The sequence below is a fragment of the Leclercia adecarboxylata genome, assembly GCF_023639785.1.
GTDB classification, from domain to species: domain Bacteria; phylum Pseudomonadota; class Gammaproteobacteria; order Enterobacterales; family Enterobacteriaceae; genus Enterobacter; species Enterobacter adecarboxylatus_D.
On sequence record NZ_CP098325.1, the window covers coordinates 1 to 56,517 of the forward strand.

Genomic DNA, 56,517 nt, shown 5'->3' on the forward strand with positions numbered 1-56,517 from the left:
GTGTCACTTTCGCTTTGGCAGCAGTGTCTTGCCCGATTGCAGGATGAGTTACCAGCCACAGAATTCAGTATGTGGATCCGCCCGTTGCAGGCGGAACTGAGCGATAACACGCTGGCTTTGTATGCGCCAAACCGTTTTGTGCTCGATTGGGTCAGGGACAAATACCTCAATAACATCAATGGACTGCTAAACGAATTTTGCGGTACCGATGCCCCACAGCTGCGTTTCGAAGTGGGCACTAAACCGGTCACCCAAACCCTCAAAGAGACCGTTAACGTCGCCGCTGCACCCGCGCAAACCACGCAGGTTCACATGCCGCGCGTCGCGCCTGCGCCGCGTGCTGGCTGGGATAACGTCCCGGCACCGGCAGAGCCGACCTACCGCTCCAACGTTAACATCAAACATACCTTTGATAACTTCGTCGAAGGTAAATCGAACCAGCTTGCCCGCGCAGCCGCCCGTCAGGTAGCGGATAACCCGGGCGGTGCCTATAACCCGCTGTTCCTTTATGGCGGTACCGGTCTGGGTAAAACGCACCTGCTGCACGCGGTGGGTAACGGCATTATGGCGCGCAAGCCCAATGCCAAAGTGGTGTATATGCACTCCGAGCGCTTCGTTCAGGACATGGTAAAGGCCCTGCAAAACAACGCGATCGAAGAGTTTAAACGCTACTACCGTTCCGTTGATGCCCTGCTGATCGATGACATTCAGTTCTTTGCTAATAAAGAACGATCTCAGGAAGAGTTTTTCCACACCTTTAATGCCCTGCTGGAAGGCAATCAGCAGATCATTTTGACCTCGGATCGCTATCCAAAAGAGATCAACGGGGTGGAAGATCGTCTCAAATCCCGCTTCGGCTGGGGCCTCACCGTGGCGATCGAGCCGCCGGAGCTGGAAACCCGCGTGGCGATCCTGATGAAAAAAGCGGACGAGAACGACATTCGTCTGCCGGGCGAAGTCGCGTTCTTTATCGCCAAGCGCCTGCGCTCCAACGTGCGTGAGCTTGAAGGCGCACTGAACCGCGTTATCGCTAACGCTAACTTCACCGGACGGGCGATCACTATCGATTTCGTGCGTGAAGCGCTGCGCGATCTGCTGGCGCTGCAGGAAAAATTGGTCACCATCGACAATATTCAGAAGACGGTGGCGGAGTACTACAAAATTAAAGTGGCAGATTTGCTGTCTAAACGTCGTTCCCGCTCAGTGGCGAGACCGCGTCAGATGGCGATGGCGCTGGCAAAGGAATTAACCAACCACAGTCTGCCGGAGATCGGCGATGCGTTTGGTGGCCGTGACCATACCACCGTGCTGCACGCCTGCCGCAAGATCGAGCAGTTGCGTGAAGAAAGCCACGACATAAAAGAAGACTTCTCCAATTTAATCAGAACATTATCATCGTGATGCTATGAAATTTACCGTTGAACGTGAACACTTATTAAAACCGCTGCAACAGGTGAGTGGCCCCTTAGGCGGCCGCCCGACGCTGCCCATCCTTGGTAACCTGCTGCTGCAGGTCGCAGACGGCACGCTGTCGTTGACCGGCACCGACCTCGAGATGGAAATGGTCGCACGCGTGACGCTTTCTCAGCCTCACGAAGCGGGCGCAACCACCGTTCCTGCGCGTAAGTTTTTTGATATCTGCCGTGGCCTGCCTGAAGGGGCAGAAATTGCTGTGCAGCTGGAAGGCGACCGTATGCTGGTGCGTTCTGGCCGCAGCCGTTTCTCCCTCTCCACGCTGCCTGCTGCTGATTTCCCGAACCTGGACGACTGGCAGAGTGAAGTTGAATTCACTCTCCCGCAGGCCACCATGAAACGCCTGATTGAAGCCACCCAGTTCTCTATGGCGCACCAGGACGTTCGTTACTACTTAAACGGCATGCTGTTCGAAACCGAAGGGGAAGAATTGCGTACCGTTGCCACCGACGGCCACCGCCTGGCGGTCTGCTCCATGCCGGTTGGCGTGACGCTGCCGAACCATTCGGTGATCGTACCGCGTAAAGGCGTGATTGAGCTGATGCGTATGCTCGACGGCGGCGAAACCCCGCTGCGCGTGCAGATTGGCAGCAACAACATCCGCGCCCACGTCGGTGACTTCATCTTTACCTCTAAGCTGGTGGATGGCCGTTTCCCGGACTATCGTCGCGTATTGCCGAAGAACCCGGACAAAACCCTGGAAGCGGGCTGCGATATCCTCAAGCAGGCCTTTGCCCGTGCGGCGATCCTCTCCAACGAGAAGTTCCGCGGCGTGCGCCTGTACGTGAGCGAAAACCAGCTGAAAATCACGGCCAACAACCCGGAGCAGGAAGAGGCCGAAGAGATCCTGGATGTCACCTATGCGGCGGGCACCGAGATGGAAATCGGCTTTAACGTCAGTTACGTGCTGGATGTGCTTAACGCGCTGAAGTGCGAGAACGTGCGTATTCTGCTGACCGACTCCGTGTCGAGCGTACAAATTGAAGATGCCGCATCACAGTCGGCTGCTTATGTTGTCATGCCAATGAGACTGTAATGTCGCTCACCCGCCTGTTGATCCGCGACTTTCGCAATATCGAAAGCGCGGATCTTGCTTTATCCCCTGGCTTTAATTTCCTGGTTGGCGCCAACGGCAGCGGCAAAACCAGCGTGCTGGAAGCCATCTATACGCTCGGCCACGGTCGGGCGTTTCGCAGTTTGCAGATTGGTCGCGTCATTCGCCACGAGCAGGAAGCGTTCGTGCTTCATGGTCGCTTACGCGGCGAAGAGCACGAGACGGCCATCGGGCTGACCAAAGACAAGCATGGCGACAGCAAGGTGCGCATCGACGGCACCGACGGACACAAAGTGGCCGAGCTGGCGCTGCTGATGCCGATGCAGCTCATCACCCCCGAGGGGTTTACTTTACTCAACGGCGGCCCCAAATACAGAAGAGCCTTCCTCGACTGGGGATGCTTCCATAACGAAGCGGGCTTCTTTACCGCCTGGAGCAACCTTAAACGGCTGCTGAAGCAGCGCAATGCCGCGCTGCGCCAGGTAACACGCTATGCCCAGCTGCGGGCGTGGGACAAAGAACTTATCCCGCTGGCGGAGCAGATCAGTCGCTGGCGGGCGGAGTACAGCGCGGGGATCGCGGAAGACATGGCGGATACCTGCCAGCAGTTTTTACCCGAGTTCTCCCTGAGCTTCTCCTTCCAGCGCGGCTGGGAGAAAGAGACGGATTATGCCGAGGTGCTGGAGCGAAGCTTCGAGCGCGATCGCATGCTGACCTACACCGCGCACGGCCCGCACAAGGCGGATTTCCGCATTCGTGCCGACGGCGCGCCGGTGGAAGACACCTTATCACGCGGACAGCTTAAGCTCCTGATGTGCGCGCTGCGCCTGGCGCAGGGCGAATACTTAACCCGTGAAAGCGGGCGACGCTGTCTGTATCTGATTGATGATTTTGCCTCGGAACTTGACGACGCGCGGCGCGGGCTGCTTGCCAGCCGCTTAAAAGCCACACAGTCGCAGGTTTTCGTCAGCGCGATTAGCGCTGAACACGTAATGGACATGTCGGACGAAAATTCGAAGATGTTTAACGTGGAAAAGGGTAAAATAACGGATTAACCCAAGAATAAATGAGCGAGAAACGTTGATGTCGAATTCTTATGACTCCTCCAGTATCAAAGTCCTGAAAGGGCTGGATGCGGTGCGTAAGCGCCCGGGTATGTATATCGGCGACACGGATGACGGCACCGGTCTGCACCACATGGTATTTGAGGTGGTAGATAACGCTATCGACGAAGCGCTCGCGGGTCACTGTAAAGACATTATCGTCACCATTCACGCCGATAACTCTGTTTCTGTACAGGATGACGGTCGTGGTATCCCGACCGGTATCCACCCGGAAGAGGGCGTCTCTGCGGCGGAAGTGATCATGACCGTCCTGCACGCAGGCGGTAAGTTCGATGATAACTCCTATAAAGTGTCCGGCGGCCTGCACGGCGTAGGCGTCTCTGTGGTTAACGCCCTGTCGCAGAAGCTGGAGCTTCTGATCCGCCGCGAAGGCAAAGTGCATCAGCAAACCTACGTCCACGGTGTGCCTCAGGCTCCGCTGGCCGTGACCGGTGAAACTGACGTGACCGGGACTCAGGTTCGTTTCTGGCCAAGCCATGAAACCTTTACCAACGTTACCGAGTTTGAATATGACATTCTGGCCAAGCGTCTGCGCGAGCTGTCATTCCTGAACTCCGGCGTCTCTATCCGCCTGCGCGACAAGCGCGACGGCAAAGAGGATCACTTCCATTACGAAGGCGGTATCAAGGCGTTCGTTGAGTATCTGAACAAGAACAAAACGCCAATTCACCCGAACATCTTCTATTTCTCTACCGAGAAAGACGGTATCGGCGTGGAAGTGGCGCTGCAGTGGAACGACGGTTTCCAGGAAAACATCTACTGCTTCACCAACAACATTCCGCAGCGCGATGGCGGTACGCACCTGGTCGGCTTCCGTACGGCGATGACCCGTACCCTTAACGCCTACATGGATAAAGAAGGCTACAGCAAAAAAGCAAAAGTCAGCGCCACCGGTGACGATGCCCGTGAAGGCCTGATCGCTGTTGTCTCCGTAAAAGTGCCGGATCCGAAGTTCTCCTCTCAGACCAAAGACAAGCTGGTCTCCTCTGAGGTGAAATCGGCGGTTGAGCAGCAGATGAACGAACTGCTGAGCGACTACCTGCAGGAGAACCCGTCCGACGCCAAAATTGTGGTGGGCAAAATTATCGATGCGGCGCGTGCCCGTGAAGCGGCGCGTAAAGCCCGTGAAATGACCCGTCGTAAAGGCGCGCTGGACCTGGCAGGCCTGCCGGGCAAACTGGCAGACTGCCAGGAACGCGACCCGGCGCTGTCTGAACTGTACCTCGTGGAAGGGGACTCCGCGGGCGGTTCTGCCAAGCAGGGCCGTAACCGTAAGAACCAGGCGATCCTGCCGCTGAAGGGTAAAATCCTTAACGTAGAGAAAGCGCGCTTCGACAAGATGCTCTCTTCTCAGGAAGTGGCGACGCTGATCACCGCCCTGGGCTGCGGCATTGGCCGTGACGAGTACAACCCGGACAAGTTGCGCTATCACAGCATCATCATCATGACCGATGCGGACGTCGACGGCTCGCACATCCGTACGCTGCTGTTGACCTTCTTCTACCGCCAGATGCCGGAAATCGTTGAGCGTGGCCACGTCTACATCGCCCAGCCGCCGCTGTACAAAGTGAAGAAAGGCAAGCAGGAGCAGTACATCAAAGACGATGAAGCGATGGATCAGTACCAGATCGCTATCGCCCTGGATGGCGCGACCCTGCACGCTAACTCAAGCGCCCCGGCGCTGGCGGGTGAACCGCTGGAACGTCTGGTGTCAGAGTACAACGCGACCCAGAAGATGATCGGCCGCATGGAGCGTCGCTTCCCGCGTACGCTGCTGAAAGCGCTGGTCTATCAGCCGACGCTGTCCGAAGCCGACCTCAGCAACGAGCAGGCCGTGACCCGTTGGGTGAACACCCTGGTGAGCGATCTGAACGAGAACGAGCAGCACGGCAGCCAGTGGAAGTTCGACATCAACGAGAACAGCGAGCTGCAGCAGTTCGAGCCGGTGATCCGCGTGCGTACCCACGGCGTCGATACCGACTACCCGCTGGATCACGAGTTTGTGACCGGCGCAGAGTACCGTCGTATCTGTACGCTCGGCGAGAAGCTGCGCGGCCTGATTGAAGACGATGCCTTCATCGAGCGTGGCGAACGCCGTCAGCCGGTTGCCAGCTTCGAGCAGGCGCTGGAGTGGCTGGTGAAAGAGTCCCGTCGTGGCCTCTCCATTCAGCGTTATAAAGGTCTGGGCGAAATGAACCCGGATCAGCTGTGGGAAACCACCATGGATCCAGAAAGCCGCCGCATGCTGCGCGTTACCGTTAAGGACGCGATTGCTGCCGACCAGCTGTTCACGACCCTGATGGGCGATGCGGTTGAACCTCGTCGCGCCTTTATCGAAGAGAACGCCCTGAAAGCGGCAAATATTGATATCTAAGTATGCCACCGCGCCTTCCTTTCAGGGGAAGGCGCGGGACGGATTGCTTTACTCTATCGAACGGGTTGAATTCACGGCTTTTTTATAGGCGTAAGCATGGAACAAGCGATCACCAAAAGACGCTATTATGATGTTGGGCTTCAGATAGAAGAGTTGCTCTATTCCGGTGTGTTTAAAGCGGGAGAACGTCTTCCTTCAGAAAGAGAGCTTGGCGAGCGTTTTAACACCAGTCGAACCACAATCCGTGAAGCGATTATCATGCTTGAGCTGAAAGGCGTTGTGGAAGTCCGGCAGGGTGCGGGCATCTATTTCATTGATAGTCCTGAAAAATTTAACCAAAAATCCCTTTTGCCCTACTCCGATATTGGTCCTTTCGAACTGCTTCAGGCCAGACAGGTCATTGAAAGCAACATTACCGGCTTTGCCGCCACGCAAATCAGGCTGAACGAATTACGCGAGCTTAAGCGGATCATTGCTCAGCAGGAAAAGCTGATCGACGGGGATAGCGATAAGTTCGAAGAGCTGGACAGGCAGTTTCACAATATTATTGCCGAAGCCACGCAGAATCGCGTGCTGATGAAGCAATCTGCCGAACTGTGGCGGGCAGTCAGAACGGAAAATCCGCGTTGGAAACGGCTTAACTATAAGTATTTACATAAAAAAGAGCTGCGGATGATGTGGGTAGAAGATCATCGTAATATCTTCCTCGCGTTACAGAAGCGTAATGCAGAGCAGGCGCGGCTGGCTTCCTGGAACCATCTTGAAAACAGCAAGAACGAGCTGGTGAAAATTTTCCATCAGGACGATTCGCTGGAAGATTTTGACGACTTTTTCTTTGCCACCTGAGTGCACAACGGGCCTGTCGACAGACAGACCCGCAGTAAGGTCACACCTCATATGGGGTGAGTTTATCCCAGTCAAATTCCACACCCGTCCCACTTATATCGGGTGCGACGGCCCGGTAATCCTTAACCACCAGTGGACGTCTGGTATACCGATCGATAGGAAAGCTGTGTACTTCCAGCCAGCCGGTATCGAACGCCGATACGAGGCTGACATGCAGCTCCTGCATACCATGTGAACAGATTGGCAGGCCGTAACGTGTCGCCAGATTTGCCGCCTTCAACCACCCTGTGATGCCACCGCAGTTGGAGGCGTCAGGCTGAATAAACCCCAGCTTTGCGCGGTCAAGCGCGTATCCGAATTCATGAATGGTATGCAGATTTTCACCCATCGCCAGTGGAATCGTTGTATTTTCGGCGATGCGTGCGTAGCCATCATAGTCATCAGGAATGGTTGGCTCTTCAAACCAGGTGATATCACATGATTCAACCGCTTTCGAGAGAGCGATGGCCTGGTCAACCGAAAGGGAATAGTTAGCGTCGAACATGAAGGTCACGTCAGGACCGATAAGCTGACGAACGGCTTTGATGCGGTCGATATCATCCTGTGGATTTTTCTGCCCTACCTTAATCTTCACGCCGTTAAACCCACTGTCCAGATAGCCCTGGATGCTGCGCAAAAGTTTATCCAGCGGAAACGCCAGATCGATACCGCCACAGTAGGCTTTACAGCTATTGTTCGCACCACCTGCCATTTTCCAAAGCGGAAGTTGCTCACGCTTACCCTTCAAGTCCCATAGCGCAATGTCCACTGCAGAGACAGCAAACGAAGCGATACCGCCACGACCGACGTAATGAATATGCCATTCCATAAAGTCATATATTTCATCAATTGCCGTGGCGTCTTTACCCTTCAGAACAGGCGCCAAATCATGGTCGATCATCGCCTTAATGGCGTAACCGCCCTTGCCGCCGGTATAGGTATAACCTGTACCCGTAGCTCCATTCTCAAGCGTGATGGTCGTTGTGATCAACTCAAAATGGCTGTGGTCGCCATGCTTTGCGTCCACCAGAATTTCCTCCAGCGGAACCTTAAACAGTCGGGTTTCTATCTGCCTGATTGTCGACTCCATTTTTCCGTCCTCTTCATCCTGTTAATTGATTCACTAAACACATACCCTGGTATACCTGTTTCACTAGTTCTGTATACCAAATTGTGGGGTTGCTTTAGCGTAGATCCTTACTCTTTCCTTAATATTTATTAAAAACAGTGAGTTAATAATGCGGTTTTGCTTCGATTTCGCAGATGGTACACCAGTTTGCAGCGTCGATCCTCTGACAGGTGTCACAGTTTTTTAGCGCGCCTGGATTTTGCTACTAAAAAATCCAAGTAACTTAATGATAAAAATTGATATTTTATTTTTTCTTGGATTTGCATCATTTTCCGCACCACCATTCTGTTCACCATTTGAGATCATTATCACTGTTTTGGTAAACCAGTTTGGCATTATTGGTCCAGTGTTTCACAAGGACAATTCGTATGGAAAAGACGACGTACAATCGACAGGTGTTGAAAGCAGACATCGTTCATCTCGGCCTTGGGGCTTTTCATCGCGGGCATCAGGCGGTGTATACCGATCTCTCAAATGAAAGCATGGAATCTCCCTGGGGGATCTTTGGTATCAATCTGCTTGGTAGCGCAGACCTGGTAGATGCACTCAACAGCCAACAGTGCCTTTTTACCGTGGTTGAAAAGTCAGCGACCGCGACAACATGCCGTCAGGTCAGAGCGTTGGCCGGCGCGCTGCACACTCCCGCGAGCGGTATTCAGGCCGCTATCAATAAGTTGACGGAGGCGCAGGTCAAAATCGTCTCGTTGACCATTACTGAAAAAGGCTACTGCACCGACCCGCAGTCGCGCAGGCTTGATCTCGCGAATCCGCTTATCCGCCATGATTTAACCTCTCCGCGCGCGCCTCAGTCGGCTATCGGCCTGCTCGTAGAAGCATTACGTATACGGCGCGAGAAGGCCCTTTCCCCCTTTAGCGTGCTTTCATGCGACAACATTCCCGCCAATGGCGTACTGACCAGAAATGCCGTTCTCGACTTCGCCTCGCAGCTCGACGCCGGGCTTGCCGCGTGGATCGAACAGCAAGTGACCTTTCCTGGCACTATGGTTGACCGCATCGTTCCGGCCATGACGCCTGAGCAGTTTGCAGTGATTGAAGCAGAGACGGGTTATGCCGATCCTTGCGGCGTGGTCTGCGAAGATTTTCGCCAGTGGGTGATTGAAGACAACTTTGTCGCCGGACGTCCGCAGTGGGACAACGCCGGTGCGATGTTTGTTCAGGATGTGGTGCCCTATGAAGAGATGAAGCTACGTATGCTGAACGGCAGCCACTCCTTCCTGGCTTACAACGGCAGCCTGGCGGGCTACGAGTTTATCTCTGAATGTATGGCCGACCCGGTCCTCAATGCGGCCGTTTTCCACCTGATGGTCGACGAGCAGGCCAAATCCCTTGATCTGGATTTACATCTCGATGTGGACCAGTACGCCCGTTTGCTCATCGCGCGCTTCTGTAATCCACATATCAAACATAAAACCAGCCAGATCGCGATGGATGGTTCCCAGAAGCTTCCGCAACGCGCTATCGATCCGTGGCGCACGCTGCAAGCGCGCAAGGTGCAGAGAAACGGATTGTCTTTACTGATCGCTGGCTGGCTTCATTTCGTGCTTGATGCCGTATCCCGTGGTCAGACGCTTGCCGACCCCCTGAATGATGAATTTTATGCGCGCGTAACGCCGCAGGATAGCTCATGGGAGCGGGCGCATGCGCTACTGCAGATAGAGAGCATCTTCGGCACGCTTGCCAGCAGTAACGCCATGTTTATGAACGAGGTCCGGCAGGCATTTGTCGCCATTGAAAAAGACGGCGTTCACGCCGCCATTAACCATGTATTACAACAGGAAAACGTATGAAAACGCTGATCTGCCAACATCCGGAAAAAATTGAATATATCGAACGAGATATGCCTGAGCTGAAAGCGGGCGAGGCGCTGCTGAAGATCCGCGCGGTAGGGATTTGCGGTACCGATATCCACGCCTTTGCGGGTCGCCAGCCTTTCTTTTCCTACCCACGGGTACTAGGCCATGAAATTTGTGGCGTAGTGGAAGAGACGGGAAGTGACTGCCATCGCGTAAAAAAAGGGCGGCGTTATAGCGTTATTCCCTGCGTGCCCTGCGGCGTATGTATGGCTTGTCAGGAAGGTAAAACCAACTGCTGTGAAAATGTCTCTCTGTATGGCGTTCATCAGGATGGCGGGTTTAGCGAATATTTGGCCGTTCGTGAAGAGAATCTGGTGGAACTCCCGCCTGGCCTGAGTGACAACGCAGGGGCGCTGGTAGAATGCTTTGCGATTGGCGCGCATGCGGTTCGTCGCGCAGAGATTAAATCGCAGCAGAACGTACTGGTGGTTGGCGCCGGACCGATCGGGCTGGCAGCAGCGGCGATCGCAAAAGCGAAGGGCGCTCGCGTGGTGGTTGCGGATATTGATGCGGGTCGTCGTCAGCAAATTACCGATAAGCTCGGTCTGCAAACCCTCGATCCAATCCAGGGAAATTATCTGGACGCATTGAAAACCTGCTTTGACGGTCAGTTAGCCTGTACGCTGCTTGATGCAACAGGAAATAAATCTTCCATGTCGCGTTCGGTCGACCTGATTGGCCACGGTGGAAAAATCGTCTTTATCGGGCTTTATATAGGCGAACTGGTGCTTGACGATCCAACATTTCATAAAAAAGAGACCACGCTTTTAGCCAGTCGTAATGCTACGCGTGAAGATTTTGAGTGCGTCATCGCATTTATGACCGCAGGTGTTTTGCCTGAAAAACTGATGGTGAATAAAGAGTACGACTTTTATAGCTTCGGTCACCGTTACAAAGAAGACGTCGTAGAAAATAAATCATTAGTTAAAGGCGTTATTAAATTTTAAGCGAGAATAGTATGTCTACCGTATTCGTTAAAGAAAAAGAACTGAAGTCACTGGTATTAAAAAAATTAACCCATTCCGGGCTTGATGATAAAACGGCTGGTGAAGTTACGGATATTCTGGTGCACGCCGATATGACAGGCGTCCATTCCCATGGCGTCATGCGTGTTGAACATTATTGCACCCGCCTGAAAGCGGGCGGTCTGAACCCGGCTGCAAAAATGTCTATCAATACGATTTCACCTTCCCTTGCGGTGCTGGATTCTGATGACGGCATGGGCCATTCGGCGTTGAAGGCCGCGACGGATCATGCGATAACGCTGGCGAAAGAAACCGGACTCGGTTTCGTTGGGGTAAAAAATACCTCTCACTGCGGCGCGCTCTCCTGGTTTGCTGAGCGCGCCACCCAGCAAAACACTGTTGCTATCGTCATGACGCAGACAGATACCTGTGTCGCTCCGCACGGCGGTGCGGAGCGGTTTTTGGGGACTAACCCGATTGCCTTTGGTTTCCCGGTTGCTGGTGAAAAGCCGATGATTGTCGATATGGCGACCAGTGCAATCGCGTTTGGTAAAATTTTACATGCCAAAGAGACGGGCAAAGCCATCGGTGAAGGACTTGCGCTGGATAAAGAAGGCAATATCACCACAGATCCGCACAAAATCGAGAACCTTTTGCCTTTCGGGGGGCATAAAGGCTCAGGCATTGCGCTGGCAATTGATGTGCTAACCGGCATATTAATGGGGGCCAATTTTGGCAATCATATTGTTCGTATGTATGGCGATTACGACAAAATGCGCAAGCTGGCGAGCCTGGTCATCGTTATCGATCCTGAAAAACTCGGTAATCCGCTATTTGCCGCTACCGTAAAAACGATGCGTGATGAACTGCGGGCGGTAAAGCCTGTACCTGGCGTTGAAAAGGTATTAGCGCCTAACGATCCTCAGATAAGTTATAAAGAGAGATGTCAACGCGAAGGTATTCCGGTGGTTGAAAGCATTTATCAATTTTTATCCGTTCCGTGAATAAAATAATACAGGTATTACAACACTACATCGTGCATTAAATATCAATAACAGCTAAGTACATCTGTAAAACCTCTTTATCATGGAGAATTAAATGTATACTGGAAGAAGATATTTTATCCTTGCGCTCCTTTTTATCGCATCAATGATAAATTATATAGATCGGGCGGCATTATCTATTCTCGCCCCCTATGTCACGACTGATTTGAATGTTAATAAAGCTGAGCTGGGTCTGATTTTTAGTAGCTTCGCGATTGGTTATGCGGTGTTCTGTTTTGTCGGCGGCTGGCTGGCTGATAAATATGGACCACGACGCATATTTGCTGGCGCAATGGGGCTATGGTCGCTCTTTGCCGGTTTGACCTGCGCTGCGTTTAATTTTACTTCCCTGTTTTTTATTCGCGTTATTTTTGGCGCGGCAGAAGGTCCGATGGGGTCGGTGACCAATAAAACCATCGTTAAGTGGTTCCCTGCGCGTGAGCGTGCCAGAGCTGTGGGCGTCTCTTTTTCAGGTAACCCGATGGGAGGGGCGGTCTCCGCGCCTATCGTCGCCGCCGCTGCGCTGGCGTTTGGCTGGCGCATAACGTTCGTTGGGATGATGGTTATCGGTTTTGCGTGGGTGGCCATCTGGCTCATCGCCACGAAGGGTAGCGAAGCATCAACAGAGGATACGGTTGAACAGGCCGAGGCGGATACCGCCGGGAACGACCTTCCGAATGAAAAGCTCTCGTATTACCTGAAGCAACCGATCATTCTGTTCACCGCGCTGGCTTTTTTTGCCTACAGCTACATTCTGTTCTTTTTTATGACCTGGTTTCCAAGTTATCTGCTGGATGCGCGTGGGCTGAATATGCGGGATATGAGTATCGCCAACGTGCTGCCCTGGCTGCTCGGTTTTGTCGGCCTGATTTCTGGCGGATTTATCTCTGACTATATTTATAAGCTGAACCATAACCTGCTGTTTTCTCGTAAGGTTATCATCGTCACAGGATTGATTATCGCCGCGATATGCATTACCGCCTCCGCCCTGGTTCACAACCTCTATGGGGCGATTGGGCTGATGTCCGTTGGGATGTTCGCCATGTATGTCACCACATCATGCTACTGGGCTATCGTTCAGGATACGGTGAAGGGGAATAATGTGGGTGCCGTCAGCGGCTTTATCCACTTCCTCGCCAACCTTGCAGGGGTGTTCGCACCAATGTTAACCGGGTTCATTGTGCAAGGAACCGGACAATATTATTCAGCGTTCTATCTTGTCGGTGCGCTGGCCATCGGTTCCGCTATTCTGCTGATGCTGGGAGGCAAAAAGCAGGCATCTGCCTGACTGTGATGTCTGTGGCGTAATCCCGGCGAGCCTGTACCGCCGGGTGAATAGGGGAGTGAAACCTTGTTTTCTCATCCCCTTTCTCCCTGACACTTTTACTGTTTTTTGAGCGGAATCGCGTTAGCATGAGGAAAGACTCATTCCAACCGGGGATCCCATGGCTATCAAACTCATTGCAATCGATATGGACGGCACCCTGCTGCTGCCAGACCACACCATCTCTCCTGCCGTTAAAAATGCGATTGCCGCAGCCCGTGCGAAGGGCGTGAATGTTGTGCTGTGCACCGGTCGTCCGTACGCGGGGGTGCATAACTACCTGAAAGAGCTGCACATGAACGAGCCAGGTGATTACTGCATTACCTATAATGGCGCGCTGGTGCAGAAAGCGGCCGACGGCAGCACGGTGGCGCAAACGGCGCTGAGCTATGACGATTACCGCTATCTGGAACAACTCTCCCGCGAGGTGGGCTCGCACTTCCACGCGCTCGATCGCACCACGCTCTACACCGCGAACCGCGACATCAGCTACTACACGGTGCATGAATCCTACGTTGCCACCATCCCGCTGGTGTTCTGCGAAGCGGAGAAAATGGATCCCCAAACCCAGTTCCTGAAGGTCATGATGATCGATGAGCCCGCCATTCTCGACCAGGCCATCGCCCGTATTCCGGATGAGGTAAAAGAGAAGTACACGGTGCTGAAAAGTGCGCCGTACTTCCTCGAAATTCTGGATAAACGCGTCAATAAGGGCACTGGCGTGAAGTCGCTGGCCGAAACGCTGGGGATCAAGCCGGAAGAGATCATGACGCTGGGTGACCAGGAAAACGACATTGCGATGCTGGAATATGCTGGCTTAGGCGTGGCGATGGAGAACGCGATCCCGTCGGTGAAAGAGGTGGCTAACTTCGTCACCAAATCTAACCTCGAAGACGGTGTGGCCTATGCCATTGAGAAGTTTGTCCTGAATTAAAACCCGGTAAATCACGCGTTTTATAACCCGCACCCGTTGCGGGTTTTTTTATCCCCGCAGGTACCTTTCTTTAACATTCCTTTCACTGATTGTTCTTTTTGTGATCCGGATTGTAGTACAACACGGATTGATTGTACTACATTACAACCACGGCATTGACGAACAGCATCACGTTTGTACTGCAAAATTGAGGCGAAATTCAGCGGTCGCGGTAAAGTAGGGGCGGACCTACAGAGCACAAGGACTCTCCATGACTCTCAATAAAACCGATCGCATCGTCATCACGCTGGGTACCCAAATCGTGGGTGGAAAGTATGTTCCCGGGTCGCCGCTGCCCGCAGAGGCAGAGCTGTGCGAGGAGTTTGAAACCTCGCGCAACATCATCCGGGAAGTGTTCCGCTCGCTGATGGCGAAGCGGCTGATAGAAATGAAGCGTTACCGCGGCGCCTTTGTCGCCCCGCGTAACCAGTGGAACTACCTCGATACCGACGTCCTGCAGTGGGTACTGGAAAACGACTACGACCCGCGGCTCATCGGGGCGATGAGCGAGGTGCGAAACCTGGTCGAGCCCGCGATAGCCCGCTGGGCGGCAGAACGCGCCACCTCAGGCGACCTGGCGCAGATTGAGTCGGCCCTGAATGACATGATCGCCAACAACCAGGACCGGGATGCCTTTAACGAGGCGGACATCCGCTACCACGAAGCGGTGCTGCAGTCGGTGCATAACCCGGTGTTACAGCAGCTGAGCGTGGCGATCAGCTCGCTACAGCGAGCAGTATTTGAACGAACCTGGATGGGTGATGAGGCCAACATGCCGAAGACGCTCCAGGAACATAAAGCGCTGTTCGATGCGATACGCCATCAGGACAGCGATGCGGCAGAGCAGGCGGCGCTCACCATGATCGCCAGCTCGACACGAAGGTTGAAGGAAATCACATGACATCTCGCTACATCGCAATTGACTGGGGATCGACCAATCTGCGCGCCTGGCTGTACCAGGGCGAGCAGTGCCTGGAGAGCAGGCAATCAGAAGCAGGCGTTACCCGCCTGAACGGTAAATCCCCTGAAGCGGTGTTAGCCGAGGTGACACAAAACTGGCGCGTTGGCGCCACGCCGGTGGTGATGGCGGGGATGGTCGGCAGCAACGTGGGCTGGAAGGTTGCCCCTTATCTGCCGGTTCCTGCCCATTTCTCTGCCATTGGCGAGCAGTTAACGTCCGTTGGCGACAATATCTGGATCATTCCAGGGCTGTGTGTCTCCCGCGACGATAACCACAACGTGATGCGCGGCGAAGAGACCCAGCTACTTGGCGCCCGCTCGCTCTCTCCTTCTTCTGTCTATGTCATGCCCGGTACGCACTGCAAATGGGTGCAGGCAGATACGGAGCAGATCGTTGATTTTCGCACCGTGATGACCGGCGAACTGCACCATTTGCTGCTTAAGCACTCGCTGGTGGGTGCCGGTCTGCCGGAGCAGTCAGCCTCGCCGGAGGCATTTGCCGCCGGGCTTGAGCGCGGGATCGCTTCCCCTGCCATTTTGCCGCAGCTTTTTGAGGTTCGCGCCTCGCACGTGCTGGGAAGCCTCCCGCGCGAGCAGGTGAGCGAATTTTTATCGGGCCTGCTGATTGGCGCTGAAGTCGCCACCCTGAGCGAGCAGTTCGCGGGGCAACAGGCCATCACCCTCGTCGCGGGTTCATCGCTGACCGCACGCTACCGCCAGGCGTTCCACGCCATCGGCCGTGACGTGCAGGCGGTGGAGGGCGACACGGCATTTCAGGCAGGAATAAGGAGCATCGCTCATGCAGTGGCAAACTGATCTTCCCCTTATCGCAATTTTGCGCGGCATCACCCCTGACGAGGCCTTAGCGCACGTCGGGGCGGTGATCGACGCCGGGTTCGACGCGGTGGAAATCCCGCTCAACTCTCCTGAGTGGGAGAAAAGCATTCCGATGGTTGTGGACGCATATGGCGAAAGAGCGCTGATTGGCGCTGGCACCGTGCTGAAACCGGAGCAGGTGGATGAACTGGCGAAGATGGGCTGCCAGCTTATCGTCACCCCCAACATCAACCCCGAGGTGATCCGCCGTGCGGTGGGCTACGGCATGACCGTCTGCCCGGGATGCGCCACGGCGACAGAAGCCTTTACTGCCCTCGATGCGGGCGCGCAGTCGCTCAAAATATTCCCGTCGTCGGCCTTTGGCCCGGATTACATCAAAGCGCTGAAGGCGGTATTACCCGCCAGCGTCCCGGTCTTTGCCGTGGGCGGCGTCACGCCGGAAAACCTGGCCCAGTGGATGAAAGCCGGTTGTGTGGGCGCGGGCCTTGGCAGCGATCTCTATCGTGCCGGGCAGTCCACAGAACGTACCGCGCAGCAGGCGGCAGCATTTGTAAAAGCGTATCGAGAGGCAATGCAATGAAAATAACCAAACTCACCACCTACCGTTTACCGCCGCGTTGGATGTTCCTGAAAATCGAAACCGATGAAGGCGTGGTTGGCTGGGGCGAGCCGGTAATTGAGGGCCGCGCCCGCACCGTTGAAGCGGCGGTGCATGAGCTGGGTGAATACCTGATTGGTCAGGATCCGGCGCGCATTAACGACCTGTGGCAGGTGATGTACCGCGCGGGCTTCTACCGTGGCGGTCCGATCCTGATGAGCGCCATCGCCGGTATCGACCAGGCGCTGTGGGACATCAAAGGCAAGGTGCTGAATGCGCCGGTCTGGCAGCTGATGGGCGGCCTGGTACGCGACAAGATTAAAGCCTACAGCTGGGTGGGCGGTGACCGTCCGGCAGAGGTGATCGACGGTATCAACAAGCTGCGCGGTATCGGTTTCGACACCTTCAAGCTCAACGGCTGCGAAGAGATGGGCGTTATCGACAATTCGCGTGCGGTGGATCGGGCGGTGAATACCGTGGCACAAATTCGCGAAGCCTTCGGCAATGACATTGAATTTGGTCTCGATTTCCACGGTCGCGTCAGCGCCCCGATGGCAAAAGTGCTGATCAAAGAGCTGGAGCCGTACCGTCCGCTGTTTATTGAGGAGCCGGTGCTGGCCGAGCAGGCCGAGTACTACCCGAAACTGGCCGAACAGACCCATATTCCCATCGCGGCGGGTGAACGTATGTTCTCGCGCTTCGAGTTCAAACGCGTGCTGGAAGCGGGCGGGATTGCCATCCTGCAGCCGGATCTTTCCCACGCGGGCGGCATCACCGAATGCTACAAAATTGCCGGGATGGCAGAAGCTTACGATGTGGCGCTGGCGCCGCACTGCCCGCTGGGCCCAATCGCGCTGGCCGCCTGTCTGCACGTGGACTTTGTCTCGCGCAATGCGGTGTTCCAGGAGCAGAGCATGGGCATTCACTACAACAAGGGCGCGGAGCTGCTCGACTTTGTGAAGAACAAAGAAGATTTCAATATGGAAGGCGGTTTCTTTAAACCGTTAACGAAGCCGGGCCTTGGCGTGGAAATCGACGAAGCCAAAGTCATTGAGCTGAGTAAAAATGCGCCGGACTGGCGTAATCCACTGTGGCGTCATGAGGACGGCAGCGTAGCGGAATGGTGATCGCCACTCCGTAGGCCCGGTAAGCGCAGCGCCACCGGGCAACAATCTCACAGAAAAAAATATAACCCTCTGTAAATTACAGGGCATGGTGAGCGGCTTCGCTATGCCCAAAATCTGGAGACAGATTGCGATGGATATTCCAGTTACTGCTACCAAAACCGGGCGTCGCCGCTACCTGACGCTGATGATGATCTTTATTACCGTGGTCATCTGCTATGTCGACCGCGCCAACCTGGCCGTGGCATCGGCCCATATTCAGGAGGAGTTCGGCATTACCAAAGCGGAGATGGGTTACGTCTTCTCGGCGTTCGCCTGGCTCTATACGCTGTGCCAGATCCCGGGCGGCTGGTTCCTCGACCGCGTCGGCTCGCGCCTGACCTACTTTATCGCTATTTTCGGCTGGTCCGTGGCAACGTTGTTCCAGGGGTTTGCGACCGGCTTAATGTCGCTGATTGGCCTGCGCGCCATCACCGGGATTTTCGAAGCGCCGGCGTTTCCGACCAACAACCGTATGGTGACCAGCTGGTTCCCGGAACATGAGCGTGCCTCTGCCGTCGGTTTTTATACCTCCGGCCAGTTTGTCGGCCTGGCGTTCCTGACCCCGCTGCTGATCTGGATCCAGGAGCTGCTGAGCTGGCACTGGGTATTTATCGTTACCGGTGGGATCGGCATCATCTGGTCGTTTATCTGGATTAAGGTCTACCAGCCGCCGCGCCTGACCAAAAGCATCACTAAAGCCGAGCTGGATTACATCCGCGACGGCGGTGGGCTGGTGGATGGCGATGCGCCGGTGAAAAAAGAGGCCCGTCAGCCGCTGACCAAAGCCGACTGGAAGCTGGTGTTCCACCGTAAGCTGGTGGGCGTGTACCTGGGCCAGTTTGCCGTCACCTCCACGCTGTGGTTCTTCCTCACCTGGTTCCCGAACTACCTGACCCAGGAGAAAGGCATCACCGCGCTGAAGGCGGGCTTTATGACCACCGTGCCGTTCCTGGCCGCCTTCTTTGGCGTGCTGCTCTCCGGCTGGCTGGCGGATAAACTGGTGAAAAAAGGTTACTCCCTCGGGGTGGCGCGTAAAACGCCGATCATCTGCGGGCTGCTGATCTCCACCTGTATCATGGGCGCAAACTACACCAACGATCCGGTATGGATTATGACCCTGATGGCGGTGGCCTTCTTTGGGAATGGCTTTGCCTCTATTACCTGGTCACTGGTGTCCTCTCTGGCGCCGATGCGTCTGATCGGCCTGACCGGCGGGGTATTTAACTTCGTGGGCGGCCTGGGCGGGATCACCGTTCCGCTGGTGATTGGCTACCTGGCGCAGGACTACGGTTTCGGCCCGGCGCTGGTCTACATCTCCGCGGTGGCCCTGATTGGCGCGCTCTCCTACATCCTGCTGGTGGGCGACGTTAAACGGGTAGGCTAATCTCCCGCAATGCTATACCCTGATGCGACATCCGCGCATCAGGGTATCCTCATGAAACAAATCACTTTCGCACCCCGCAACCATCAGCTCACCAACACCCGCACCTGGACCGCAGATAGCGCGTGGCTGGCCTTTGACGTCCGTCCTTCCGGCGCGTCCTTTACCGGCGAAACCATTGAGCGAGTTAATGTTAAAACCGGCGAGGTCGAGGTGATTTATCGCGCCAGCAACGGCGCGCATGTGGGCGTTGTTACCGTTCATCCCACGGACGATAAGTATGTCTTTATCCACGGCCCGCAGCACCCCGATGCCCACTGGCAATACGATTTTCACCATCGTCAGGGGGTGATTGCAGAGCGCGGGCAGGTGAGCAATCTCGATGCGATGGATATCACCGCGCCGTTTACTCCCGGCGCCCTGCGCGGCGGCAGCCATGTTCATGTCTATAGCCCGGACGGGCAGTTCGTCAGCTTTACCTATAACGACCATGTATTGCACGAGTCCGATCCGACGCTGGATTTACGCAACGTGGGCGTGGCCGCGCCTTTTGGTCCGGTGACGCCTGCGGGCCACCATCCGCGGGAATATGCCGGAACGCACTGGAGTGTGCTGGTGAGCCGCACCACCCCCGCGCCACAGCCGGGCAGCGATGAGATCAACCGCGCCTACGAAGAGGGCTGGGTCGGTAATCACCGCCTGGCTTTTATCGGCGATACCCTTTCCACAAGCGGCGTCAAAGTGCCGGAGCTGTTTATCGTCGATCTGCCCAAAGACGAGCAGGGCTGGAAGCAGGCGGGCGATTTACCGCTTCAGGGGACAGGGGATCTTATGCCTGCACCGCCTGCCGGGGTGATGCAGCGCCGGTTAACCTTTACCCACGGCAACCGCTATCCGGGGTTGGTAAACGTGCCGCGCCACTGGGTGCGCAGCAACCCACAGGCGACGCAAATTGCCTTTCTGATGCGGGATGACAAGGGTGTGGTGCAGCTGTGGTTGATTACGCCGGACGGGGGAGAGCTTCGTCAGCTGACGCATAACGCCAGCGATATTCAGTCAGCCTTTAACTGGCATCCGGCGGGCCATTCGCTGGGATTTGTGCTGGAGGATCGCATTGCGACCTGTGATGCGGTGTCCGGTGCGGTGACGTTTTTGACGTCCGATCACGGCAATCCGCCGTCGGGCGATGCGGTGGTTTACTCCCCGGATGGGCACACTATCGCCTGGATGGAAGAGACTGGCGGTTTCCGGCAGCTGTGGGTAACAGAGACCGGACGTTAATCAGCGAGCGGGCATCCCGGCGGGCGGGATCACGGCGTTGGTTGCCAGCGTCTCCTGCTCGCTCTGCTCCACGCGGGAGCGAACCGAATTATCGGTGCGGAAGAGGTCCCACGGCAGCAGCAGGGTATCAACAACTGCGGTAAACGGCATATCCAGCACTACCAGGGATTTGGTCCCCCAGTTGGTGTCGTCATCGGCCAGCATGTTCGCGCTGGCCCGCGTTCCGGGATACGTTCCTTCTTTACCGCCGGTGTGAGACATCACGCTCGAACATCCGCAAAGCACAACCACCGCGCCGAACGTCGTCAGCTTTATCAGAACATTTTTCATCATCAGTCAGTCATCATCAATGGCCCGAAAGAGACCTGCAACGGGGTTTATAACGGGCCATTGTCAAAATGAATAGTTGAAAAGTACCGCTCTGTGGCACCTATCGCATTTTAACCTTACGTGCTGTGGACTCAGTCTATTCCAGTACTCGCAAAGTGCAAAAAATTCTCGCAACGACACGCTTGAAAAGACCGCAAGCGGACCCATTTTAAGAGTGTATCAATGAACAAACGTGCCTGAGGGGCGTTTGTGATACTCCCAGCCTGTCCACGGTGGAAGGCGACAATTCTTGCTGATTTCAGGAGTGTTAACTGTATGCGTAACTTTGATCTCTCTCCGCTTTACCGTTCAGCCATTGGCTTCGATCGTCTGTTCAATCATTTAGAAAACAACCAAAGCCAGAGCAATGGCTACCCTCCATACAATGTTGAGCTGGTTGACGAAAACCACTACCGCATTGCGATTGCCGTGGCCGGTTTCGCTGAAAGCGAACTGGAGATCACAGCCCAGGATAACCTGCTGGTGGTGAAAGGCGCTCATGCGGGCGAGCAGAAAGAGCGTACCTACCTGTATCAGGGCATCGCGGAGCGTAACTTCGAGCGTAAATTCCAGTTAGCTGAGAATATTCACGTTCACGGCGCGAACCTGGTTAACGGCCTGCTGTATATCGATCTGGAACGCGTGATTCCGGAAGCGAAAAAACCGCGCCGTATCGAAATTAATTAATTTTCCGGGTCGCCGCTGCGGCCCAACGATAAATGCTTGCCGATATCGGGAGCATATGTGAATCCGTCAGGATTTGCAGGAACAAATGTGTACAAAAATAAATTGTACCCAACTCGCTTCTCAGAAGAAGATTTAGTATGCGTAACTACGATTTATCCCCCCTGCTGCGTCAGTGGATCGGTTTTGACAAACTGGCTAGCGCGCTGCAAAGCACCCCTGAAAGCCAGACCTTCCCGCCGTATAACATTGAAAAGAGCGACGATAACCACTATCGCATTACGCTCGCGGTGGCCGGCTTCAGCCAGCAGAACCTCGATATTCAGCTGGAAGGCACGCGCCTGACGGTAAAAGGCACCCCGGAAAAACCGGAAACCGAAACCAAATGGCTGCATCAGGGGCTGGTTACCCAGCCGTTCAGCCTGAGCTTTACCCTCGCTGAACATATGGAAGTCACGGGCGCCAACTTCACTAACGGGCTGCTGCATATCGACATCACCCGCAACGTGCCGGATGCGATTGCTCCGCAGCGGATCGCCATCAGCGAACGCCCGGCGTTAAACAGTTAATGGGGTTTTGTGCGGCCTGATGCCCTCACCCCACCCCTCTCCCACGGGAGAGGGCGCAAACATTAAAAACGGTCATCTTCGGGTGACCGTTTTTTTTGTGCGCCATCGCCCATACAACCCGCCTGCGCTCTGCGAAAATCCCTGCTAATAATAATGTTATTCACAGGGATGCCGTCATGAGTGATATAGCGTTAACGGTCAGTATTCTGGCGTTGGTTGCGGTAGTCGGGCTGTGGATAGGCAATGTCAAAATCCGTGGCGTCGGCTTTGGCATTGGCGGCGTGCTGTTTGGCGGAATTTTTGTTGGCCATTTTGCTGACCAGTTGGGCATCACGCTCAGCGCGGCAATGCTGCACTTCATTCAGGAATTTGGCCTGATCCTCTTCGTGTACACCATCGGCATTCAGGTCGGCCCCGGCTTTTTCGCCTCCCTGCGCGTCTCCGGCCTGCGCCTGAATCTTTTTGCGATGGGCATTGTGGTGATGGGCGGGCTGGTCACCGCTCTGCTGCACAAACTCTTTGCGATACCGCTCCCGGTGGTGCTGGGCATTTTCTCCGGGGCCGTCACCAATACTCCCGCGCTGGGCGCCGGGCAGCAAATCCTGCGCGATCTGGGTATCTCGCCCGATGTCGTGGATCAGATGGGCATGAGCTACGCCATGGCCTACCCCTTCGGTATCTGCGGTATCCTGCTTACCATGTGGCTGATGCGCATCCTGTTTCGCGTGGATGTCGGGCAGGAAGCCCGGGAGCATGAATCCACCCTTACTCAGGGCCAGGCGCTGATTAAAACCATCAACATCCGCGTCGATAACCCGAATCTCAACCAACTGGCGATTCAGGATGTGCCGATCCTCAACAGCGCCAATATTATCTGCTCACGCCTGAAGCGTGAGGAGACGCTGATGGTGCCGCTGCCCGGCACGGTGATCCAGACGGGAGACCTGCTGCACCTGGTGGGGCAACCGGCGGATTTACACAACGCTCAGCTGGTGATTGGTCAGGAGGTGGATACCTCGCTTTCCACCCGCGGCACCGATATGCGCGTCGAGCGCGTGGTGGTCACCAATGAGAAGGTATTAGGCAAAAAAATCCGCGAACTGCAGGTAAAAGAGCGTTACGACGTGGTGATCTCACGCCTGAACCGCGCCGGGATCGAGCTGGTGGCCAGCCCGGACGCCAGCCTGCAGTTTGGCGACATTCTCAACCTCGTCGGCCGACCGGCTTCCATCGACGCCGTCGCCAATATGGTGGGCAATGCGCAACAAAAACTGCAGCAGGTACAGATGCTGCCAGTGTTTATCGGCATTGGGCTCGGCGTCCTGCTCGGATCCATCCCGCTGTATGTGCCGGGGTTCCCGGTGGCGCTCAAGCTGGGGCTGGCTGGCGGACCGCTGATTATGGCGCTGATCCTCGGGCGTATCGGCTGCGTCGGTAAGCTCTACTGGTTTATGCCCCCGAGCGCCAACCTCGCCCTGCGCGAGCTGGGGATCGTGCTGTTTCTGGCGGTGGTGGGGCTCAAGTCGGGCGGCGATTTTGTCGAGACGCTGGCCCGCGGCGACGGCGTAAGCTGGATCGGCTACGGCATCCTCATTACCGCCATCCCGCTGATTACCATGGGGCTTCTGGCGCGGCTGCTGGCGAAGATGAACTACCTGACCCTGTGCGGCATGCTGGCCGGTTCGATGACCGATCCCCCGGCGCTGGCCTTCGCCAACAACCTGCACGCGACCAGCGGCGCGGCGGCGCTCTCCTATGCCACGGTCTACCCGCTGGTGATGTTTATGCGCATTATCACTCCGCAGCTACTGGCGGTGCTGTTCTGGGGGATGGGCTAAATGGGGCGATTATTCGCGCTTCGAGGTCTCATTCAATACCGCTGAAGGCGCGTAGCCAAATTTATGCTTAAAGGCTTTACTGAAATGAAACGAATCGAAAAAATTAAGCATATCAGCAACCTGGCCAACGGTGTTCCCTTCCTGTTTTAACAGGGATAACGCCAGGTCCAGACGGGCGTTAAGATAATATTCTTTGGGGGTTTTGCCGGTGTAGCGCAAAAAGAGGCGTCTCAACCAGGCTTCGCTACAGGGAATAGCCGCCGCCATGTCCGCCACAGTCCAGCGCTTTTGCAGGCTGGAATGGAGCGCGGCAATCAGTTTTTCAATCTGGGCTCTCTGGGGATCTTTTTTCCCGTCCGCCGAAATGAGGCATATCCACTGATAAATCATTTTTGTAAGAAATGCGACCGCCAGATTATTTTTCATCGACTCCGGGGAGGTAATTAACTGCGCCACCTCCATCAGCTCCTGATTATAGCTTTCACCATTATAAATTACGCTTTGCTGGCGAAGCGGAATATCCATTACGCTGGTTGGAATAAACTCCATCCAGTATTGCTCCCAGATTAACCCTTCGCAGTGATAAGACCTGATATCCGTGGGCTTTAAAAAGATAATACAATTGCCGGTCAGCGTAATTTGCTCCCCGTCCTGCAATAAGATTTTTCCACAGCCCTGCACGGTATAGACAGCGACCCATGAATTAGCAATAAGGGGCTTTTTCTTATCCCGTGGCCACATTACCCGATAGTCTTCATTGGCAAAGGTATGCCAGAGGGAAATCAACGAAATTCCGCTTGAGATCACACTTTCATTAATCAACAGCGGAATATTGTACGTTGTTTCGTTTTTTACATGCGGATTTTGCAATTTTCCATTCATTTTATTTTTCCGCCAGCGAATTATGAGCTCAACCTGAACGTAGTAGAAAAATAGTGGTTCAGGGATATGACTTTGTATTTTAGGAAATCTGACTGCCTGACCCGGTGATAAACCCCTACAGCTGCCGGGACATAATCTACAACAAGGGCTATGAGATGAATACGCTACAAATTTTGAGCTTCGTCGGTTTTACGCTGCTGGTGGCGATGATCACCTGGTGGAAAATCCGTAAAACGGATACCGGATCGCAGCAGGGCTATTTTCTTGCCGGACGTTCGCTAAAAGCGCCGGTGATTGCCGCCTCGCTGATGCTCACTAACCTCTCAACCGAACAACTGGTCGGCCTCTCGGGGCAGGCGTACAAAAGCGGAATGTCCGTCATGGGCTGGGAAGTGACGTCGGCAGTGACGTTGATCTTTCTGGCGCTGATCTTTCTGCCCCGCTATTTGCAACGCGGTATCGCCACTATTCCCGATTTTCTGGAAGAACGTTACGACAAAACCACGCGAATAATTATTGATTTCTGCTTTCTTATCGCCACCGGTGTCTGCTTCCTGCCGATTGTGCTCTATTCCGGCGCGCTGGCGCTTAACAGCCTGTTTCATATCGGGGAGTCGTTGCAGATGTCCCAGGGCGCGGCCATCTGGTTACTGGTGATTTTACTGGGAATAGCGGGAATTATTTACGCCGTGGTGGGTGGCTTGAGAGCGATGGCAGTGGCCGACTCGATCAACGGTATCGGTCTGGTCATTGGCGGCCTGATGGTGCCAGTGTTTGGCCTGATCGCTATGGGCAAGGGCAGCTTTATGCAGGGTATTGAGCAACTGACCACCGTGCATGCAGAGAAGCTGAACTCTATCGGCGGCGCGAACGATCCGTTGCCGATTGGCGCGGCCTTTACCGGTCTGATTCTGGTGAACACCTTTTACTGGTGTACTAACCAGGGCATTGTGCAACGTACGCTGGCGTCCAAAAGCCTGGCTGAAGGGCAAAAAGGGGCGCTGCTCACCGCGGTGTTGAAGATGCTCGATCCGCTGGTGCTGGTCTTGCCGGGGCTGATTGCTTTTCACCTGTATCAGGATCTGCCGAAAGCGGATATGGCCTACCCCACGCTGGTCAATAACGTTCTTCCTGTCCCACTGGTCGGTTTTTTTGGTGCGGTCTTATTTGGCGCGGTCATCAGCACGTTTAATGGATTTTTGAACAGCGCCAGTACGTTATTCAGCATGGGCATCTACCGCCGCATCATTAACCAGGATGCACAACCCGAACAGTTAGTCCGTGTCGGGCGCAGGTTTGGCCTCTTTATCGCGGTAATTTCGGTGCTGGTGGCGCCGTGGATCGCCAATGCACCAGAGGGCCTTTACAGCTGGATGAAGCAGCTCAACGGGATTTACAACGTGCCGCTGGTGACCATCATCATTATGGGCTTCTTCTTCCCGCGCATTCCGGCGCTGGCCGCTAAGGTGGCGATGGGGCTCGGCATTGTCAGTTACATCACCATTAATTATCTGGTGAAGTTCGATTTCCATTTCCTTTACGTACTGGCCTGCACCTTCTGCATCAACGTGGTGGTGATGCTGCTGATCGGCGTGATAAAGCCGCGGGCGACACCGTTCAAATTTCACGATGCCTTTGCCGTGGATATGCAGCCATGGAAAAACGCGAAAATCGCCTCTGTTGGTATTCTCGCCGCAATGGTTGGCGTCTATTCCGGTCTGGCGCAGTTCGGCGGATATCACACCCGTTGGCTGACGGTACTCAGCTATGCCATCACAGCAGCAGTGATGATTTACATGGTTTACAGCCGCTGGCAATCGCGCCGTTCTGCCACTGTGCAGCGTGTTTGTGACGCTAAGGATAAAGCATGATTCGTCCTAACTTTCTCTTCATTATGACTGACACCCAGGCGACCAATATGGTGGGCTGCTATAGCGGCAAGCCGCTCAACACTCAGCACATTGATGAGCTGGCGGCAGAAGGTATTCGCTTTAACTCCGCCTATACCTGTTCTCCGGTATGTACACCCGCGCGGGCGGGCTTATTTACCGGTATCTATGCCAACCAGTCCGGCCCCTGGACCAATAACGTCGCGCCGGGGAAAAACATTGTCACCATGGGGCGCTACTTTAAGGATGCTGGCTATCACACCTGCTATATCGGCAAGTGGCACCTCGACGGGCACGACTACTTTGGCACGGGCGAGTGCCCGCCGGAGTGGGATGCTGACTACTGGTATGACGGCGCCAACTACCTTGCGGAACTGACGGAAAGTGAGATCAGCCTCTGGCGTAACGGGTTGAACAGCATTGAAGATTTACAGGCCAACAATATCGATGAAACCTTTACCTGGGCACATCGCATCAGTAATCGCGCCGTCGATTTTCTCGGTCAGCCCGCGCGGTCCGACGAGCCGTTTCTGATGGTGGTCTCCTATGACGAGCCCCATCATCCCTTTACCTGTCCGGTTGAATATCTGGAAAAGTACCAGGACTTTTATTACGACCTCGGGGCCCGGGCACAGGACCCGCTGAGTGATAAGCCCGAGCATCATCGCCTGTGGTCTCAGGCGATGCCCTCTCCGGTGGGGGATGACGGGCGTTATTACCATCCGCTCTATTTCGCCTGCAACGATTTCGTCGACGACCAGATTGGCCGGGTGATCAACGCCCTGACGCCAGAGCAGCGGGATAACACCTGGGTGATCTATACCTCAGACCACGGGGAAATGATGGGCGCCCATAAGCTCATCAGCAAAGGGGCGGCGATGTACGATGATATCACCCGTATTCCACTGATTATGCGCTCGCCACAGGGCGAACATCGGCAGGTGGATACGCCCGTCAGCCATATCGATCTCCTGCCAACCATGATGGCGCTGGCAGGCATCCAAAAACCCGATATTCTGCCGGGCGAAAATATCCTGGCCGTTGATAAGCCCCGGGGCGTGATGGTGGAATTCAATCGCTACGAGATCGAGCACGACAGCTTTGGTGGCTTTATTCCGGTGCGTTGCTGGGTGACGGACGAGTGGAAATTGGTATTAAACTTGTTTACCAGTGATGAGCTTTACGACAGAAAAAACGATCCCGATGAGCTGCACAATCTGATCGATGCCCCGGCTTTCGAAGAGGTACGCATCAGGATGCACGATGCGCTGCTGGATTATATGGATAAAATTCGCGATCCCTTCCGCACCTACCAGTGGAGTCTGCGTCCCTGGCGCAAAGATGCCACCCCGCGCTGGATGGGGGCCTTCCGTCCGCGTCCCAGAGATGGCTATTCTCCGGAGGTGCGCGACTATGACACCGGCTTGCCGACTCAGGGTGTGAAAGTGGAGGAGAAAAAGCAGAAGTTCTGACTAAAATGCTGGCGTGGTGGTTATATCGCCACCCGGCAATGACAGCAAAAAGGAATGCAGATGAAAATTTCTCGCCTCGGCGAAGCGCCGGATTATCGCTTCTCGCTGGCAAACGAGCGCACCTTTCTGGCCTGGATCCGCACCGCTCTGGGCTTTCTGGCGGCCGGTGTCGGCCTTGACCAGCTGGCGCCCGACTTTGCAACACCGGTGATCCGCCAGCTGCTGGCGCTGCTGCTGTGCCTCTTTTCCGGCGGGCTGGCGATCTACGGCTACCTGCGCTGGCTACGCAATGAGAAGGCGATGCGCCTGAAAGAAGATCTGCCCTACACCCACAGTCTGCTGATTATCAGCCTGAGCCTGCTGGTGGTAGCGGTGATAGTCATGGGGCTGGTGCTGTATGGCGGATAGCCGCAAAGCCCGCCGTCTGGCCGACCCCGGGCTGCAGCCGGAGCGCACCTCGCTCGCCTGGCTGCGCACGCTGCTGGGCTACGGTGCGCTGATGGTGCTGGCGATCAGGCATAACTGGCAGCAGGCGGGCCTGCTGTTCTGGATGGCGCTGGGGGTACTGGCCATCGCGGCGCTGGTCCTCTGGTATTACACCCGCAGCCGGGCACGGATGGATGTTGCTCTGTATGATTTTTCATCATCCCGACCGGTGCGTATTAAATTTATGATCGCCCTCGCAGTGTTATCTCTCGCATTACTGTTTGCTGCTAGCCACGTCCATCATCTCATTATTTTTATCAGGGATATTACATGACAGGATGTCAGGTTATGGCCAAGCCAGCCAGTTCACGATGCAATCTCGATTGTCGCTACTGTTTTTATATCGATAAACCCCAGCAGCCGAACATGGATGACGCCACCCTTGAGGCGTTCATTCAGCAGCATATCGCCGCCCAGCCCGGGCCAGAGGTGCAGTTCGCCTGGCAGGGCGGGGAGCCGACGCTCTGCGGGCTGGATTTCTTTCGCCGCGTCGCAACCTTACAGCGCCGTTATGGCGCAGGGAAACGTATACACAATGCGTTTCAGACCAATGGCATCCTGCTCAATGATGCCTGGTGCACGTTTTTTCGCGAACAGGGCTGGCTGGTGGGGATTTCGCTGGATGGCCCTGCGGCACTGCATGATGCCTACCGCGTCAGCCGCAGCGGCAAGCCCACCCACCACAAGGTGCTGAAGGCGATAGAGACGCTACGGGCGCACAAGGTGTCGTTTAACCTTCTGACGGTCGTTAACCGGCAGAACAGCCGCCAGCCGGAGCGGATGTACCGCTATTTACGCGCGCTGGGCACGCCGCATCTGCAGTTTATTCCCCTCCAGGAGCACGACAACCCGGAATCGGTCACCGACGGGCTGTGGGGCGAATTTCTTTCAGGGGTTTTTGATGTCTGGGTGCGGGAGGATATTGGTCGCGTCTTTGTGCAGCTCTTCGACTCGACATTAGGGGTATGGTGCGGCTACCCGTCGCAGATGTGTTCCCTCGCCGTCACCTGCGGCCACGCCTTTGCGCTGGAAGCCAACGGCGACCTCTACCAGTGCGACCACTATGTCTGGCCACAATACCGATTAGGCAACATTCATCACACGCCACTGGCGCAGCTTAATAAGAGTGAGACAGCTATCGCCTTTGGTCTGCGTAAGCAAAGCGCTTTATCCGCTGAGTGCAGGGCCTGTCCGGCGCTGCATCTGTGTAACGGCGACTGCCCGAAACACCGGGTAGAGGGCAAAAGCGTACTCTGCGCGGGATATCAGGCGTTCTTCCGCCATTCTGCCCCGCATATGCGGGTGATGCGCGATCTGCTTCGCCATCACCGTTCGCCCATTGAACTCATGGCCCTGTTACGCCAGAGCCAGTAAGTTAACGCCCCTTCGCCAGATACTTCGCCATCTCTTCTTTCGGCACCATGCCACCGCCGGTGGCCCATACCAGATGGGTGGCGTTATCCAGCGCATAGTGCCCGGATACGGCGAGGCGTACCGGCCCGGCCATGCCCGCCAGCGCGGACGGCTCAAGACGGATATTCTCCTCCTGCGCCAGCCAGCCCAGCATGTCGTACATGCTCTGATCCGAGAGGGTGTAAAACCCGTCGAGCAGGCGCTCCATGGCGCGGCCGACAAAGCCAGACGCGCGGCCTACCGCCAGCCCATCCGCCGCCGTCACGTTATCAATGCCGAGATCCTGAACCGCAATCTGGTCATGCAGCCCGGTATACACGCCCAGCAGCATGCACGGCGAATGGGTGGGCTCGGCAAAGAAGCAGTGCACGTGGTCGCCAAAGGCCAGCTTCAGCCCAAACGCCACCCCGCCAGGGCCGCCGCCCACGCCGCACGGCAGATAGACAAACAGGGGATGATCCGCATCCACCACGCGGCCCTGGTCAGCAAACTGCGCCTTCAGCCGTGCACCTGCCACGGCATAGCCTAAAAACAGAGTGCGGGAGTTTTCATCGTCAATGAAGAAGCAGTTCGGATCGCTTTCCGCGGCTTTGCGCCCTTGCTCCACCGCGACACCGTAGTCCTGCTCGTATTCCACCACCGTCACGCCGTGGCTGCGCAGTTTGGCCTTTTTCCACTCCCGGGCGTCGGCGGACATATGTACCGTCACCTTAAAGCCGATGCGGGCGCTCATAATGCCGATGGACATCCCTAAGTTACCGGTGGAGCCTACGGCGATGCTGTACTGGCTGAAGAATGCTTTAAAGCGGGGCTCCAGCAGGATGCTGTAATCGTCTTGTGGCGACAGCAGGCCAGCGGCCAGGGCCAGTTTCTCGGCGTGGGTCAGCACCTCATAGATGCCGCCGCGGGCTTTAATGGAGCCGGAGATGGGCAGATGGCTGTCTTTTTTCAGCAGCAGCGTGCCGGGAAGGGACATATCGAACTCTGCCTCCAGCCGTTTATGCATTGCCGGGATAGCCACCAGCGCAGATTCGATAATCCCCTGAGTGGCGGCGGTTTCCGGGAACGCCTTCGCCAGATATGGCGCAAAGCGCGCCAGGCGCGCATGGGCATCGTCCACGTCCGCCTGGGTCAGGCCGACGTGCGGCAGTCCTTCGGCCAGGGAGGTAGCCTCAGGGTTAAGCCAGGTGGTTTCTTTCAGGGCGATCAGGTCCTCTACCAGAGGATACTGTGCGATTAAGGTGGTGATGTGTGTGTTTTCCATACGAGATCTCTTCGCGCCAGATAATGAAAGAAAGCGGGATCGTGCCGCCAATGGCACGGGGATGACAAACGATATTAATGGCGGTTCACATGAGCCAGATTGAACCAAAAGAATAACACCGCGATAAAAAATGTATTTTTATCGTCGCTGAGTCACATTCTTTCACCATGAACCGCTATTCTGGCGCAATAAGAGATGAAGAAGGCTAGGGTGATGAACGAGGGGAGAGAGGCGAGGAATCGCTTACTGAACGGCTGGCAGCTGTCGAAGATGCACACCTTTGAGGTGGCGGCACGCCACGAATCGTTCGCGCGGGCAGCGGAAGAGCTTGCGCTCAGCCCGAGCGCGGTAAGCCACCGGATTAACCTGCTGGAAGAGGAGCTGGGGATTGCGCTGTTTATTCGCTCGCACCGCAAAGTGGAGCTGACCCAGGAGGGAAAACGCATTTACTGGACCCTGAAATCGTCGCTGGATACGCTGAATCAGGAGATCCTCGATATCAGGAACCAGGCGCTGTCCGGCAGCCTGACCCTTTACTCACGTCCGTCGCTCGCCCAGTGCTGGCTGGTGCCGATGCTGGGCGACTTCACCCGCCGCTATCCGGCGATCTCTCTCACGCTGTTGACCGGCAATGATTACGTCAATATGCAACGAACCGGCGTCGATCTGGCGATTTATTTCGACGATATGCCGCCAAACCAGCTCACGCATCACTATTTGATGGACGAGGCGATCCTGCCGGTCTGCTCACCGGAATATGCCCGGGAGCATCAGCTGCTCGCCAGCCCGGATAACCTGCAGCACTGCACCCTGCTGCATGACCGGCAGGCATGGAGCAACGACTCCGGTACGGACGAGTGGTTTAGCTGGGCCCGGCATTTTTCGGTGAGCTTGCCGACATCACCGGGAATGGGTTTCGATCGTTCCGATTTGGCGGTCAGCGCGGCGTTAAATCATGTCGGGGTAGCGATGGGGCGCAGGCGGCTGGTGCAGAAACATCTTGAGCGCGGGGAATTGATTGCGCCCTTTGGCGAGAAGACGCTGAAATGCCACCAGCACTATTACGTCTCCACGCTCTCCGGGCGCCAGTGGCCAAAGATTGATGCCTTTATCAGCTGGCTTAAGGAAAAGGCTGGCTGATCACACCGCCTGCTCGTGATGCGAGGCGCGAGAGGCCAGCGGCAGCCAGCACAGCACAATCAGCAGACCCATTAGGGTCATTAGTAGCCCGAGGCTCGCCTGGCCGTTCTGCGGCATCATCGCCGAGAGCCAGGCCAGCGCGCCGGAGCCGATATTCTGCAACCCCCCCACCAGCGCCCCGGCGGTGCCGGCGAGGAACGGGAAGGGCTCCATCGCGCCGCTGGTCGCCAGGGGGAACAGCATCCCTGCGCCAAAGAAGAACAGCGCGGCCGGGATCAGCAGGGTCCAGACGTTCATCACCCCGAACAGCCCGGGGATCCACATCATCAGCCCTGCCAGCAGGCAGCTCAGCACCGACTGCCACATCAGGGTGGAAAAACGTTTGTTGGCGCGTCCGGCAAACCAGGCGCCGAAAAACGCCGCCGGGATCGGCAGAATAAACAGAATACTCACCACCATACTGCTGAGGCCGAGCCCGGCTCCCAGCAGCACGCCTGAACTGGCTTCGAAGACGGCGATACCCGCCAGGCCACCCACCAGCATCAGCACGTAACAGTTAAACGCCCCGTTGCCGAAGAGGATTTTGTAGCTGGCGATAAGCTTTGTGCGCGGTGCGTCAGTGGGCCGGGTTTCCGGCATCCAGCGCGCCATGCTGAAGATGACGATGGCGCAGAGCACCAGCAGAAAACCATAGCAGGCGCGCCAGGACCAGGCAGTATCCAGCAGGCCACCAATCAACGGGGCCAGCAGCGGGCTGACCAGAATGCCCATGTTCAGCAGGCTGTTGGCATGGCGAAGCTGGGTACCCTGATACATATCCCGCGGCAGGGTACGCGCCATTACGCCGCCAACGCCGGTACCAACGCCCTGCAACGCGCTGGCGGCAATCAGCACGCCCAGGCTGTGGGTGGTCATGGCGATGACCGTGGCTATCATAAAAATGGTCATCCCCACCAGGATCACCGGACGGCGGCCGACGCGATCGGAGAGCGGGCCGTAGAATAGCTGCGATACGCCATAGGTCAGCAGATAGGCACCCATCACGCTCTGGATCGCCCCTTCCCGCACCCGGAGCGCCTTCGCCATGTCCGCTATGGCCGGGATATAGATGGTTTGTGCCATCTGACCGACGGCGACCAGCAAGATCAACATCAAGAGTAAATTAACGTTCCGCTGTTTTTTCATGTCGCTGAATACTTTTGCCAAAAGTGAGAAATAAAGAATAAGTGACTACGCATTCCCATAAATGCGCGAGGAATCTACCACAGTGAGATGACAAGTTAAGCCTTGCGGTGATGAATGGGAGAGGGCAGGAAGGCAGGATAAGTAAACAAGAACGGCAACTAATGTTGCCAGTGATTCAGGCCAGGCGCAGCAGAATGGCACCGCCTGCAATACCCAGCGCCGCAGCGATACGCAGACCCGCAACCTTCTCTTTTAAAAGCACAAATGCGATAAGCGCCCCAAAGAGAATGGAGGTTTCACGCAGCGCTGCGACCACCGCCAGCGGCGCCTGCGTCATGGCCCATAGCGCCAGTCCATAAGAGCCCATAGTGCCAATGCCGCCGAGCAGCCCCTTTTTCCAGTGCAGGCGCAGGTAGCTGGAGGCATCGCGCCGACGTGCCACCATCGCCCAGCTCAGCAGACAGAAGCCGTTCATAAAGAAGGTCCACAGCGTATAGCCCAGCGCGGTGCCCGATAGCCGTACGCCGGTGCCGTCCACCAGGGTATAGCCCGCGATAAAACAGGCATTCAGCAGCGCCAGCCCGATCCCTTTTCGTGACTGCATGCGTCCGTTCATCGCCATGGCCAGTATCGACAGGCAGATCACGCCGATACCGGACCAGGCGAACCATGAGAGGCGATCGCCGAGCACCAGCACGCTGAACAGTGCCACCAGCAGCGGCGCGGTGCCGCGCATCAGCGGATAAGTCTGGCTCATATCGGAGACCTGATAGGTCTTCGCGACCAGAACGGTATACACCACCTGTAAGGCGCAGGAGACAATCAAAAACGGCCAGCTGGCCGCAGAGGGTTGGGGAGAGAAGGGGAGCAAAACCAGGGCAATCAGCGTGGCGGAGCCGCTGACGCCGATAGCCGAATAGAGTTTGTCCGTTCCGGCTTTAACGATGGCATTCCAGCTGGCATGCAGCAGTGCGGCAAAGAGTAAAATGCAGAAAACGGCGATAGTCATGGCGTATCGGGTGGTGAATTGTCACTCAACTGTAACATTCACAATCCGATGCTGCCAGCCGCTCAGATTGCACAAAAAAGGCGATGGGTGACGCGCGGTTCATCCACGACCAGCGTAAAACCAGCCCGCTGGTAGAATGCCCAGGCGGTCTCGGGCGCGTGGGTGTTAAGAAAATCGAACCAGACGCTGGCATCGGCCATCACCACCGCGAGCAGCTGCTTGCCGATACCCAGCCCACGACAGCTTTCGCTGATATAGAGATGGCGGATACGACCGGCCCGCGGCTGCTGGCTGAACGGATCGCGGTTTAGCCCGCAAATCCCCACCAGTTTGCCGTTCAGAAATGCCCCCAGCAGCTTTTCGCCCGGGGCGTTAAAGCGATTTTCACCCCGCTCCCAGTTCTCTTCCAGCCTGCGCAACATATTGAAGTTGAGCGCGGTGCTTTCGGTTTTGAGCGCGATATACCCCGGTTCGTCCGGCGTAACGGGCTCAATTAATAAACGCAACATAGCATTCTCTCGTTATTAAAGAGGGGCGGTTTCCCGCCCCTCTTTGGTGCGGCTTGAACCTGAATCACTTAACGTATTTCAGGACAGCATCAAGCAGTTGCAGGGCTGCAACAATGAGTTTGAGGATAAGTACAACCATATCCACTACGCTCATACGCGTCTCCTCTGGTTAAGGAGCACGATGCTGGCGTACCTTTCCGCCGCCTGTGACCAGCACCTTTGTTGACGTAACACAGTGTGCTCAGGTGGGGAGTGGAGGCGCTGACGGCACCACCCGTTTCAGCCAGGACTTCGTTGCGCCGGTGTACTACGAGCGGCTCCCCTCACACCCTGTGAACACACCCAGTATAGATAAATACTGTATATATGAACAGTAATTTATGGACAAATCGTGAAGCGCGATCCATACTCAAATGCGTCAAAATTCGTGCCGAAAATTGCGCGTTCCTGTGCGATCGCGTATACTTCGGGCGTTGACGTAACACAGTGTGCTCTGCGGTCACCAGCCGCAAACGCTGTTAAAAAAAACCTCGCTCAGGCGGGGTTTTTTGTTTTCTGGCCTACCTGGAAAAGATGTCTGTAGAAGCATTGGTAACAGTCGTAGCTGACATACAGGATGATTTATTTATCCATTCGATAAACTCTATATATCGATTATGGATTTAATATGATAATAAGATAAGAAAATAAACCACCTATACCTCTTTGTTAATCTATGTCGTATCTTTTATAACAATGGTAAATATAAGTGGCTAAATTTATTTTCGATGTAAATAAATATCGCGCTCAATTTCAATAGTTTGAATTTCTCTGCTTTTCAAAGTATATTTATTTAACCTCACATATTGTATGAGTACATTATGCAGGCATCTGATTATTTGAAAATGAAGTTCCAGAGCGACAGACAACTGGCTATTTATGGACAGCAAGGCGTTGCAGGAACATGGAGAGCATTGAAGGGTATTGGTTCTGATATTTACTCAGGGATTGAGCGTGTAAGCTGGTACTCATCATGTTTTATCCCCAGCTATCACGATGTATGTGAGGAGCTTCTTTCAGAAGAAAAGAGAATGTATCTCTCAATTGTGTCTATTTACCGTTACCGCGATGTTATAGCACACATGTTGTATCTTTATTTTCAAAGCATTATAACTGATTCGGAAAATGGAAATGAACAAAATCGCGTTCGTAAGATGGATTCGAAAGTAACCGGGCTTGTTACAAACCTATCGACAAGCAAGGCAGCGCGTTTAGCGATAGCATGGGGACTGGCAAAATCCCTTTCCGAATCAGGCCTGCTCTCAGAAATCGTAGTTGAACGACTTGCTCGCCGCTTACCTAACGTTGTCATGGCACTTCAACTGATTGGCACGGACCAGAAGTGCGCTCTTGCTGCCCGTCGCCTGAAAACGTTGGACCCTAAGTATTATGCCATCCTCTATGGCGCACAACTGGAGATGCTTTACTACTTTATTGATCCTTTCCTTTCTGAAATCATCAAGAAAGTGCAAATGGGATTCTATAATGATTTCGATGCAATTTATGACGACTTAAAGGACAAGGAACATGTTTAAGAGTCTGCTATCTATTTTATTTGCAGATATTTTATTCCCAATTTATATTTTTGCGTGTGCTTCTTTGTTCTTGTGGCTGGTGCCTCAATATTGGGTGTTACTAACCTTTATTGCAATCGTAGTCTTCATTATTGTTCATCCAATAATTTTTGGTCGCTTTGATAAGTACGATTGAGTCTTATAAAAAGGAGTTTTTATGTCAAATCCGGCTTATTTGTTTCTGACCGATGAAAATGGTTCTCCTATGGTTGGCCCATGCTTTGTTTCAGGGCGTGAAGGTGCAATTGAGCTCAAATCGTTCACTCATAATGTCAACATCCCAGTCGACGGAAATACCGGGAAGTTGACGGGCACGCGCATACATATGCCCGTCATGTTTCAGAAGGAATTTGATCGTGTAACCCCGTTTTTATTTCGGGCGTTGAGTACGGGGAGAACGCTACAGTCAGCCACTATTAAGATGTATCAGATTAATGAGGCAGGTTTAGAACAGGAGTATTTTAATATCATCCTGGAAAATGTAAAAATAACCTCAATCACACCAGACCTTTATCCAGGCGCAAACACCGGAACACACCTGGAAACGGTTCTTATGCGCTATGAAAAAATCACCTGGAAGCACTGCGATGGCAATGTCATCTATAGTGACTCCTGGAATGAGCGAGCAACGTACTGAAACGTGATCCCTGACGCATTTTCACGCAGATGAAAATAATTCCGTTGTCACGCCTGTAAACCTGTGCTTGTATAAATCCACTCAATGATTCCAGAGACAGGTTCCTAATGACCTCTTCCATGCTGACCTCGACCCTACTAAAAACTGCGCACCCAGCCGCAGTGGTCGTCGTGCGTGTGGTGGTCGTCGTCGGCAATGCGCCGTAGGGACTGGATCAACACACGATTCCAAACCCCGCCGGCGCAAACCGGCGGGGTTTTTGTTTAAAGCCCCCCGGAAAGTCGGCCCATAAGAAGGACTGGAGCATGGCAAGTTCGGGCACAACATCACACAAGACGCGTTTCACAGGCGCGCAGTTAATCGTTCATTTGCTGGAACGTCAGGGTATTACCACGGTTGCGGGTATTCCTGGCGGGACGGTACTCCCGCTGTATGACGCCTTAAGCCAGAGCACGAAGATCCGCCACGTGCTGGCGCGACACGAGCAGGGCGCAGGCTTTATTGCCCAGGGCATGGCGCGTACTCAGGGCAAACCGGCGGTCTGTATGGCCTGTAGCGGGCCGGGGGCCACCAACCTGGTGACCGCCATCGCCGATGCGCGCCTCGACTCCATCCCGTTAGTCTGCATTACCGGCCAGGTGCCCGCCTCGATGATCGGCACCGACGCATTTCAGGAAGTGGACACCTACGGCATCTCTATCCCCATCACCAAGCACAACTACTTAGTGCGTGATATCAGCGAATTACCGCAGGTTATCAGCGATGCGTTCCGCATTGCCCAGTCCGGTCGTCCGGGTCCGGTGTGGATAGACATTCCTAAGGATGTGCAGACCGCTGAAATCGAGATCGACGTCCTGCCTGAGCCGGGTACCCGCGCGCCATCGCCGGCATTCAGCGCTGACAGCGTACGCGAAGCCGCAGCCATGATTAATGCCGCGCAGCGCCCGGTGCTCTATCTGGGCGGCGGGGTAATTGACGCGCCTGACGCGGTGCGCGGCCTGGCTGAAAAAGCCAACCTGCCGACCACCATGACCCTGATGGCGCTGGGCATGCTGCCAAAAGCGCACCCGCTGTCGCTGGGAATGCTCGGGATGCACGGCGCGCGCAGCACCAACTTTATTCTGCAGGAGGCCGATCTGCTGATCGTTCTCGGGGCGCGTTTTGATGACCGGGCGATTGGCAAAACCGAGCAGTTCTGCCCGAACGCCAAAATCATTCACGTGGATATCGACCGCGCGGAGCTGGGTAAAATCAAGCAGCCGCACGTGGCGATCCAGGGCGATGTTAACGAGGTGCTGGCGCAGCTGCTGCCGCATATTGACGCCACCCCGCGCACCGCATGGCGCGAGCAGGTTACCGGTCTGCAGCAGGAGTTCCCGGGCGCCATCCCGACTGAAGGCGATCCGCTGAGCCACTACGGGCTGATTAACGCCGTGGCCGCCTGCGTGGACGACAGCGCCATTATCACTACCGACGTGGGCCAGCATCAGATGTGGACCGCCCAGGCCTATCCGCTGAACCGTCCGCGCCAGTGGCTGACCTCCGGCGGGCTGGGCACCATGGGCTTTGGCCTGCCTGCGGCGGTGGGCGCGGCGCTGGCTAACCCGGATCGCAAGGTGATCTGCTTCTCCGGCGACGGCAGCCTGATGATGAACATTCAGGAGATGGCCACCGCGGCGGAAAACCAGCTGGATGTAAAAATCATCCTGATGAACAACGAAGCACTGGGGCTGGTGCATCAGCAGCAGAGCCTGTTCTACAAGCAGGGCGTCTTTGCCGCTACCTATCCGGGCACGATCAACTTTATGCAGATTGCCGCCGGATTTGGCCTCTACACCTGCGATCTGAACGCTGAAGAGGATGCGCAGGCCGCGCTGCAGGAGGCGATTTCACGTCCGGGTCCGGCCCTGATCCACGTGCGTATCGATCCACAACAAAAAGTTTATCCGATGGTACCGCCGGGCGCGGCCAATACAGAAATGGTAGGGGAATAAGCCATGCAGAAGCAAAATGATAACGTCATTCTGGAACTCACCGTCCGTAACCACCCTGGCGTCATGACCCACGTCTGCGGGCTGTTTGCCCGCCGGGCGTTCAACGTGGAAGGCATTCTTTGTTTGCCCATTCAGGGCAGCGAGCACAGCCGCATCTGGCTGCTGGTAAATGACGATCAGCGGCTGGAGCAGATGATGGCGCAGATCGACAAGCTGGAAGACGTGGTGAAAGTGGTGCGTAACCAGTCTGACCCGACCATGTTTAACAAAATTGCGGTGTTCTTCGAGTAACTTACTCCCCGGCGGCGTCCGGGGTAATAATCTTCACAAAACCGTTCCGGCAGTGGGCCGGATAGTCTGCCGGAAGCGGGCGGTCGCTGATCAGCACATCAAACGCCGACAGCGGCCCGATGCTGGCGGGCGCCACTTCATCAAACAGGGCGTAGCGGGCCAGCAGGATCTTGCGGATACCGTGCTGAATGGCTTTACGTTTGGTGGCCAGGTCATCAAGGTTAAACCAGGTCACGCCGTAGTGCTCATGCACGCCGCTGGCCGAGATAAACACCTTGCGCGGGTTGAGTGAGTCGAGCACCGACGGATTACTGGTGTCGTAGAACGCATCGCTCTTTGCCCGGTAGGTGCCGCCACACAGAATCGCGGTGGCGTTCGGTTTCTCATTGAGCGCCATAAACACACGATGGGAATAGCAGATGCCGGTGAAGGTGATGTCGTCGGGGATCATGCTAATGACCAGCGGCATTTCCGGGCCATTATCGAAAAACACCAGATCGTTTTCCGCCACCATGCCAGCGGCCAGAATGGCAATAGGCAGGTCGTCGGGATGGTGCGTCTGGCTGCGCACCACGGGTGCGGCGGGAGCGGTGGCCGGTTTATTGACCATCACGATATAGCCGCCCAGCAGGGTCAGGGGCAGGACGGTATCATGGTTGTCCGGGCTGAGATCGCGACGGATAGTCATCACGGAAACTTCCAGCATCCGGGCGGCATCTTTCAGGTGAATGCGGTCGGTTTTCTTTAGCAGCTCAACCAGACGCCGGATTCGTTCTTTTTGCTTCGTCTCCATTCACCTTCTCCGCACGGTGTGATGTTCCTTAAAACACATTCATGATGCATCAGGAACATTTTTGTTGCGTCATACTATACTGCCGCCCGGCCGGAAAGAAAAGTCACTTCTTAAACTGTGTTTATCTCCCAATCTATTGTAATTAATGGAATAATTTTAAATTCCCATTATTGCGTCTCACTTTTCTCCCCGTGAATTGATTAATCATTAAACAGCGTTAATGGATCTGCTAATCGCGATCGCAGTCACAAATGATACGGAAATAACATGATAATGTTACGATAATATCATTGTTGTGTGATTGTTTCAGAGAGGTAGTAAACATGGATATCGCGGTTATCGGCTCCAACATGGTGGATCTCATCACCTACATTAATCAGATGCCGAAAGAGGGGGAAACCCTCGAAGCCCCGGCCTTTAAAATTGGCTGTGGCGGCAAAGGGGCGAATCAGGCGGTGGCGGCGGCCAAGCTCAACTCAAAAGTGATGATGCTGACCAAAGTCGGTGACGATATCTTTGCCGATAACACCATCCGTAATCTGGAGTCCTGGGGCATCAATACCACCTATGTGGAAAAAGTGCCGTGCACCAGCAGCGGCGTGGCCCCCATCTTTGTGAACGCCAATTCCAGCAACAGCATTCTGATTGTGAAAGGCGCTAATAAATTCCTCTCGCCGGAAGATATCGACCGCGCGGCAGACGATCTGAAAAAGTGTCAGCTTATTGTCCTGCAGCTCGAGGTACAGCTGGAGACGGTTTATCACGCTATCGAGTTCGGTAAAAAGCACGGAATTCAGGTGTTATTAAATCCGGCGCCGGCGCTGCGTGAATTAGACATGTCTTACGCCTGTAAATGTGATTTCTTTGTCCCTAATGAAACCGAGCTGGAAATTCTGACCGGCATGCCGGTAAACAATTACGAGAATATTTGCCTGGCTGCCCGCTCGCTGGTGGATAAAGGTCTGAACAATATTATCGTCACCATGGGTGAAAAAGGGGCGCTGTGGCTCACCCGTGATAAAGAAGTCGTGGTTCCTGCGTTTAAAGTGAATGCCGTTGACACCAGCGGAGCGGGCGATGCCTTTATTGGCTGCTTTGCCCACTACTACGTCCAGAGCGGCAACGTCGAAGCCGCCATGAAAAAAGCCGCTCTCTTTGCCGCGTTCAGCGTCACCGGGAAAGGCACCCAGTCGTCTTACCCCAGCATTGAACAATTCAATGAGTTCCTGGCATTGAACGAATAATAAAACCCTGCGAAATAAAAGGTAGCACTATGAACGATAAAAACATCATTCAGATGCCTGACGGCTATCTGAATAAAACCCCTCTGTTCCAGTTTATTTTGTTATCCTGCTTATTCCCGTTATGGGGATGCGCTGCTGCTTTAAATGATATTTTAATTACGCAATTTAAAAGTGTCTTTGCACTCAGTAATTTTGCCTCGGCGCTGGTGCAAAGCGCGTTTTATGGCGGTTATTTCCTTATTGCTATTCCTGCTTCGCTGGTGATTAAAAAGACCAGCTATAAAGTGGCGATCTTAATCGGATTAACGCTCTATATCGTGGGCTGTACGCTCTTTTTCCCCGCCTCGCACATGGCAACCTACACCATGTTCCTGGCGGCGATCTTTGCTATCGCTATTGGTCTGAGCTTCCTCGAAACGGCGGCCAACACCTACAGCTCGATGATCGGCCCGAAAGCCTACGCCACGCTGCGCCTGAACGTCAGCCAGACCTTCTACCCGATTGGCGCTGCCGCGGGCATCCTGCTGGGTAAATATCTGGTCTTCTCCGAAGGCGACAGCCTGGAAAAACAGATGGCGGGCATGAACGCCGAGCAGATCCACAATTTTAAGATCCTGATGCTGGAGAACACCCTGGAGCCCTACAAGTACATGATTATGGTCCTGGTGGTGGTTATGGTGCTGTTCCTGTTGACCCGCTTCCCGACCTGTAAAGTGGCGCAAACCGCCGAGCATAAACGTCCCTCGGCAATGGATACCCTGCGCTATCTCGCCACTAATTCGCGCTTCCGCCGCGGTATTGTGGCGCAGTTCCTCTATGTAGGCATGCAGGTGGCGGTGTGGTCGTTCACCATCCGTCTGGCGCTGGAGCTGGGCGATATCAACGAGCGCGATGCCTCTAACTTCATGGTCTACAGCTTTGCCTGCTTCTTCATCGGCAAGTTTGTCGCCAACATTCTGATGACCCGCTTTAACCCGGCGAAGGTGCTGATTATGTACTCGGTGATCGGCGCCCTGTTCCTGGCCTACGTGGCGCTGGCCCCGAGCTTTAGCGCAGTTTACGTCGCGGTGCTGGTGAGCATTCTCTTCGGACCCTGCTGGGCAACCATCTACGCCGGCACCCTGGATACGGTGGACAACGAGCATACCGAGATGGCCGGGGCGGTGATCGTGATGGCGATTGTCGGTGCGGCGGTAGTGCCTGCGGTGCAGGGCTACGTGGCCGATCTGTTCCACTCCCTCCAGGCCTCGTTCCTGGTGTCGATGCTGTGCTTTGTTTACGTGGGCGTCTACTTCTGGCGTGAGAGCAAAGTGCGCCGCGAACTGACCGAAGCCACGGCTTCCTGAGGAGGATCACCATGACGCAACTTCCCCTGTGGCGCGCGCTCTTTACCGAACAGCCGCGCACTGTGCTGCAAAACGATGACTTCACGGTGACGGCGTTTCGCTACGCCAGCGGCGTGGAGGGGCTGCGGGTGCAAAACCGCCGCGGTCATCTGGTGATCCTGCCCTGGCTGGGGCAGATGATCTGGGATGCGGAGTTCGACGGCCACGACCTGACGATGCGCAATATGTTCAGCCAGCCCAGAGCGGCAAAAGAGGTGGTCGAAACCTATGGCTGCTTCGCCTTCCACTCCGGCCTGCTGGCGAACGGCTGTCCGTCGCCGGAGGACAGCCATCCGCTGCATGGCGAAATGCCCTGCGCGCCCATGGATGACGCCTGGCTGGTGCTGGCCGACGACAGCCTGACGGTGACCGGGCGCTATGAGTATGTGATGGGGTTCGGTCATCATTACCAGGCGCAGCCCGCCGTCACGCTGCGCAAGGACAGCGCCCTGTTTGATATCGCCATGTCGGTGACCAATCTGGCGTCGGTGCCGATGCCGCTCCAGTACATGTGTCACATGAACTATGCCTATGTGGCGGGGGCCACCTTCAGCCAGAACGTACCGGATGAGGCGATCGCGCTGCGGGAGTCGGTACCGGCGCACGTGAAGCCTACCGAACAGTGGCTGGCGTTCAATCAGCGTTTGCTGCAGGGCGAAGCCTCCCTGAAGGCGCTGGACGAGCCGCACTATTACGATCCGGAGATCGTCTTTTTTGCCGACAGGCTCGACCGCTACACCGCGCAACCAGAGTTTCGCATGACCGCCCCGGATGGCATCACCTTCGTGACCCGCTTTGCCAGCGCGGAGCTTAACTACGCCACCCGCTGGATCCTCTACAACGGCGACCAAAAGGTGGCGGCCTTCGTGCTCCCCGCCACCTGTCGCCCGGAAGGGTTCCTGGCGGCCCAGCGCAGCGGCAGCCTGATTGAACTGGCTCCGGCCGAAACCCGCCGTTTCACGGTGACTACCGGGATCCTCTGACGGCGACAGTGCCGGATGGCGTTACGCCGCCATCCGGCGCTTTCACACCCTTGCCCAGGCTTTACCCCGCTTTACACACCCGCCCCGCCTCATGCTCTACAGTTTTAGTTTGCTGCCGCCTTTCGCGCAGCCTTAGCCCCTTTGCTAATGGAGAGCTTGCATGTTGACCCGACGATTGTCCTGCCTGGCGCTGCTGGTGGCGCTGGCCTCACCCGCGATGGCGGCGGATACCCCCACCTACGGCGAGAAGCTGGAAGGTTTTGACTACGCCTGGCCGGTGAAACACTTCACCTTTACCTCGCAGAACCAGTCTCTGGATATGGCGTATCTGGACGTGAAGCCGGAGAAAGCCAACGGCCGCACCGTGGTGCTGATGCACGGTAAAAACTTCTGCGCCGGGACCTGGGATGGCACGATCCGGGCCCTCACCGCCAGCGGCTATCGCGTGATAGCACCCGATCAGATAGGTTTTTGCAAATCCACCAAGCCTGAGCGGTATCAGTACACCTTCCAGCAGCTGGCGGATAACACCCATGCCTTGCTGAAAGAGCTGGGTATCGATCGCGTCACCGTCATCGGGCACTCCACCGGCGGCATGCTGGCCACCCGCTACGCGCTGATGTGGCCGCAGCAGGTAGAGCAGCTGGTGATGGTCAACCCGATTGGTCTCGAGGACTGGAAAGCGCGCGGCGTGCCGCATATTACCGTTGACCAGTGGTATCAGCGCGAGCTGAAAACCAGCGCCGACGGCATCCGTGAGTACGAGAAAAATACCTATTACGCCGGGGAGTGGAAGCCGGAATATGAGCGCTGGGTCACCATGCTCGCCGGGCTGAATAACGGGCCGGGCAAAGAGCGCGTGGCCTGGAACTCGGCGCTGCTCTACGACATGATCTATACCCAGCCGGTTATCTATGAATTCAGCGAGCTGAAGATGCCGGTATTATTGATGATCGGCACGAAGGACAATACCGCCATCGGGAAAGATCTCGCCCCGCCGGAGATCCGCAAAACCCTTGGCAACTACGCGGTGTTGGGCAAAGAGACGGCGAAGCGGATCCCACAGGCTACGCTTGTCGAGTTTAACGACATGGGCCACGCCCCTCAGATGCAGGATCCTGCACGCTTCCACGAGGCGCTGCTGAAGGGGCTTCAGACGCGCTGACTTGTCTCCAGCATCAGCCCGCGCAGCCATGCCTGCGCGGGATGACGGTGCGTTCTTCCGTGCCAGGCCATGCTTTTGGTGAACCCTGGAATATCCACGGGCGCCTCGCAGACCCACATGTCTTGCCGGTTCTCTGCCATCCGGCCAGGTACTACGGCCATCATGTCGCTGATCGCCAGCACCTCCGGCAGTACCAGAAAGCTGCTCACCGATAACCCGATGTGCCGCGTGTGTCCAATCCGCGCCAGCGCGTCGTCGGTGACGCCGTGAAAACTCTCGCCCTCGTAAGAGACCAGCACATGTTCCAGGGCGCAAAACCGATCCAGCGTCAGCGGCTTGCCCGCGTCCGGGTGGTCGGCGCGCATCATGCAGACATAGGTTTCGTCGTACAGCGCGCGGCTGTGCAACTCGTCCGGCGTGGTGTGGGGCGTCAGCAGGGCGAGGTCGATCTTCCCCTGTTCAAGCTGACTCACCAGACGGTCGGGCTCGACCGGCACAACGCGTACGCGCACCGCGGGCGCCTGGACTTTCAGCGCGGCGATAAAGGGCACAACCACCGCCCGCAGGGCGTAGTCGGTAGCGGCGAGGGTAAAGGTCAGGCTGGCGCTGAGGGGATCAAACCCGGTGGGCTGCAGCAGCATGTCGATATCCGCCAGGATACGCTTCACCGGCCCGGCCAGCGTTTCTGCGCGGATGGTCGGCACGATGCCGTGCGGAACGCGAATAAACAGCGGATCGTCAAAGTAATCGCGCAGTCGACTGAGCATGCCGCTGACCGCGGGCTGGGTCAGCGACAGGCGCGCTGCCGCACGGGTGACGCTGCGCTCATCCAGCAGAGCATCCAGAGTTTTTAAAAGATTCAAATCCAGGGTGCGGATATCCGTTTTCATCGCCTTGTACCACCTGTTTTGTGCGCATTAATACGACTTTGTCCGCTGTCGACGCGCTGCGTTTCCCGATATTATGCTCGCTTAATCGTAAGGAGAGTGCATGGTCTGGATAATGCTGGCTACGCTTGCCGTGGTGTTTGTGGTGGGCTTTCGCGTAATGACGTCGGGTTCCCGGCGCGCCATTCGTCGTCTCAGCGAACGGCTGGGGATCACCCCTGTGCCGCTGGAATCGATGATCGACCAGTTTGGCAAAAGCGCCGGCAATGAGTTTATCCGCTATCTTGAACGCCCCGACGAAGCGCATCTGCAAAATGCCGCTCAGGTGCTGCTGATCTGGCAGGTGTGCATTGTCGATAGCAGCGAAAACAACCTGTTGAGCTGGTATCGCCTGCTGCGCAAGGCGCGTCTCGCCGCGCCAATCACCGATGCGCAGATTCGCCTGGCGCTCGGCTTTATGCGCGATATGGAGCCCGATCCGCACGACCTTAACGCCTTCCAGCTGCGCTATAACCAGCTCTTCCTGCCGGAAGAGGGGGTTTTCTTCCTGCACTGATATCACCAGCCGTGATGAGGATTATAAATCATCGTCATTAGATTTATACCGCTGTCCGGCGCACCATTTCCTCATCAACAACGCGATGAGGTGAATCATGAAACAATCAGCCATTATCTGGCCGCAGGACTACCTGCCAGGCACAACCGATAACTTTGCATCCAACGAAATTATCGTCGCCGGGCTGACCGCCCGGGCCGTCTGGGACCAGCTCAACGACACTTCCCGCTGGCCGGAATACTACAGCAATGCCGAAGACATTCGCTTTCACGACGGTAGCGGCCCGGAATTAAGCGCCAACGCCCGCTTCCGTTTCACCACCTTTGGCTTCCCGGTGGAAGCGCAGATCACTGAATACGTGCCCCCAGTGGCAGGGCTGGCCGCGCGTATTGCCTGGCATGGCTGGGTGGAAGGGGATGCGAATTCGCGCCTCGACGTGATCCACGCCTGGCTGTTTGAAGATCTTCCCGGTAATCGGGTCCGCATCCTGACCCAGGAGTCGCAGAAAGGCGTTCCGGCCCAGGAACTGGCGCGCACGGTGCCTAATCCGATGATCAACGGCCATCAGGAGTGGATTGTCGGTCTGGCGACGGCGGCGCGCGGTTAATATCGGGCCTACGGGACCCGTAGGCCGGTGCAAGCGCAGCGCCGCCCGGCAAAAAGTGCCAAAAGTTGTCGAAACGTTAAATAGATCACACTTTAACTGTTAAACTGCACGGCTTTCCCGCTCGTTTTCTCCTCAGGTGATGCCATGACAGAACAGATCCAATCCGCCCCTTCGCCCTATGCCAGAGAGGTGACTCGCCCTAACTGGTCGGCGGTTTTTTCCGTGGCGTTTTGCGTCGCCTGCCTGATTACCGTGGAGTTTTTGCCGGTCAGCCTGCTGACGCCAATGGCACAGGATCTGGGCATTTCCGAAGGGCTGGCGGGGCAGTCGGTTACCGTTACCGCTTTTGTGGCCATGTTTGCCAGCCTGTTCATTACGCAGGCGATTGGCACCACCGATCGCCGCAAGGTGGTGATCCTCTTTTCTGTCCTGCTGACGCTCTCCTGTCTGCTGGTCTCGTTTGCCGATAACTTTATGCTACTGCTGTTGGGGCGCGCCTGCCTCGGGCTGGGGCTCGGCGGGTTCTGGGCGATGTCCGCCTCGCTCACCATGCGGCTGGTGCCGGCACGCACGGTGCCGAAAGCGCTGTCGGTGATCTTCGGTGCCGTCTCCATCGCGCTGGTGATTGCCGCGCCGCTGGGCAGCTTCCTCGGGGGCATCATCGGCTGGCGCAACGTCTTTAACGGCGCGGCGGTGATGGGCGTGCTCTGTATTCTGTGGGTGTGGAAAGCGCTGCCGTCGCTGCCGGGCGAAGCCGCACACCACAAGCAGAACATGTTCAGCCTGCTGAAACGTCCTGGCGTGCTGGCGGGGATGACCGCCATCTTTATGGCCTTTGCCGGGCAGTTCGCCTTCTTTACCTATATCCGCCCGGTATTTACGACCATGGCCGGGTTTGACGTTGATGGTCTGACGCTGGTGCTTTTAAGCTTTGGTATCGCCAGCTTCGTCGGCACATCGCTGTCGGCGCAGTTCCTGAAGCGTTCCCTGAAAGTGGCGCTGGCGGGCGCGCCGCTGGTGCTGGCGGTCAGCGCTGTCGTGCTGATCCTGTGGGGGAGCGACAAGTGGGTCGCCTCGGCGATTGCCATTATCTGGGGCTTTGCCTTTGCGCTGATCCCGGTGGGCTGGTCGACGTGGATCACCCGTTCGCTTGCCGATCAGGCCGAAAAAGCCGGTTCCATTCAGGTGGCGGTGATCCAGCTGGCGAACACCTGCGGTGCAGCGGTGGGCGGCATTGCGCTGGATAATTTGGGTCTGACATCACCGCTGGTGATTTCCGGTACGCTGATGCTGCTGACGGCGCTGCTGGTGGCGGGGAAAGTGAAGGCGCAGTAGGTAAATTTCCCCTCACCCTAACCCTCTCCCCATAGGGGAGAGGGGACTGCCTGGTGCGGTCTTTGGCCGGGGTGAGGGGCATCCGGCTACGCTGATGTCCGTCCATGTCTTCTTGAATCCATTGAAATCAGCACCACCGACGACACAATCAACAGCGTGCCCAGCCAGTCCGGCAGGGTAAACGCCACGCCCAGTAAAATGACCGACAGCAGGGCGCTGCTCAGCGGCTCGGCGCAGCTCAGGATGCTCGCTTTAGGCCCGCCAATCATCTGGGCGCCTTTCAGATACAGGCTGAAGGTCACCGCCGTGCCGATCACCACCAGATAGAAGAACGCCAGCAGTATACTGCCGTCGATGACGAAAGTGGTGCCGCGCCCGGCGTAGAACGGCGTCAGCATTAACCCGGCCAGCAGCATACTCCAGCCGACAATCGGCAGCGTGCCGTAGCGGGCGATCAGCGTGGACGGGTAGGTGGTGTAAAACGCCGCGGAGAAAGCGGAGGCGATACCCCAGGCCAGCGCGGCCGGGGAGATGGTCAGCGAGGTCGGATCGCCGTGGGTGACCAGTAAAAAGGTGCCAATAAGCGAGGTCATGATCGCCGCCAGCACAAAGATGCCCGGCCGCTTTTTGCGCGCCAGCGCAAACCACGCCACGATAATGGTCGGGGAGAGGAACTGCAGCACGGTGGCGGTGGCGGCGTTGGATTTTTCAATCGTCACCAGGAAGGTGAGCTGGACGATCAGCGCCCCGAACAGGGAGAAAATCAGCAGGCTGAGGGCGTCTTTGCGATTTTTGATGACCGTGAAAATCTTGTCACCGTGGACGAATGAGAGTGTCAGCAGGATCACGCCGGCAAACAGCAGGCGGATCATGGTCAGATACGGCGACGGGATCTGACTTTTCTCCATGATGTACTGCGCGCAAACCCCTGAACTGCCCCATAAAATGGCGGCGATCAGGACGTTCAGCATCCCTTTTTTTGTGGCACCCATGTTCTCCCCTGTTATGTCGATTTTTTTTCTAGCATAACATGGGAGTCTTGCCCGGCGGCGCTGCGCTTGCACGGGCCTACAAAATTAGTAGGCCGGGTAAGCGCAGCGCCACCCGGCAATTCTTACCTCAGAACCACGCCTCCCACATCGCGCCGACGTTGAAGTCGTCGAGGGTTTCGTCTTTCGTGTTGTTCACGCGGGCGGTGCGTTCGTTATCCACCTTGCCGCCGGTGACGTAGAAGCGCAGCATCGGACGGAATTCCGGCCCCATGGCGATGGACATGTTCTGCGACAGGGTCAGCTTCCAGCCCTTGTTATCCCCGCCCTGGTCGTAATCAACATGCTGCCAGCCCGCCTCCAGCCAGGTGGAGTGCACGTCGTTCCACCAGTGCATCGGACGCACGATGGCGTTGTAGTTCTTGCGGTTGTCGGTGTTGTCACGGCTGTTGTCATAGTCGTGGAAGGCCAGAATGTACTCCACCTGCGTCGCCTGGGTGAACTTGTACAGCCCTTCAAAGCTGGCGTACACCGTGGTCAGATCCTCGGTTTTGTTGAACACGCTGTTGTCGGCGTTATCAGAGTAGCGGGCAATCACCTTGTTCACGCCGCTGTCGTTGGTGTGGCTGATAACCGCACCGCCCTGCCAGGCGTTGGTGCGCTCTTCGGTGTCGATGGCCTTCGAGTCAAAGCCGTAGTTGGCGTAGATCTCCAGATCCAGTGGCCCCAGCTTCATGCCGTGAATTTTGGAGGTGGCCGCGTAGTTGCCCTTGTCGCCGGTGCCGGAGCCGCCGGTACAGGTGATGCGCGACGGGTTGGCCTCATCGTCCATCACTTCCGGGCTGCAGGACTCGACCGCCGCCACGGTGGCCACGTCAAACTGCACGCCGCCGATGTCGAAGTTCTTCACCCCGGCGCCCTGGCCGTCGTGGTTCATCCAGAAGTAGTCGTTGATGCCCTGCTGCGGACGCTGGTGGAAGTCACGCCCCGCCCAGATATAAGCGTTCGGGTTGGAGGCCAGAATATTGGTCACTCCGGCGTAGGCTTTTTTCAGGTTAACCTCGTCGCCCCAGTGGTCAATCATCACGTTGACGTCCCAGATGGCGCCATTTTCGCCTTTAAAGGCTTTGGAGAGCTGGAACTCGCCGCCGTTGCTTTCGTTACCCAGACGACCAATCGCCGAGGCGCCGTTGTAGGAGCCGTCCACGGCGACGTATTTCTGATCCGCGGCCTGGAAGTGCGCTCCGTAGCGGGCATAACCGGTAAACTTAATCCCGAACGGGATCGCCATATCCGGTGACTGGGCCGCGCTTTGCGGCTCGTTGATGACGTCGGCTTTTTTCGCCACGGCGGCATCCATTTTTGCCTGGCGCTCGGCCAGGGCTTTATCCACCGCTTTGGCCACAATGGCGTCGATTTGCTCCTGCGTAAATTCCTGGGCGAGGACAGACATCGGGCAAAGCGCGGCGATAACCGCCATTGTTAATGGCAGTTTTTTAATCATATTCATGGTTATCTCAATATATAGTTAAATTTTATTCAGACAATAACCACCCCGTTCCGGACTGACAGAATATGTCGCTATCATCAGAACAAGTTGATTTTTATTTTTTAGGGTACAGAGGCTTTACACTATTATCGTAACGACATCTCCACTGCTGATATTTAAATATTAGCGCTGATATAAGTGAATAATCTCTTCGGATAATTCACGGGCCAGCAGCGAGTTCATTAAATGATCCTGGGCGTGCACCATAATTAACGTCATCGGCTGACGGGCTTCGCCCGCGTCCTGCTCGATGAGTTTGGTCTGCATATGGTGTGCCTGGCGCGCGTAACCATCGGCTTCGCGCAGCAGGCTTTTCGCTTCGTCAAAGTTGCCCTGCCGCGCAGCATGCAGTGCTTCAAAGCACAGGCTGCGCGACTGACCAGCATTGACGATGATTTCCATTACGGCTTCTTCTAAGGCAATCATCATCTCTTACTCTATTTATCGAAACTATTATTCAGAGAGGTTTGGGCAAACCATTCTCCGCTCTTTTTAATGGTGCGTTGCTGCGTTTCTAAATCGAGCTGAATAAACCCATATCGGTTTTTATACGCATTACACCACGACCAGTTATCAATAAATGTCCACATATGGTAACCAAGGCAATTACTGCCTTCGCTAATGCCTTTATGCAGCCATTTAAGATGTTCAGAAATAAAATCGATACGGTATTGGTCGTTAATCTGGCCGTTCTCAATAAAACGCTGCTCGTTTTCGACGCCCATTCCATTCTCTGAAATAAAACAGCGTGGGTTGCCGTAATTATCGCGCAGGTTAATGAGAATATCGTAAATACCCGGCTCGTAGATTTCCCAGCCGCGGTACGGGTTCATTTTGCGGCCCGGCATCTCGTAGCTGTCGAAGAACCACTCCGGCATAAACGGCGCGTTCGGATTAATGGCCGTATCACGACACTTCACCCGACGCGGCTGGTAATAGTTAATGCCCAGCAGGTCGATTTTACCGTCGGCAATCAGGGCGCTGTCTTCTGGCAAACAGGCAGGCAGCTGATCGTGTGCTTTCAGCATCGCCACCAGATCTGCCGGGTATTCCCCGCACAGCACCGGGTCGAGGAAGCTGCGGTTAAACAGCAGATCGCAATGGTGCGCGGCTTTCACGTCCGCCGGGTTCTGAGAACGCGGATAGGACGGGGTCAGGTTCAGTACGATGCCAATCTCACCGGCATAATGCCCGGCGCGGAAGGCGCGAACCGCCTGCGCATGGGCCAGCACGGTGTGATAAGCCACCGTGGCCGCACGACGGAAATCGACCACGTTCGGGTAGTGGAAGTCATACAGATACCCGCCCTCTACCGGCACAATCGGCTCGTTAAAGGTAAACCAGTGCATTACCCGATCGCCAAAAAGCTCAAAGCAGGTTTCTGCGTAACGGCCATAGGCCGCAACCACATCACGGTTTTCCCAGCCGCCAATCTCCTGCATCGCCATCGGCATGTCGAAGTGGAACAGGGTGATAAACGGCTTGATGCCCTGGGCGATCAGTTCGTCAATCACCTGATTGTAGAAGGCCACCGCCTCCTGGTTCACTTCACCGGTGCCGTCCGGGATCAGGCGCGACCAGCTTATCGAGGTGCGAAAGCTATTGTGGTTCAGCTGCTTTAACAGCTGAATGTCGGCTTTCCAGTGCTGATAAAACGTGGAGGTATTCTGCGGCCCCACCCCGTTGTGAAAGCGATTCGGCTCTTTGGCAAACCAGTGATCCCAGATGGATAATCCTTTACCACTGCCCTGGCTTTCCCCTTCGGTTTGAGTTGCAGAACAGGCGCTACCCCACCAGAAGTTTTCGGGAAATGCATATTTCATAAATCGTCCTCTTTGACTTAATTGCCGACGGTCTCTGCTGCACCTACGGTCGCCTGCGCTTTCTGCTCTTCGGTTTTCACCAGAGAACGCTCATAAGCACGCAGGAACGGTAAATACATCAGCGCCGACATCACCATACAAATGACGCACATCACCACCGGACTCAGGGCCCAGTTTGCCGCCCAGGAGGCACCAATCGGAGCCGGAGTCGTCCACGGCGTCAGCGACACAACCTGTGCCAGCCAGCCGAGTTTGGTGGCGGTGTAAGCCAGACAAGCGTTGATCATCGGAACGAACACGAACGGAATAAACAGCATCGGGTTCATGATGATCGGCGCACCGAACAGAATAGGCTCATTGATGTTAAAGAAACTTGGCACCACGCCCATTTTACCAATGGTACGCAGATGCGTTACGCGGCTACGCAGCAGCAGGAACGCCAGCGGCAGGGTAGAACCAACGCCGCCGATGAGCAGGTAGTGGTCCCAGAAGCCCTGCAGATAGACGTGCGGCAGTGCCGCGCCGGCAGCCAGTGCGGCCTGGTTGGCGGAGAGGTTAGCCATCCAGAACGGGTTCATAATGCCGGTCACAATCAGCGCGCCGTGAATGCCAGCGAACCAGAAGATCTGGCACAGCAGCACGGAGAGCAGGATAGCGGGCAGGGAATCCGAGGCGGAAACCAGCGGCTCCAGCAGGTGCATAATTGCCTGCGGGATGATCATCCCGGTCTGGGCTTCGATAAACAGATTCAGCGGGTGCAGCGTACCAATGATCACCACGACCGGGATCAGGATCTCAAACGAACGCGCCACGCCGGTTGGCACTTCTTTCGGCAGACGGATGGTGACCTTGTGATCCTTCAGCCAGGCGTAAACGCGGGTGGCGTAGATAGAGGTGATCAAGGCGGTAAAGATCCCCTGGCCCGACAGATACTGGGTGGAAATTTTGCCGTCGGCATACGGAGCAGCCACCAGCAGGAACGCCATAAACGCCAGCAGGCCGGACATCACCGGGTCGAGGTTAAACTGACGCCCGAGGCTCGCACCAATACCCACGGAGATAAAGAAGGTCATGACGCCCATGCTGAGGTTAAACGGCAGCATCAGCTGTTCACGGTAGGTCTCAGAAAAATCCAGCCAGCCGCGGGCGAAGCTGTTGGTGGTATCCGCGGAGAACGGCGGAAAGATGAACACCAGCATAAACGAGCCGATGATCATGAACGGCAGCGCGGCGGTAAAACCGTCGCGGATGGCAATCACGTACTTTTGCTGGCCCAGCTTGCCCGCCAGCGGCGCGATGGACTGCTCAATGACGGCAACCATAGATTGATATAACGAACTCATGAGAACACCTTCTTAGTGTGCCGCTTCAATGAGCGACAGAGCATAGTCCAGCACCTTATCACCACGTTGCATACCGTAGTCCATCATATCAATGGCTTGTACCGGCACACCTTGCGTAGCAGCCTTGTCTGAGAGCGTTTTTAACATGTATTTGACTTGCGGTCCGAGAAGCACGACCTGGTATTGCGGAAACTGGGTATCAAATTCTGCAACACCGTAAGCATCGATTTTGACAGGTAAACCGCGTTCGTCCGCGGCTTCGACCATTTTCCGTACCAGCAGACTGGTGGACATCCCGGCAGAACAGCACAGCATAATCTTGAACATCGACAACCATCCTCAAAATGTAAATAGTTATTGCGGAGATGATTGGATAACATATGGAAACCGGTTTCCATCCATATAAGACAGAAGTGTGACAGCCATCAAGATCCATTACTTATGGGGCCCGGTTATCGGATTTGGGTCACATATTTCGGCTACTTTTGCATCACCTGGAGTGGAAACGGAAAATCGGTTTCCATGGAAAACGGAAACAGATATACTCCTGAATGGCTATAATATGAGCCGAAGTGGGATCGGGAATTACAGGGGCCAGGAGAGACCTGTCAGGGGAAAAAGATGTCTACAATCAACGATGTATCACGTCTGGCCGGGGTGTCTAAAGCCACGGTATCACGGGTGTTGAGCGGGTCGCGCGGCGTGAAGGAAGCCAGCCGCCAGGCCGTACTGAAAGCAGTGGAAGAGCTGAACTATCGGCCAAACGTGATTGCCCAGTCGCTGCTTAGCCAGTCAACCGGCTGTATCGGGGTGATCTGCGCCCAGGACAACATTAACCAGACGACCGGTTATCTGTACGCGCTGGAAAAACATCTCAGCCAGCACCAGAAGCACCTGCTGCTTCGCTTCGCCAACGCCAAAGCCGACGTCATGAACGCGCTGGAAGAGCTCTCCTGCGGGTTATGCGATGACATTCTGATTATCGGGGCCCGTTTCCCGCTGCAAATCGATCGGGAGAACGTCATCCTGGTAGACTGCATGGAAACCAACAACGTCAATAGCATCCAGTACGACCATGCTTTTGCTGCGGAAACCGCCTGTAACTTTCTCGCCAGCCAGGGGCGCCGCCAGATTGCCCTGATCCACCCGCACGGCAGCGGTTTTGCCGATCAGGTGCTGCTGGGCTACAAGCATGGGCTGGAGAAAAACTTCCTGCCGTTTAATCGCAACCTGGTCTTTATGGACGCCACCTCATCCTCTGTGGCCCTGCAGGAGCTGCTCAACAACGCCAGTACGGTCAATTTCAACGCCTTACTGGTCGCCGACGAGCAGGAAGCACAGCGGGTGATCCCGCAGCTTCAGGCGTTCAACCGATCCGTACCCGGGGACATCATGGTCTTCAGTCTTGCGGGATCGCTGCATCTGCCGGGCATTCCGACCATTCCGGCGATTGAGTACTCGATGGATGCCATGGCGGCACGGATCGTCAGCTGGCTGGATGAGAAGACGCAGATGCTGGGATCGTATGTCCTGCGCGGGGATTTAATTATTCCGGATATGCGGCGATAAAAACTAAGGGGGCTGTATGGCCCCTTATGCGTAATCAGTAATCCTCCATGCAGTCCACCTGGCTGACGGCATCCCAGTACCCTTCCTGATTGTTCCGCTCCATTGCCACCACCGCATTTTTGACCAGCATCTGATTCGCCTCAGAAGCCATAATCATCGCCTGCCACTCTTTATCGGTTTGCTTGCGTTGCGGGGCACAGGCTTTCTTCACATCCTTTAAAACCGCCTGTTTCATCTGTTCTAATTTTACCGGATCGTTCATTTCCTGAGCATGAACGAAGGCGGCAAAAAGCAGGCAGACGATAAGGCAAAACAGGTGCGCTGACTTCATGGAAACCTCCGGAAAAAACACACACGTTTATGAAATATATCGTTACATCCGCCTTTGCGACCCAAGCCGAAAGTATTAATTTTGCCAATAGTTTCGCAGGGGTACGACTAAGCGTAGCCGCAGAATTTGGGGTACAGGCAAGGCGGGAAGAAAAATTTGTGACGACGGGTGGCGGCCAGCTAATAAAGGGTGATGCCGTTCGCACAGGCGGTTTTTCGTTGTTTGCACTTACCTTTTTTTGCCAGCACAACGCCAGAATTTAGCGATTGTATC

General features: G+C 55.7%; 56 protein-coding genes. 38 read left to right on the forward strand and 18 right to left on the reverse strand.

Features of this window, described 5'->3' with window-relative positions:
- The 5 genes from dnaA to NB069_RS00025 all read left to right on the forward strand — a co-directional run bounded on the left by dnaA (nt 1) and on the right by NB069_RS00025 (nt 6,871).
- Nucleotides 1-1,401, forward strand: coding sequence for a chromosomal replication initiator protein DnaA (gene dnaA / locus NB069_RS00005; RefSeq protein WP_250586737.1), 1,401 nt, complete (start codon nt 1-3; stop codon nt 1,399-1,401).
- A gap of 4 nt (nt 1,402-1,405) precedes the next feature.
- Entirely contained in the window at nt 1,406-2,509 is a 1,104-nt protein-coding gene (gene dnaN, locus NB069_RS00010) for a DNA polymerase III subunit beta (RefSeq protein ID WP_103177630.1), read from the forward strand.
- Complete coding sequence (recF, locus tag NB069_RS00015; RefSeq protein ID WP_138370939.1) at nt 2,509-3,582, forward strand: DNA replication/repair protein RecF; 1,074 nt, start codon at nt 2,509-2,511, stop codon at nt 3,580-3,582. Before dnaN ends, recF begins: the two co-directional genes overlap by 1 nt.
- A 28-nt stretch (nt 3,583-3,610) precedes the next feature.
- Nucleotides 3,611-6,025 carry a DNA topoisomerase (ATP-hydrolyzing) subunit B gene (gene gyrB, locus NB069_RS00020; protein ID WP_250586740.1) on the forward strand — a complete coding sequence of 805 codons (2,415 nt, stop codon included), beginning with the start codon at nt 3,611-3,613 and terminating at the stop codon, nt 6,023-6,025.
- A gap of 96 nt (nt 6,026-6,121) precedes the next feature.
- Nucleotides 6,122-6,871 carry an FCD domain-containing protein gene (locus NB069_RS00025; protein WP_250586741.1) on the forward strand — a complete coding sequence of 250 codons (750 nt, stop codon included), beginning with the start codon at nt 6,122-6,124 and terminating at the stop codon, nt 6,869-6,871.
- A gap of 40 nt (nt 6,872-6,911) precedes the next feature.
- On the opposite strand, the gene NB069_RS00030 is transcribed toward NB069_RS00025, so the two are convergent.
- Both NB069_RS00030 and NB069_RS00035 read right to left on the reverse strand, forming a co-directional pair.
- The gene (locus tag NB069_RS00030; RefSeq protein WP_250586743.1) at nt 6,912-8,000 is read right to left on the reverse strand and encodes a mandelate racemase/muconate lactonizing enzyme family protein; all 1,089 of its coding nucleotides are present in this window, start codon (nt 7,998-8,000) and stop codon (nt 6,912-6,914) included.
- A gap of 222 nt (nt 8,001-8,222) precedes the next feature.
- On the reverse strand, nt 8,223-8,375 hold the full coding sequence (locus NB069_RS00035) for a hypothetical protein (protein ID WP_250586745.1): 153 nt from the start codon (nt 8,373-8,375) through the stop codon (nt 8,223-8,225).
- A 32-nt stretch (nt 8,376-8,407) separates the two neighbouring features.
- Here NB069_RS00035 and NB069_RS00040 point away from each other — a divergent pair, with 32 nt between their 5' ends.
- The 11 genes from NB069_RS00040 (at nt 8,408) to NB069_RS00090 (ending at nt 20,441) form a co-directional block, all read left to right on the forward strand.
- Nucleotides 8,408-9,847 carry a mannitol dehydrogenase family protein gene (locus NB069_RS00040; protein ID WP_250586747.1) on the forward strand — a complete coding sequence of 480 codons (1,440 nt, stop codon included), beginning with the start codon at nt 8,408-8,410 and terminating at the stop codon, nt 9,845-9,847.
- Entirely contained in the window at nt 9,844-10,860 is a 1,017-nt protein-coding gene (locus NB069_RS00045) for a zinc-binding alcohol dehydrogenase family protein (RefSeq protein ID WP_250586749.1), read from the forward strand. Before NB069_RS00040 ends, NB069_RS00045 begins: the two co-directional genes overlap by 4 nt.
- 11 nt (nt 10,861-10,871) lie before the next feature.
- Nucleotides 10,872-11,882, forward strand: coding sequence for an Ldh family oxidoreductase (locus NB069_RS00050; protein ID WP_250586751.1), 1,011 nt, complete (start codon nt 10,872-10,874; stop codon nt 11,880-11,882).
- Between the two features lie 94 nt (nt 11,883-11,976).
- Nucleotides 11,977-13,209 carry an MFS transporter gene (locus NB069_RS00055; RefSeq protein ID WP_284677022.1) on the forward strand — a complete coding sequence of 411 codons (1,233 nt, stop codon included), beginning with the start codon at nt 11,977-11,979 and terminating at the stop codon, nt 13,207-13,209.
- A 157-nt stretch (nt 13,210-13,366) separates the two neighbouring features.
- Complete coding sequence (yidA, locus tag NB069_RS00060; RefSeq protein ID WP_250586754.1) at nt 13,367-14,179, forward strand: sugar-phosphatase; 813 nt, start codon at nt 13,367-13,369, stop codon at nt 14,177-14,179.
- 250 nt (nt 14,180-14,429) lie between these two features.
- On the forward strand, nt 14,430-15,119 hold the full coding sequence (gene dgoR / locus NB069_RS00065) for a D-galactonate utilization transcriptional regulator DgoR (RefSeq protein WP_064324218.1): 690 nt from the start codon (nt 14,430-14,432) through the stop codon (nt 15,117-15,119).
- Entirely contained in the window at nt 15,116-15,994 is an 879-nt protein-coding gene (locus NB069_RS00070) for a 2-dehydro-3-deoxygalactonokinase (RefSeq protein WP_250586755.1), read from the forward strand. The genes dgoR and NB069_RS00070 overlap by 4 nt, the downstream gene beginning before the upstream one ends.
- Nucleotides 15,978-16,595, forward strand: a complete 618-nt coding sequence (locus NB069_RS00075) for a 2-dehydro-3-deoxy-6-phosphogalactonate aldolase (protein ID WP_250586756.1) — start codon at nt 15,978-15,980, stop codon at nt 16,593-16,595. Before NB069_RS00070 ends, NB069_RS00075 begins: the two co-directional genes overlap by 17 nt.
- Entirely contained in the window at nt 16,592-17,740 is a 1,149-nt protein-coding gene (dgoD, locus tag NB069_RS00080) for a galactonate dehydratase (protein WP_250586757.1), read from the forward strand. Before NB069_RS00075 ends, dgoD begins: the two co-directional genes overlap by 4 nt.
- Before the next feature lie 85 nt (nt 17,741-17,825).
- Complete coding sequence (locus NB069_RS00085; protein ID WP_250586758.1) at nt 17,826-19,163, forward strand: MFS transporter; 1,338 nt, start codon at nt 17,826-17,828, stop codon at nt 19,161-19,163.
- A gap of 51 nt (nt 19,164-19,214) precedes the next feature.
- Complete coding sequence (locus NB069_RS00090) at nt 19,215-20,441, forward strand: DUF3748 domain-containing protein (RefSeq protein ID WP_250586759.1); 1,227 nt, start codon at nt 19,215-19,217, stop codon at nt 20,439-20,441.
- Here the strand turns inward: NB069_RS00090 and NB069_RS00095 are convergent, their stop codons facing one another.
- Nucleotides 20,442-20,774, reverse strand: a complete 333-nt coding sequence (locus tag NB069_RS00095; RefSeq protein WP_250586760.1) for a YceK/YidQ family lipoprotein — start codon at nt 20,772-20,774, stop codon at nt 20,442-20,444.
- A gap of 312 nt (nt 20,775-21,086) precedes the next feature.
- Between NB069_RS00095 and ibpA the strand changes: the two genes are divergently transcribed.
- The 3 genes from ibpA (at nt 21,087) to NB069_RS00110 (ending at nt 23,901) form a co-directional block, all read left to right on the forward strand.
- The gene (ibpA, locus tag NB069_RS00100; protein ID WP_032615564.1) at nt 21,087-21,497 is read left to right on the forward strand and encodes a small heat shock chaperone IbpA; all 411 of its coding nucleotides are present in this window, start codon (nt 21,087-21,089) and stop codon (nt 21,495-21,497) included.
- Nucleotides 21,498-21,634: 137 nt separating this feature from the next.
- Nucleotides 21,635-22,063, forward strand: coding sequence for a small heat shock chaperone IbpB (ibpB, locus tag NB069_RS00105; RefSeq protein ID WP_250586761.1), 429 nt, complete (start codon nt 21,635-21,637; stop codon nt 22,061-22,063).
- A gap of 176 nt (nt 22,064-22,239) precedes the next feature.
- Entirely contained in the window at nt 22,240-23,901 is a 1,662-nt protein-coding gene (locus NB069_RS00110) for a putative transporter (protein WP_250586762.1), read from the forward strand.
- Nucleotides 23,902-23,910: 9 nt separating this feature from the next.
- Here the strand turns inward: NB069_RS00110 and NB069_RS00115 are convergent, their stop codons facing one another.
- Nucleotides 23,911-24,783, reverse strand: coding sequence for an AraC family transcriptional regulator (locus NB069_RS00115; protein ID WP_250586764.1), 873 nt, complete (start codon nt 24,781-24,783; stop codon nt 23,911-23,913).
- A 155-nt stretch (nt 24,784-24,938) separates the two neighbouring features.
- Between NB069_RS00115 and NB069_RS00120 the strand changes: the two genes are divergently transcribed.
- From NB069_RS00120 to NB069_RS00140, 5 genes are read left to right on the forward strand one after another with little or no spacing between them, the layout of a single operon-like run.
- Nucleotides 24,939-26,654, forward strand: a complete 1,716-nt coding sequence (locus tag NB069_RS00120; protein WP_250586766.1) for a solute:sodium symporter family transporter — start codon at nt 24,939-24,941, stop codon at nt 26,652-26,654.
- Nucleotides 26,651-28,144 carry a sulfatase-like hydrolase/transferase gene (locus NB069_RS00125; RefSeq protein ID WP_250586768.1) on the forward strand — a complete coding sequence of 498 codons (1,494 nt, stop codon included), beginning with the start codon at nt 26,651-26,653 and terminating at the stop codon, nt 28,142-28,144. The genes NB069_RS00120 and NB069_RS00125 overlap by 4 nt, the downstream gene beginning before the upstream one ends.
- A 60-nt stretch (nt 28,145-28,204) precedes the next feature.
- Nucleotides 28,205-28,552 (forward strand): YidH family protein, encoded by a 348-nt coding sequence (locus tag NB069_RS00130; protein ID WP_250586770.1) that lies wholly within the window; start codon nt 28,205-28,207, stop codon nt 28,550-28,552.
- Entirely contained in the window at nt 28,542-28,904 is a 363-nt protein-coding gene (locus NB069_RS00135; protein WP_250586772.1) for a DUF202 domain-containing protein, read from the forward strand. The genes NB069_RS00130 and NB069_RS00135 overlap by 11 nt, the downstream gene beginning before the upstream one ends.
- A complete protein-coding gene (locus tag NB069_RS00140; protein WP_250586774.1) occupies nt 28,901-30,004 on the forward strand; it encodes an anaerobic sulfatase maturase in 1,104 nt (367 codons plus the stop codon). The genes NB069_RS00135 and NB069_RS00140 overlap by 4 nt, the downstream gene beginning before the upstream one ends.
- A gap of 1 nt (nt 30,005) precedes the next feature.
- On the opposite strand, the gene dsdA is transcribed toward NB069_RS00140, so the two are convergent.
- Nucleotides 30,006-31,307: a D-serine ammonia-lyase gene (gene dsdA / locus NB069_RS00145; RefSeq protein WP_250586776.1), complete on the reverse strand. Its 1,302-nt coding sequence runs from the start codon at nt 31,305-31,307 to the stop codon at nt 30,006-30,008.
- Between the two features lie 213 nt (nt 31,308-31,520).
- Here dsdA and dsdC point away from each other — a divergent pair, with 213 nt between their 5' ends.
- Complete coding sequence (dsdC, locus tag NB069_RS00150) at nt 31,521-32,447, forward strand: DNA-binding transcriptional regulator DsdC (RefSeq protein WP_250589561.1); 927 nt, start codon at nt 31,521-31,523, stop codon at nt 32,445-32,447.
- On the opposite strand, the gene emrD is transcribed toward dsdC, so the two are convergent.
- From emrD to tisB, 4 genes are all read right to left on the reverse strand, one after another.
- A complete protein-coding gene (emrD, locus tag NB069_RS00155) occupies nt 32,448-33,632 on the reverse strand; it encodes a multidrug efflux MFS transporter EmrD (protein WP_250586778.1) in 1,185 nt (394 codons plus the stop codon).
- Between the two features lie 175 nt (nt 33,633-33,807).
- On the reverse strand, nt 33,808-34,641 hold the full coding sequence (locus tag NB069_RS00160) for an EamA family transporter (protein ID WP_250586780.1): 834 nt from the start codon (nt 34,639-34,641) through the stop codon (nt 33,808-33,810).
- A gap of 62 nt (nt 34,642-34,703) precedes the next feature.
- Entirely contained in the window at nt 34,704-35,150 is a 447-nt protein-coding gene (locus tag NB069_RS00165; protein ID WP_250586782.1) for a GNAT family N-acetyltransferase, read from the reverse strand.
- A gap of 64 nt (nt 35,151-35,214) precedes the next feature.
- Nucleotides 35,215-35,304: a type I toxin-antitoxin system toxin TisB gene (gene tisB / locus NB069_RS00170; RefSeq protein WP_039032257.1), complete on the reverse strand. Its 90-nt coding sequence runs from the start codon at nt 35,302-35,304 to the stop codon at nt 35,215-35,217.
- A 706-nt stretch (nt 35,305-36,010) separates the two neighbouring features.
- On the opposite strand from tisB, the gene NB069_RS00175 reads away from it, so the two are divergent.
- From NB069_RS00175 to ilvN, 5 genes are all read left to right on the forward strand, one after another.
- Nucleotides 36,011-36,724: a hypothetical protein gene (locus NB069_RS00175; RefSeq protein WP_250586784.1), complete on the forward strand. Its 714-nt coding sequence runs from the start codon at nt 36,011-36,013 to the stop codon at nt 36,722-36,724.
- A gap of 196 nt (nt 36,725-36,920) precedes the next feature.
- Nucleotides 36,921-37,400, forward strand: coding sequence for an Hcp family type VI secretion system effector (locus NB069_RS00180; protein ID WP_250586786.1), 480 nt, complete (start codon nt 36,921-36,923; stop codon nt 37,398-37,400).
- 107 nt (nt 37,401-37,507) lie between these two features.
- Complete coding sequence (gene ivbL, locus NB069_RS00185) at nt 37,508-37,606, forward strand: ilvB operon leader peptide IvbL (protein ID WP_138370925.1); 99 nt, start codon at nt 37,508-37,510, stop codon at nt 37,604-37,606.
- Nucleotides 37,607-37,705: 99 nt separating this feature from the next.
- The gene (gene ilvB / locus NB069_RS00190; RefSeq protein ID WP_250586788.1) at nt 37,706-39,394 is read left to right on the forward strand and encodes an acetolactate synthase large subunit; all 1,689 of its coding nucleotides are present in this window, start codon (nt 37,706-37,708) and stop codon (nt 39,392-39,394) included.
- Nucleotides 39,395-39,397: 3 nt separating this feature from the next.
- Complete coding sequence (ilvN, locus tag NB069_RS00195) at nt 39,398-39,685, forward strand: acetolactate synthase small subunit (protein WP_039032259.1); 288 nt, start codon at nt 39,398-39,400, stop codon at nt 39,683-39,685.
- Nucleotide 39,686: 1 nt separating this feature from the next.
- Here ilvN and NB069_RS00200 read toward each other — a convergent pair whose 3' ends face one another.
- Nucleotides 39,687-40,478: a DeoR family transcriptional regulator gene (locus NB069_RS00200; RefSeq protein ID WP_223075656.1), complete on the reverse strand. Its 792-nt coding sequence runs from the start codon at nt 40,476-40,478 to the stop codon at nt 39,687-39,689.
- 323 nt (nt 40,479-40,801) lie between these two features.
- Here NB069_RS00200 and rbsK point away from each other — a divergent pair, with 323 nt between their 5' ends.
- From rbsK to NB069_RS00220, 4 genes are all read left to right on the forward strand, one after another.
- Entirely contained in the window at nt 40,802-41,722 is a 921-nt protein-coding gene (gene rbsK, locus NB069_RS00205; RefSeq protein ID WP_250586790.1) for a ribokinase, read from the forward strand.
- Between the two features lie 29 nt (nt 41,723-41,751).
- On the forward strand, nt 41,752-43,068 hold the full coding sequence (fucP, locus tag NB069_RS00210; protein ID WP_250586792.1) for an L-fucose:H+ symporter permease: 1,317 nt from the start codon (nt 41,752-41,754) through the stop codon (nt 43,066-43,068).
- Between the two features lie 11 nt (nt 43,069-43,079).
- The gene (locus NB069_RS00215) at nt 43,080-44,090 is read left to right on the forward strand and encodes an aldose 1-epimerase family protein (protein WP_250586794.1); all 1,011 of its coding nucleotides are present in this window, start codon (nt 43,080-43,082) and stop codon (nt 44,088-44,090) included.
- Between the two features lie 160 nt (nt 44,091-44,250).
- A complete protein-coding gene (locus NB069_RS00220; protein WP_250586796.1) occupies nt 44,251-45,255 on the forward strand; it encodes an alpha/beta fold hydrolase in 1,005 nt (334 codons plus the stop codon).
- On the opposite strand, the gene NB069_RS00225 is transcribed toward NB069_RS00220, so the two are convergent.
- Nucleotides 45,243-46,145, reverse strand: a complete 903-nt coding sequence (locus tag NB069_RS00225; protein ID WP_250586798.1) for a LysR family transcriptional regulator — start codon at nt 46,143-46,145, stop codon at nt 45,243-45,245. The two genes, NB069_RS00220 and NB069_RS00225, sit on opposite strands and share 13 nt — an antisense overlap.
- Nucleotides 46,146-46,245: 100 nt before the next feature.
- Here NB069_RS00225 and NB069_RS00230 point away from each other — a divergent pair, with 100 nt between their 5' ends.
- From NB069_RS00230 to nepI, 3 genes are all read left to right on the forward strand, one after another.
- Nucleotides 46,246-46,698 carry a DUF1198 domain-containing protein gene (locus tag NB069_RS00230; RefSeq protein ID WP_250586800.1) on the forward strand — a complete coding sequence of 151 codons (453 nt, stop codon included), beginning with the start codon at nt 46,246-46,248 and terminating at the stop codon, nt 46,696-46,698.
- A gap of 97 nt (nt 46,699-46,795) precedes the next feature.
- Nucleotides 46,796-47,305 (forward strand): SRPBCC domain-containing protein, encoded by a 510-nt coding sequence (locus NB069_RS00235; RefSeq protein ID WP_250586802.1) that lies wholly within the window; start codon nt 46,796-46,798, stop codon nt 47,303-47,305.
- Between the two features lie 144 nt (nt 47,306-47,449).
- Nucleotides 47,450-48,640 (forward strand): purine ribonucleoside efflux pump NepI, encoded by a 1,191-nt coding sequence (gene nepI / locus NB069_RS00240; protein ID WP_250586804.1) that lies wholly within the window; start codon nt 47,450-47,452, stop codon nt 48,638-48,640.
- Between the two features lie 86 nt (nt 48,641-48,726).
- Here the strand turns inward: nepI and NB069_RS00245 are convergent, their stop codons facing one another.
- The 6 genes from NB069_RS00245 to NB069_RS00270 all read right to left on the reverse strand — a co-directional run bounded on the left by NB069_RS00245 (nt 48,727) and on the right by NB069_RS00270 (nt 54,671).
- Complete coding sequence (locus tag NB069_RS00245; protein WP_250586806.1) at nt 48,727-49,632, reverse strand: DMT family transporter; 906 nt, start codon at nt 49,630-49,632, stop codon at nt 48,727-48,729.
- A 127-nt stretch (nt 49,633-49,759) separates the two neighbouring features.
- Nucleotides 49,760-51,139, reverse strand: coding sequence for a carbohydrate porin (locus tag NB069_RS00250; protein WP_250586808.1), 1,380 nt, complete (start codon nt 51,137-51,139; stop codon nt 49,760-49,762).
- A 162-nt stretch (nt 51,140-51,301) separates the two neighbouring features.
- A complete protein-coding gene (locus tag NB069_RS00255; protein WP_072250852.1) occupies nt 51,302-51,604 on the reverse strand; it encodes a PTS lactose/cellobiose transporter subunit IIA in 303 nt (100 codons plus the stop codon).
- A gap of 11 nt (nt 51,605-51,615) precedes the next feature.
- Complete coding sequence (locus tag NB069_RS00260) at nt 51,616-53,001, reverse strand: glycoside hydrolase family 1 protein (protein WP_250586810.1); 1,386 nt, start codon at nt 52,999-53,001, stop codon at nt 51,616-51,618.
- A gap of 17 nt (nt 53,002-53,018) precedes the next feature.
- Nucleotides 53,019-54,344 (reverse strand): PTS sugar transporter subunit IIC, encoded by a 1,326-nt coding sequence (locus tag NB069_RS00265; RefSeq protein WP_039030207.1) that lies wholly within the window; start codon nt 54,342-54,344, stop codon nt 53,019-53,021.
- Nucleotides 54,345-54,356: 12 nt separating this feature from the next.
- Nucleotides 54,357-54,671 (reverse strand): PTS sugar transporter subunit IIB, encoded by a 315-nt coding sequence (locus NB069_RS00270; RefSeq protein ID WP_039030206.1) that lies wholly within the window; start codon nt 54,669-54,671, stop codon nt 54,357-54,359.
- A gap of 294 nt (nt 54,672-54,965) precedes the next feature.
- Between NB069_RS00270 and NB069_RS00275 the strand changes: the two genes are divergently transcribed.
- On the forward strand, nt 54,966-55,913 hold the full coding sequence (locus NB069_RS00275) for a LacI family DNA-binding transcriptional regulator (protein WP_250586812.1): 948 nt from the start codon (nt 54,966-54,968) through the stop codon (nt 55,911-55,913).
- A gap of 34 nt (nt 55,914-55,947) precedes the next feature.
- On the opposite strand, the gene NB069_RS00280 is transcribed toward NB069_RS00275, so the two are convergent.
- Nucleotides 55,948-56,244 (reverse strand): YicS family protein, encoded by a 297-nt coding sequence (locus tag NB069_RS00280; RefSeq protein ID WP_250586814.1) that lies wholly within the window; start codon nt 56,242-56,244, stop codon nt 55,948-55,950.
- Between the last annotated feature and the right edge of the window lie 273 nt (nt 56,245-56,517).

Excerpts from the sequence above, each read along its gene's own strand:
- dnaN (WP_103177630.1), top strand. The coding sequence starts at position 1,406 with ATGAAATTTACCGTTGAACGTGAACACTTATTAAAACCGCTGCAACAG.
- recF (WP_138370939.1), top strand. The coding sequence starts at position 2,509 with ATGTCGCTCACCCGCCTGTTGATCCGCGACTTTCGCAATATCGAAAGC.
- gyrB (WP_250586740.1), top strand. The coding sequence starts at position 3,611 with ATGTCGAATTCTTATGACTCCTCCAGTATCAAAGTCCTGAAAGGGCTG.
- NB069_RS00025 (WP_250586741.1), top strand. The coding sequence starts at position 6,122 with ATGGAACAAGCGATCACCAAAAGACGCTATTATGATGTTGGGCTTCAG.
- NB069_RS00030 (WP_250586743.1), bottom strand. The coding sequence starts at position 8,000 with ATGGAGTCGACAATCAGGCAGATAGAAACCCGACTGTTTAAGGTTCCG.
- NB069_RS00035 (WP_250586745.1), bottom strand. The coding sequence starts at position 8,375 with ATGCCAAACTGGTTTACCAAAACAGTGATAATGATCTCAAATGGTGAA.
- NB069_RS00040 (WP_250586747.1), top strand. The coding sequence starts at position 8,408 with ATGGAAAAGACGACGTACAATCGACAGGTGTTGAAAGCAGACATCGTT.
- NB069_RS00045 (WP_250586749.1), top strand. The coding sequence starts at position 9,844 with ATGAAAACGCTGATCTGCCAACATCCGGAAAAAATTGAATATATCGAA.
- NB069_RS00050 (WP_250586751.1), top strand. The coding sequence starts at position 10,872 with ATGTCTACCGTATTCGTTAAAGAAAAAGAACTGAAGTCACTGGTATTA.
- NB069_RS00055 (WP_284677022.1), top strand. The coding sequence starts at position 11,977 with ATGTATACTGGAAGAAGATATTTTATCCTTGCGCTCCTTTTTATCGCA.
- yidA (WP_250586754.1), top strand. The coding sequence starts at position 13,367 with ATGGCTATCAAACTCATTGCAATCGATATGGACGGCACCCTGCTGCTG.
- dgoR (WP_064324218.1), top strand. The coding sequence starts at position 14,430 with ATGACTCTCAATAAAACCGATCGCATCGTCATCACGCTGGGTACCCAA.
- NB069_RS00070 (WP_250586755.1), top strand. The coding sequence starts at position 15,116 with ATGACATCTCGCTACATCGCAATTGACTGGGGATCGACCAATCTGCGC.
- NB069_RS00075 (WP_250586756.1), top strand. The coding sequence starts at position 15,978 with ATGCAGTGGCAAACTGATCTTCCCCTTATCGCAATTTTGCGCGGCATC.
- dgoD (WP_250586757.1), top strand. The coding sequence starts at position 16,592 with ATGAAAATAACCAAACTCACCACCTACCGTTTACCGCCGCGTTGGATG.
- NB069_RS00085 (WP_250586758.1), top strand. The coding sequence starts at position 17,826 with ATGGTGAGCGGCTTCGCTATGCCCAAAATCTGGAGACAGATTGCGATG.
- NB069_RS00090 (WP_250586759.1), top strand. The coding sequence starts at position 19,215 with ATGAAACAAATCACTTTCGCACCCCGCAACCATCAGCTCACCAACACC.
- NB069_RS00095 (WP_250586760.1), bottom strand. The coding sequence starts at position 20,774 with ATGATGAAAAATGTTCTGATAAAGCTGACGACGTTCGGCGCGGTGGTT.
- ibpA (WP_032615564.1), top strand. The coding sequence starts at position 21,087 with ATGCGTAACTTTGATCTCTCTCCGCTTTACCGTTCAGCCATTGGCTTC.
- ibpB (WP_250586761.1), top strand. The coding sequence starts at position 21,635 with ATGCGTAACTACGATTTATCCCCCCTGCTGCGTCAGTGGATCGGTTTT.
- NB069_RS00110 (WP_250586762.1), top strand. The coding sequence starts at position 22,240 with ATGAGTGATATAGCGTTAACGGTCAGTATTCTGGCGTTGGTTGCGGTA.
- NB069_RS00115 (WP_250586764.1), bottom strand. The coding sequence starts at position 24,783 with ATGAATGGAAAATTGCAAAATCCGCATGTAAAAAACGAAACAACGTAC.
- NB069_RS00120 (WP_250586766.1), top strand. The coding sequence starts at position 24,939 with ATGAATACGCTACAAATTTTGAGCTTCGTCGGTTTTACGCTGCTGGTG.
- NB069_RS00125 (WP_250586768.1), top strand. The coding sequence starts at position 26,651 with ATGATTCGTCCTAACTTTCTCTTCATTATGACTGACACCCAGGCGACC.
- NB069_RS00130 (WP_250586770.1), top strand. The coding sequence starts at position 28,205 with ATGAAAATTTCTCGCCTCGGCGAAGCGCCGGATTATCGCTTCTCGCTG.
- NB069_RS00135 (WP_250586772.1), top strand. The coding sequence starts at position 28,542 with ATGGCGGATAGCCGCAAAGCCCGCCGTCTGGCCGACCCCGGGCTGCAG.
- NB069_RS00140 (WP_250586774.1), top strand. The coding sequence starts at position 28,901 with ATGACAGGATGTCAGGTTATGGCCAAGCCAGCCAGTTCACGATGCAAT.
- dsdA (WP_250586776.1), bottom strand. The coding sequence starts at position 31,307 with ATGGAAAACACACACATCACCACCTTAATCGCACAGTATCCTCTGGTA.
- dsdC (WP_250589561.1), top strand. The coding sequence starts at position 31,521 with ATGAACGAGGGGAGAGAGGCGAGGAATCGCTTACTGAACGGCTGGCAG.
- emrD (WP_250586778.1), bottom strand. The coding sequence starts at position 33,632 with ATGAAAAAACAGCGGAACGTTAATTTACTCTTGATGTTGATCTTGCTG.
- NB069_RS00160 (WP_250586780.1), bottom strand. The coding sequence starts at position 34,641 with ATGACTATCGCCGTTTTCTGCATTTTACTCTTTGCCGCACTGCTGCAT.
- NB069_RS00165 (WP_250586782.1), bottom strand. The coding sequence starts at position 35,150 with ATGTTGCGTTTATTAATTGAGCCCGTTACGCCGGACGAACCGGGGTAT.
- tisB (WP_039032257.1), bottom strand. The coding sequence starts at position 35,304 with ATGAGCGTAGTGGATATGGTTGTACTTATCCTCAAACTCATTGTTGCA.
- NB069_RS00175 (WP_250586784.1), top strand. The coding sequence starts at position 36,011 with ATGCAGGCATCTGATTATTTGAAAATGAAGTTCCAGAGCGACAGACAA.
- NB069_RS00180 (WP_250586786.1), top strand. The coding sequence starts at position 36,921 with ATGTCAAATCCGGCTTATTTGTTTCTGACCGATGAAAATGGTTCTCCT.
- ivbL (WP_138370925.1), top strand. The coding sequence starts at position 37,508 with ATGACCTCTTCCATGCTGACCTCGACCCTACTAAAAACTGCGCACCCA.
- ilvB (WP_250586788.1), top strand. The coding sequence starts at position 37,706 with ATGGCAAGTTCGGGCACAACATCACACAAGACGCGTTTCACAGGCGCG.
- ilvN (WP_039032259.1), top strand. The coding sequence starts at position 39,398 with ATGCAGAAGCAAAATGATAACGTCATTCTGGAACTCACCGTCCGTAAC.
- NB069_RS00200 (WP_223075656.1), bottom strand. The coding sequence starts at position 40,478 with ATGGAGACGAAGCAAAAAGAACGAATCCGGCGTCTGGTTGAGCTGCTA.
- rbsK (WP_250586790.1), top strand. The coding sequence starts at position 40,802 with ATGGATATCGCGGTTATCGGCTCCAACATGGTGGATCTCATCACCTAC.
- fucP (WP_250586792.1), top strand. The coding sequence starts at position 41,752 with ATGAACGATAAAAACATCATTCAGATGCCTGACGGCTATCTGAATAAA.
- NB069_RS00215 (WP_250586794.1), top strand. The coding sequence starts at position 43,080 with ATGACGCAACTTCCCCTGTGGCGCGCGCTCTTTACCGAACAGCCGCGC.
- NB069_RS00220 (WP_250586796.1), top strand. The coding sequence starts at position 44,251 with ATGTTGACCCGACGATTGTCCTGCCTGGCGCTGCTGGTGGCGCTGGCC.
- NB069_RS00225 (WP_250586798.1), bottom strand. The coding sequence starts at position 46,145 with ATGAAAACGGATATCCGCACCCTGGATTTGAATCTTTTAAAAACTCTG.
- NB069_RS00230 (WP_250586800.1), top strand. The coding sequence starts at position 46,246 with ATGGTCTGGATAATGCTGGCTACGCTTGCCGTGGTGTTTGTGGTGGGC.
- NB069_RS00235 (WP_250586802.1), top strand. The coding sequence starts at position 46,796 with ATGAAACAATCAGCCATTATCTGGCCGCAGGACTACCTGCCAGGCACA.
- nepI (WP_250586804.1), top strand. The coding sequence starts at position 47,450 with ATGACAGAACAGATCCAATCCGCCCCTTCGCCCTATGCCAGAGAGGTG.
- NB069_RS00245 (WP_250586806.1), bottom strand. The coding sequence starts at position 49,632 with ATGGGTGCCACAAAAAAAGGGATGCTGAACGTCCTGATCGCCGCCATT.
- NB069_RS00250 (WP_250586808.1), bottom strand. The coding sequence starts at position 51,139 with ATGAATATGATTAAAAAACTGCCATTAACAATGGCGGTTATCGCCGCG.
- NB069_RS00255 (WP_072250852.1), bottom strand. The coding sequence starts at position 51,604 with ATGATTGCCTTAGAAGAAGCCGTAATGGAAATCATCGTCAATGCTGGT.
- NB069_RS00260 (WP_250586810.1), bottom strand. The coding sequence starts at position 53,001 with ATGAAATATGCATTTCCCGAAAACTTCTGGTGGGGTAGCGCCTGTTCT.
- NB069_RS00265 (WP_039030207.1), bottom strand. The coding sequence starts at position 54,344 with ATGAGTTCGTTATATCAATCTATGGTTGCCGTCATTGAGCAGTCCATC.
- NB069_RS00270 (WP_039030206.1), bottom strand. The coding sequence starts at position 54,671 with ATGTTCAAGATTATGCTGTGCTGTTCTGCCGGGATGTCCACCAGTCTG.
- NB069_RS00275 (WP_250586812.1), top strand. The coding sequence starts at position 54,966 with ATGTCTACAATCAACGATGTATCACGTCTGGCCGGGGTGTCTAAAGCC.
- NB069_RS00280 (WP_250586814.1), bottom strand. The coding sequence starts at position 56,244 with ATGAAGTCAGCGCACCTGTTTTGCCTTATCGTCTGCCTGCTTTTTGCC.